We start from the raw sequence: 50387 nt of genomic DNA, 5'->3' as shown, positions 1-50387 counted from the left end.
ATAACTGCCTCACAATATGATGCTGCCTCAACGGGTGGCTCACAATGCCAGCAGCGGTTCGGCTTTAAAATACCCAAATTGCTCGCAGACATGCTGTACGCACGGTGCTGGCATGGTGCTCGCATCGGACACTCCCAAGCTTATTATCAGCTTCTCGCCAAACAAACGGGTGCCATTCAAAGACCTTGAAAATATTTTAAGCTATTTTTTTAACCGCGTATGGATTGCGGTGCGCGCGCCTACTTTTGTACTAAAACACAATACTCATGCGAAATTTAGACGGAACTCAATCATCAAAGACGAACTACGATCAACAAAAGAAAAGACTAAACACAAATGCTTACCTAGGCATTCGGGGCTTTCTTCTGCTGAAGAGCGAAATAATAGATCGGTATACCTATCAGCGTAATGATCAATCCGGGCCAGGTGTACTGAGGCTTATAGATAATCAGTAACGTACAGAATGATAAACCCATAGTAATATATATCAGCGGAAGAAAAGGATATCCAAATGCTTTGTATGGTCTTACTGCATCAGGCCTTTGCTTGCGCAGAATGAAAATGGCAACGATGGTAAGCATGTAGAAAAGCACAACAACAAAAGATACCATGTCAAGCAGGTCGCCGTACTTGCCACTTAAACACCAAAGGGACGCCAGGATACATTGTACCCAAAGTGCCTGTTGAGGTACAGCAAATTTATTCAGGTGGCCGGCTCTCTTAAAGAATAAACCATCTTTTGCCATGGTATAATACACTCGTGCGCCAGACAATATCAATCCATTGTTACATCCAAAGGTTGAGATCATAATCATGATGGCAATGATATAGGTACCAATGTTGCCAAAGATCGCATGCGAAGCAGAAACTGCTACCCTATCCTTTTCAGCACTTGCAATCTCCTGTAACGGCAACACTGAAGTGTACATGATATTGGCAGTTACATAGACAATCGTAACGATTAATGTTCCAAGGAAAAGACTAAGTCCGATGTTTTTTTGCGGATTTTTAATTTCGCCTGCAATAAAAGTTACGTTATTCCAAGCATCACTGCTGAATATAGAACCCACCATTGCCGCAGCTATGGCACCAAATGCGGCGATGGTTGTATAATCGCCAATTGAACCTTCTCTTGATAAACTTTGCAATTTCCATGCATCGGCCCAGTTAGCATTCCAAACATCGCTTCTCATCATAACCAGTCCAAAAATTATCAATCCAAAAAGACTCAGGAGTTTTGTAGCGGTAAGCGTTGTTTGAATTAGCTTACCTCCTTCAACACCACGTGTATTAATATAGGTGAGCAGGATAATGGTAGCAATACTAAGAAGCTGAGCCGGAGAAATTGTTATGAAGCCAAGATTCAGAAGAACAATATCTTCACTAACTCCAGGAACCAGGTAAGCAGTAAATTTTGAGAATGCTACTCCTACTGCTGCAATTGTTCCGGTTTGAATTACCGCAAAAAAACTCCACCCGTATAAGAAGCCAACAAGGGGATTATAAGCTTCTTTTAAATACACATATTGTCCTCCTGCCTTGGGAAACATTCCGCTGAGTTCGCCATAACTAACCGCAGCGGTAATTGTCATAAAACCTGTAATAAGCCATACTGCAATCAACCATCCGGCGCTTCCTACATTTCTTACGATATCAGCACTTACTATAAAAATACCGGAGCCTATCATGGAGCCCGCAACAATCATAGTTGCATCCCATAAACCTAATACAGGTTTAAACTTAGTTTCACTCATTACGTAAGGGGTATTAGTTCAGGTTAATTTTTTTTTGAAGATACAATAATTGACTGTTGCTTAAGGAATAGTTTATCTGATTATTCTTCAAACAGCTCTTCAATGGGTTGACCTGTAGAGCCATTAGGGAATTTAATATTGAGCAGTACTGAGACAGTAGGTGCTATATCAGTAATAGGATGATACTTTACTGAAAAACCTTTTTTTATTCCTGCACCATAGAACATAACAGGAACATTTGTATCGTATCGATAAGGAGATCCATGCGTAGTGCCCTGAATACGGGATGAGCTGTACCAACCTGGTTCAAGTACGATGATGAGATCGCCAGACCGTTTTGGATGATACCCGCGTACTACCATGCCCTTTATGCCACCCTCATCATAAGCACTTTGCCTTATTAAACTTTCAGAATAAACATTGGCAACGCCATCCTGAGCCATCAGAAAGTTCATAACCAGTTCGGTTGCCACCATTAACTCAATTCCTGAAGATTTAGGATCGCGTTGAAAAGCTTCCTGGTTGAAAAACACTTGCTCTCCATCTATAGCTTCTATTATATCTCTTCCCGGAAAATAGCGTTGTAAGTACTCATTAAGTGTTGCTTTTACATTGGCTTGATTAAAATATCCGGCAGGCACTCTATTATCCTTCAGGTATTGGGCAACATCAGCAACTGCGTGGTCTGCAGTTAAAAATAAGATATAGTTATCCTTTCCTACTTTTTGGTCCAACGTGTTTAAAAGATCTTCAATATTTTTGTCGAGCCTTAAGTATACATCCTGTACTTCAACAGAATTAGGGCCCATAGCATGGCCAATTATATCAGTGCTTGAGTATGAGAGCGTAAGGAAGTCTGTCCATTCATCTGCTCCAAGCTCTTCTCCGGCAATCGCTGCCTTCGCCATTTCAGTGAGGTAATCATCAGCAAAGGGAGTCATTGCCAATAGATCATAATCGCCATTCTTCTTTCTTAGTTCTTTAAGGTTGTAAGGATATGTAGGTCTTTCTTTTCCGCCTATTTTATTTTCGTAAGGTGTATCATCTGGTCCGCTTTCTACATATTGGTTGATTGGTAAAAGCGTATTTAACTCTTGCGACAAATACTTATCAGGCAGATTCAACTGATTAAACTTCTCAACCCAGGCAGGCAGGCTAGTCATGTAATAAGTACTACTTATAAACTTACCGGTTTTGCTATCATACCAATAAGCTCCATTAGCCATATGCCCTGCTGGCAGCACAGCACCACGATCTTTTAAAGAGATACCGATAACCTTTGCCTTCTTCTGTGTAAACAATTTTAATTCGTCTGTGATGGTAGAACTGAGAAGTCTTGCAGGTGACACCCCACCCCGGCCTTCAGGATTGCCTACAGCTTTTTGATTTGGGTCGTTCACGCAATTCACCTCTTTCTTCTGATTCTTATCGTACCAATCGTTACTGATTATACCATGTATGGCGGGGGTAGAGCCTGTGAAAACAGAAGCATGGCCTGGACCCGTTACTGTTGGTGCGTAGTTATAATGCGCGTTTTTTAGATAGAAACCGTCGCGCATCAATCGTTTAAACCCGTTGTTGCCAAATTTATTGGAGAACCTGTAGAGATATTCCTGTCTCATCTGATCCACCACAATTCCTATAACAAGCTTTGGTTTTTTTGATTCAGGAACCTGACTTTGCACCTGCAAAGCAGTTACAGCTAAAAGGAGAAATAATATTTTATTCATTGAAATATCTAAAAAACAATATTAGTAATTAAAGATGTGGCAATCATTAACTTAATGTAAAAACTCAATTGTTACTGGCATAAAACCTTCTCATAATCATCATCATCGTACACCTTACGCATGATCATTTTTCCATCCTTATCGTAATACATGATGATATAAACCGATGCTTCTTCGACATGCTTTTCGGTAAGATAGCAGGGTTCTTCCTGAGATCCGACATTTGAAATAAAATTAAACGAAGGCCTGATAATTTCACCTCGTTTACTACTTAGTATACCGGCACCATAATCCGGATACACAATTGCTACGCGCTCATCCGGTAATTCTGAAACGAATTTTATCTCCCTGAAATTATCACCAGTTGTCTTTCTTCTATACAGGTTGTAGAATTTCCATATATCGTTTTGCCTCACAAAGGCAAGGGTATCGCCCCAATATTTGACCTCATTAAAAGTAAAAGGACTTGCTGGTTTATTCTCCCAATCAATAAAGCCATAAGAACCTTTTTGAAAGGCAGTGAGAAAATGATCGTTATAAACTACCAGATTCTTATCATACTGAGGTTTTATAAACTTTTTCGTATTGAAGTTATAAATACCAAATCTTGAACTTTTAAGAAGTGTCGCATATTCGTTATTAGAAGCACTTCCTATTGCATCAAACTCTATCGGCAATACTAATTTACCTTCACCATTAATTAGCCCCTTCTTTTCCTTCTTCCAAACTATAAAATGATCCTTAGCGGCGGCTTGAATATTGTCACATTCAATAGAGAAAAGACGGTTCCCCCGCTGATTATAAAGTGTCTTCTTTTTATCTTGAGAAATTATAAGATACGAGCTTGAATCTTTACCGGGTATAAATGAGGTGGTGATCTTTTGTGTAAATGAATGACGAACATTGGCGTTGAAAACAACCGTTATTGTATCTTTTGAGGTTTCAACAACAAAAGGACCAACAAACCACAAACTATCGCATCTCTTGTAAGACTGGTTTAGCTTATAATTTACATACTGCCAATAATCATTTTTCTTTACTGCCACCCAAGGCTCATTTACCATTACACTTGTTGCAGAATCGATTAACTCGCCCCTCTGATTATATAAAAAAGAATTATTCTTTGAGCTTGCCAAGGTGCCGAAGAAGGCTTGCTTCAAATCGTGCTCCTGCTCACAGATCACGTCATTTAATTTTGTATCAACAATACCAGTCTGACCACCTTTTCTAACCCAGAACTTATCTGCATTCCATGCTCTAACTTCGTCATAGGGACCGATGTACTGCAACTTTTGCTGGTCTGCAAGAAGCGCTAATTTATCTGCATGGGCCAACACAGTTCCTTCTATTGTTTTTAACAGAATAACGCTTTTTAGAACATCAATACCCGCGTAAGCATATGCGGTTAAACTCTTTCCAGTTAATGTACTTAAAGCCCACTGGTCATTTTTCTTTAAAGCGATAAACCGACCTAAGACAATTTTGGCGTCATCAATACAATCGTCAAAAACAAACCCAGATTTATGGATCAGTTTTGTACAATTGTTTGTAGATACCATAAGATAGCCAAGTCCTATGTCTTCGATATTGGTAATGGCATCAACTGAATCTCCGTAGATGACCGAACCGTCTCTGGCAACTAGTTTGTTCTCGATTACCAAAACGTCCTCCATAAGGTTGCCACATTTATAATCATCCTGAACCTCTGCCCAGGAGGGAGAAATGATCATTTCTCCTTTATTATTCATAAAACCAAACAGTCCCTTATCAAGAACAGGAATAAGATAACTTTCATTAAGGATATTGATCTTAGTAAGTGAGTCGTTGAGGAAAGTATTTGCCAGGCCAACGTCATCAAATTCAGATAACAGGTAAAAAAGAATATTCTTTGCTTTTAATGCAAAGGAGCTGCGGGGGTACTGCTCCAGATAAGAAAGAAATGCTGATGCTTCTCCTGACGCCGTCCATATTTCAAATATGTGCTTCTCAACCTCCTTTTTATATTGACTGGCAGGGTAGTCCTTAAGAAACTGCTGATAGCTTTTAAGGGTTCTTTCTTTCGTTCTTGATTCGAAAAGAAGCCGTTCGTACCTTTTTTTTGCATCCGCAGCTTTTGTGGCTGTAGGATATTTTTCCAGAAAGGTTAAAAAGCTTTGATAGGTATTAACGTTCAAGGCATTTCGATATGCAGCCTCATCTCTGAGAATAACCGCTTCGTCGTGCTGGCTCGCTGAGTTGTAATAAGTAAGAAAATGAAGGAAGGCCCCTTCTGTATTAATTTGTTTTGCCCTTTCAAAAGCAGCACTGTCAATCCTGCTTCTGAAATGAGTAAGGGTTATGGAATCTATTTTATCCTTTTTTAAACGGTGTTGTTCCTTCTTAGATGACCCGGTGTATTGTATTAAGGCTTTGTTAACGTAATGGTAAGCAGAATCTAAGCTATAGCTGGGATTTGCAGGTTGAATGTAGAACAGGCAATAGGCAAAACTTAAAGCCGGATTAACACTATCTTTTGCTGTCCCTTGATTAAGAAGCTCTAAAGATTTGGCCCACTCTTCTTTTTTTATGTTTTTTTGTACCGATTTTAAAATAGCTTTAGTTTGCGCCAGGCCTATGCCTGCTATCAGGAACAAAAGTAAGCTTATAGCAAGTTTTCTGATCACGTAATAATCCTGGGATTAACCAAAACCACAAACATAAAGTAACCTGCTCTTATAAGAAACTTTTTACTTCTGTAACTTTTTGAGCAGCCAATCACTTCAATTATTGCATGAAAAAATAAATTTTGTAACTTTTCACGTTGTAAAACAGACTTCATGGCCAAGCTAAAAAATATTATCAAGCAATTATCAGAGAAAGATTTTACCGCTATTTATACTTCACTTATTGAAAGTAACGCTGAAAAGTCAGCCTACTTGCTGAAATCACTTCGGGAACGCTCGCTATCCGACAGCAAGATTATGACAGAGCTGGAAGTAAACGCCAACGCTTACTATACACTTCGCTCTCGTCTTAATCTTAAGATTGAGGAGTACCTGATGGAGCAGCTGGATAGCCCACGCACGGATGTGCTTCGTAAAGTAGCTAATATTAACGAAGTGATGTTCACCAAGAAAAAAGCAATATCAATTGCAACCCTTAAAAAGCTGGAAAAAGAGCTACTTGATTATGATTTAGCGAACGAGCTGACCGTAATATACAAGTCATTGAAAAGGCTGAATATAAATTCTCAGGATCATTTTCAATACTCTCAGCTTTATAACCGGCATGTTGCGTATATGCTTGCAGTTGACAAAGCCGAGGATCTGTTGGCCGACTACTTCAAGAAATTTGGTGATTATCTTTTGAACGGCGGCGAAATTGAGCGACTTGGATTAAACCTGGTTATGAAGGAAATGCATAACGTGGGCAAATTATATGAATCGCACCGTTTGTATGTATACCAAAGCTGCATGTACATCTTCCATCGGTTGTTTGTAGAGGTGGATGACAGCATGCAACAGGAAGGCGAGTCTATTGAAGATATCTTCGTAAAGGTTCAAAAGGTATTTGAGAGCTACCATTTAGATGCCATTTATTACCATTTAAATCTTGTTTTTGAATTCCTGAAGCTGGAGTACTACAACCACTACAAAGTGTACAGACAGGCAGAAAAATACTTTGAAGAAGTAAATGACGCTTGTGCTAACCTTATGGTTAACTACTCTACATATACATTCCCTGCTCAGTTCCTAATATCGAAGATTGAACGACACTTAAGAAACGGAACAGAGAGTGAGCTTTACCAGGAAAACGAAAACATATTTGAAGACTATGAAATAGACCAGCAGGATATTCCTAAACACATCATATATGTTGTTTACCGGGCTTTGTCATGCTACTATGTTGAAAAGTTTGATGAGGCGGCAAAAATGATTAACAACCTGCTAAATGAAGTGAGTCTAAAGAAGTATCCATTTGCCCAGCTTGAAATCAAATCGTTGCTGGCGCTTCAATACGTGCTCATGCGCGATTATGAACTGTTTAACCAGCTTTCTAATAGTATCCAGCGTCAGATACGGTTGTTTGGAAAGGACAGCTGTGAAAATATCATGCTATTCCTTAAAATACTAAAAATAGCAACAAGCGAAGCTAAAAAGGAAAAAGCTAAAAAGATAAGCGCCTTAATACCTAGATTAGGTTCCACGACGGTATCTTACTTCGCTCCTACCCGACTAATTAAGCTGGACGATAAATTCGTAAGGTTATTAACGGAAGTTTAACACAAGATGTTAAACTTCCAGTTTTATAATACTTTCGTGAGAAAGCGGTTTGTTAAGGTATAACTTAACGTTCTCGTATTTCTTCGATCTATTGAAGTCCTGCGGATTTATAGATGACGTAAGCATAACTATCTTGCACTTACGTTTAGCCACATTACTCAATTTTTCAAATTCATCCAGAAATTGAAAGCCATCCATAAGAGGCATATCAATATCCAGGAAAATAACATCGGGCAGAACTTTCTCTGCGACATCAAGCTTTTCCATGTTCTTTAAAAACTCGATGGCACTTTTAGCTCCTGTGTGTGTATAAATATTATCGGTGATGGAAGCCGCTTCGATCATTTTTTGATTGATAAGATTATCAATCTCATTATCATCTATAAGCATGACCGTACGGTATTTCTTTTCTGGCATAGAGCAGATTTTGAATAGTTTATAAAAATAAGTGTTTGAAGATTATTTCCAAAAAAGACTAAATGGCAAATTTTATTCCCTGTGCCAATGGCAAGGTATCACCATAATTAATGGTGTTTGTTTGCCTTCTCATGTAATTCTTCCATGCATCTGACCCTGACTCTCTGCCCCCACCTGTTTCCTTTTCTCCCCCAAAAGCGCCACCAATCTCTGCACCAGAAGTTCCTATATTAACATTTGCAATTCCACAATCCGACCCCTCGTGTGATAAATATTTTTCCATGTCGTGAATACTGGTAGTCATAATAGCGGATGAAAGTCCCTGCTTAACACCATTTTGGTATTCTATTGCCTCCTCTAGTTTTTTATATTTTATCAGGTACAAAATAGGAGCAAAGGTTTCTTGTTGCACGATAGCGTAATGATTTTCAGCCTCAACAATGCAAGGTTTTACATAGCAACCGGACTCATACCCCTTCCCTTCAAGCACTCCGCCCTCTACCAGAATTTTGCCTCCTTCCTTTCTAACCTGTTTAAGTGCACTCGTGTAAAGTTTTACAGCATTCTCGTCAATAAGAGGCCCCACATGATTGACAGGATCCAATGGATTACCTATTTTCAGTTGGGCGTATGCGTTCACCAGACGATTTTTAACTTCGTCATAAACCCTCTCCTGAACAATTAATCTTCTTGTTGTTGTACACCGTTGGCCTGCGGTGCCTACTGCCCCGAACAACGCTCCCCGTACTGCTATATCAAGATTTGCATTTTCTGTAATGATAATGGCATTATTTCCTCCTAACTCCAGGAGTGTTCTTCCTAACCTTTCACTTGCAGTTCTGGCTACGGCTTTACCCATTCTGATTGAGCCAGTCGCAGATATAAGCGGTATATTCTCATCTTCAGCAAGCATTTGACCAACGGTGTAATCACCATTTATTAAACATGAAACCCCTTCTGGCACTGCATTCTTTTCAAATACTTCCTGTACAATGTTTTGGCATGCAATACTACATAAAGGAGTTTTTTCTGAAGGTTTCCATATACATGTATCCCCGCAAACCCATGCTATCATAGCATTCCACGACCAGACGGCAACCGGAAAATTAAATGCTGTGATTATTCCCACAGGCCCAATTGGATGCCATTGCTCATACATTCTATGGTTGGGTCTTTCGCTATGCATGGTAAGCCCGTGAAGCTGACGCGACAGACCTACAGCAAAATCGCAGATGTCGATCATCTCCTGTACTTCTCCCAAACCTTCCTGGTATGACTTCCCCATTTCATAAGAAACAAGTTTGCCTAAAGATTCTTTATAATTTCTTAGCGCTTCGCCTATTTGTCTTACAATTTCACCACGTTTCGGAGCAGGCCATCTTCTCCATTCCTTAAAAGCCTGGGAAGCTTGCTGTACTACCTCATTATATGACCTTTCATCAGCAGAAAGAACGGCCCCAATGAGCTTTCCATCAACAGGAGAGAGAGAATCAATTTGCGCACCCGTAGTCTTTAACCACTTACTTCCAGTAGATACACCATTGTTCTTCTTTTTAACTCCTAGGACTTCAAGCGCTTCTTTAATGCCAAATTGCTTCATTAGTGTTTACTATTAATGATCGGATTACTTCCAGGATCAGGGAATAATCATTTTTACATGCAAAATAGGATTTTCAGAATATGAAACCTATTGAGAAAATTTTATCCTTTTTAGAATGCGCTTACATTCTGTTATTCGCTGAATTGCTTTATCTCGTAAATCATTGTTCCCCTTTTGCATTATCTCTAAAAGTATCGAAGCTTCCCGCAGATATACAGTTGCAAAATCAGGATCTGCGGTAACAAGGTCAGAATTATCAATAATATCGGCATATTTAATTGTCTGAGCGTCTGAGCTAACAAGAGATAGTCGCTGTGCCTCGAGAGCCTTTCTTACCTTTCTATTCAAAGAAGGAAAATTATTTTTTGTATAAATGTCAGTTAATTCCTCTACTAGTTTTATGGTGCTGTTGGCTGTTTTTGTATCCATTTGCATCTTGAGGAAAGTAAATAATTCATCTCTTGTTACAGCGGTATCTTCAAGAACATCATGCAATAAAGCGGCTGCCAATACGGCAATATCATTGTTATAGTGCTCGCATAAGTTCATTACGCGAATAGGATGGACTATATAGCGATCATTTGTATACTTTCTGGTTTGAGCACCATGAGCCGCATCTGCAAATCGTTCAATCTTTTTTAATAAATCTTCTTCATTCATCAGAGCAGTTGCGAAAAACCTGTTCCTAAGGCCAAAGGACAATAATCAAATGTTATTTTAACAATTAATGAAGAGAAGCAATCAGCCATGTAAAAAAATCCCCACAACACAGATAGAAAGTAACGAGCGCCGGAGTAACATCAGAAACAATAATATTTATTGATTGCCGCCTTGCGGGCTTAAAATTTGTCAGTATGTTACATCCACTTGAAAAGAAGAAGGTATGAAAGCAAGCAAAAATAAGATTTCAAAAATTAAGAAGGGCCGATCAAAAAGTAGTACATCAGCCCCTACAGGAAAAACGAGTATTAAGAAAAACGGAAATAGTACTGCATTGGTTGAAGATCAGGGAAATAAGTTAACACTTGAAGATGCAAGTATCCTACAATGGGAGCGTGATAGAAAAAAAAGCAAAGGAGCAGACGAAGAATTATAAATCTCACATCATAGATTAATTAAAGTATTTAAAATCCGCCCATGCGGATTTTTTTTAACCTCAGCAATTTTCTTACCTCTATATTTTATTTTTAGTCAAGCGCGCTTTTTTACTTTCTTACATTAGTATTTTGCATTTAAATGCGATTATTCTTCAACCCCCTATTTAAGATTTCTCCCCAGGAATCAATCGCACAAGTTTCTGAAGGATCCTGGAGAAATGAACTAGAGGTAGCCTCCGGAAAGTATCATCATGCTGCAGCATGGTTTGCTATTTTGTTAGATCCTCTCTTCGCGGTCACGGATTACATTAATATTCACGAGAACTGGTTTCACATCTTTATTCTTAGAGTAAGCGTTTCGCTGATTACTTTGGCTAATCTTTGGGTATGCAGAAAGCTTAGCCTTCCTTCAAGTTATATCGCTGGAGTTCCCCTGCTTTTAATCTCGCTCCAGAATGCATACACTTATAATTTTCTGGACAACGATAATACTCATCTGGTTGGACATAACTTTAACTACATGGCCTTAATAATAGGTGCGGCGATGTTTGTTCTATGGCATTGGTTATACTCTGCCATTGTAATCGTTATATCAGTTTTTACAACAGCCTATTTCATATACAACAATCCCTATCTTTCTCTAAATGAATTCTTTCCCAACGGAGGTTTACTCCTTTGTGTTGTAACAATATTTATGCTTGTACTTATACAAACACGTTATAATCTTACTGTTAAAGAAATAAAAACAAGAATTGCATTACAAATAAGCAATGAAGAAGTGCAACTTCAGAATGAAGAACTTCAGGCACAGGAAGAAATAATAAGAGGCATTAATGAGAACCTCGAAAATTTAATTCATGTACGTACACTGGAATTAAAAAAGAAGAATCAAGCACTTGAGGAATATGCCTTTATAAATGCACATAAATTAAGAGCACCGGTGGCAAGCATATTGGGATTAATCAATTTAATAAAGAAAGGAAATCTTGATGAAGATACCAGAAACATGGTTAGTCATCTGCAACTTAGTGCAGACAAGCTGGACGCCGTTGTTAACTCAATTACGAAGGCAATAGAAAAGGGTGACGACTACAAAGACACATCAGACCAAAATCAATCGCTTCTTTAGTATTTCAGAAACCTCTGGGGGCCCCGTAAAATACCTACCTATAAAATCATCCATCTCTCCTAAGCTTTTCGCTGATAACAATGAAGAAATTTCACCCATTGCTTCCATTGACAAAGCAAAAGGCATTGCGGTAAACACCATGTACTTTCCATCGCATTGAGCCACCAACTGATACTCAGGGCTTTTTGAAATAGGAGTCTTCTTTATTAAACAATGGCTAACCCATCTGTTAGTTCTTAGAGATTTATGCTTTAGCAATTCTTCACTTCGATATTCGAGGTTGGTATTTTCTGCAAAATAATTTTGAATTCGTTCCCTTGACTCATTACTTAACGCGTTGTTCATTACAACAACACATTCCATACACATCGCATATTCAAAGATTACCTCCTTTACTTTAACTTCATGATGTTGCTTTACGGCCTTCTCAATCACGTAAGGAGTACCCTCATTTAATAGGTACTTTTCGCATACAAGGCAATTTGAAAACAGTTTACCAGTTTCAGAATTCCGAAAAGTTTTTGGTATCCTAATAAAGTTATTTGTTGTTTCGAATTCTGGTACTTCCATAATCAACCAATGAGTCTAACAATATTCCGCAATTCAATTACATCTTCTCAGGAACGTGAATTCCAAGAAGACCCATGCTCCTGTTAATAACATCAGCTACTGATTTAGACAATGCTATTCTTAACCTAAGCTTGTTTTGATCAGCTTCATTAAATATAGGGATGGTTTGGTAAAACTGGTTGTATTCTTTTGCAAGTTCATACGCAAAATTTGCTATTACTGCTGGCGAATAATCTCTAGCTGCCTCCCTAAGTTTATTTTCAAACATACTTAAGGATTTTATCACCTCCCGCTCCGCCGGCTCCAGTGACGCTATCTCGTTAAAATTGGATTTACTCTGAAAAACTCCGATACTCTCTGCCTTTCTTATAATAGCCCTTATACGTGCGTGTGTATATTGAATAAATGGTCCGGTAAAACCTTGTAGTTGAATTGATTCATTTGGATCAAATAACATTCTCTTCTTAGGGTCTACTTTAAGCAAAAAGAATTTTAGTGCTCCCAGACCAATCATTTTAAAAAGATCTCTTGCTTCTTCTCCATTCATATCTTCAATCTTTCCCAGCGCTCTTGTCTGTTTTTCTGCTTCTTCGATCATTTCTGCGATCAGGTCATCAGCATCAACCACAGTACCCTCACGCGATTTCATTTTACCTGTAGGGAGATCGACCATACCATACGACAAATGATAACAGCGCCTCGCCCACTCGTATCCGAGTTTATTTAAAATAAGAAACAGAACCTTGAAGTGATATTCCTGTTCATTACCAACTGTATATATTTGACCAACGATCTTAGGAAAATCGCTGAAGCGCAGAATAGCAGTTCCTATGTCCTGCGTCATGTAAACTGATGTTCCATCCGACCTCAGCAAAACTTTTTGATCAAGTCCATCAACTGTTAAATCAACCCAAACAGACCCATCATCCTTTTTAAAGAATACGCCTTTTTCAAGACCTTTTAGAACCTCTGCTTTTCCTAACAAGTAAGTATCTGATTCGTAGTAAAGCTTGTCAAATTCGACACCCATTAACTTATAGGTCTCATCAAATCCCTTGTATACCCAGCCATTCATCATCTTCCATAGTTCAACTATATCAGAATCCTTCTGTTCCCACTTACGAAGCATATCTGCCGCGAGCTTCATCATGGGAGCCTCCTTCTCAGCCTGGTCTTGTGTCATTCCCTTTTCTACAAGTGCCTTTACCTGGGCTTTATATGCCTTATCAAATTCCACATAATATTTTCCAACAAGGTGATCGCCTTTTATTCCACTGCTCTCAGGTGTTTCGCCTTCACCATACAGGGTCCATGCAGCCATCGACTTACAAATGTGTATACCCCTATCGTTAATTATCTGCACTTTGTGCACCTTGTAACCATTGGCCTTATAGATCTCTGCAACACTATATCCCAGGAAGTTATTTCTAAGGTGACCAAGATGAAGTGGCTTATTTGTATTGGGAGAAGAATATTCAATCATTATCTCCTCACCTCTTTCTGGCAATTGGCCGTAAGAAGAGTTTTCTACAATGGATTGAAGCGTTTCAATCCACACTTTATCATTCAGCACAAGATTCAGAAAACCTTTAACAACATTGAACCGCTCAACTATTCCCGCATGCTGCACTAGGTATTCTCCCATGATTTTTCCTGTTTCTTCAGGACTCTTTCTGCTAAGCTTTGTTAGAGGAAAACAAACAAGAGTATGAGATCCTTCAAATTCCTGATTGGTAGGTTGTAATTGAAAGTTATCAACCTGTTGATTAAATAAATCCTGTATTGCCTTTTGAATGGAAGAACGAAGAACTGAATCAATATTCATGGATACTGTAATTTCTGGTGTGCAAATGTGCAGATTATTAGACTTTTAAAAAAATAAGATAAACTGGAATACATGGTTATAAAAAAACAAAACCCATAGTTTCCTATGGGCCTGTTGTATCATTTTCAGAGTTTTTCAATTACCACTCTAACACGTATGCAAAGATCAATGGAGCAACAATTGTTGCATCACTTTCTACGATAAATTTAGGTGTATCTATACTCAGTTTTCCCCAAGTGATTTTTTCATTTGGTACGGCTCCTGAATAAGACCCATAACTCGTTGTAGAATCACTGATCTGGCAGAAATAACTCCAGAAAGGAACGTTGTCACGCTCAAGGTCCTGGTGAAGCATAGGCACTACGCAAATCGGGAAATCTCCAGCTATACCTCCTCCAATCTGGAAGAAGCCAATGCCCTCGGTTCCTGAATTCTGTGTATACCAGTCTGCAAGCCATATCATGTATTCTATACCAGACTTCATTGTTGATGCCTTTAACTCACCTGTAACACAGTATGAAGCAAAGATATTACCCATGGTAGAATCTTCCCATCCTGGAACAACCATTGGTAAGCCCTTCTCGGCAGCAGCGATCATCCACGAGTTCTTAGGATCGATTTCATAGTATTGTTTCAGGTCACCGCTATTTAATAAGCGGAACATGAATTCATGAGGAAATAAGCGCTCACCCTTGTCTTCTGCATCTTTCCATACTTTATAAAGATGTTTCTGCAATCTTCTAAAAGCTTCCTCTTCAGGAATACAAGTATCTGTTACGCGGTTAAGATGATTCTCTAAAAGATCCCACTCCTGCTGAGGTGTTAAGTCCCTGTAATTAGGGATACGCTTGTAGTGAGAATGTGCTACAAGGTTCATGATATCTTCTTCAAGATTTGCACCTGTACATGAAATGATATGCACTTTGTCCTGACGGATCATCTCTGCAAAGCTGATTCCAAGCTCACCGGTACTCATTGCGCCGGCAAGTGTTACCATCATTTTTTTTCCTTCCGCTAAATGCTTTTTATAACCTTTAGCTGCATCTACCAATGCCGCTGCATTAAAGTGTAGGTAGTGTTTTTCAATGAAAGAAGAGATTGGTCTGTTCTGGCTCATGTTTTGTAAATCAAATTCGGGCGAAAATACACAAAAATTGCTGATTGAAAGGTCAAGGCTAATTCTAAGTTGGCTTTTCGCTCCTGTTATCGTATTTTAGGTTTTGTTTAATTGATGATTTTTTCTCACAAGACACATTTTATATTCTTTTCGTTCATTCTGCTGGGCGCATTCCATGCCTGTTCCCAGGAAAAACAAGATGAAGGTTTTCAATTAGTAAAGGAGGATGGAAACATCTCTGTTTACGAACGATGGATTACATTCCCTAAATCAAATCCTCCGGTTCGCGCGCGCGAAGTAAAAGGAGAATTTACGGTTAGAGCAACAATAAAAGAAGCACTGGCCCTGGTACAGAATGAATCCAAAATATATGAATGGCAAAAACACGTATCAAAATTCAAAGTTTATCTTCAAAAAGATACTTCTGTATGGTATGAATACTCTTATCATGATTTACCATGGCCGGTAAGTGATCAGGACCATTATCTGGAATACAGAATTCAGGAAGGTTCAACTTCCAACCGGCTCTTTGTAGTCTTTGAAACAGCAACTAATGATACACATGCTCCGGTAGATGATGATGCAACCAGAATGGTTTTGGCAGGAAGCTGGCTTTTTGAAGAAGTTGAAGACAATAAGATTAAAATTGCTTATAGAATATTGTCAATGCCTGGGAATATACCCCGGATCTTTACAGACCCGGTTATCCGAAGCAATCTTCTCAGTACAATTAAAAGCTATATTAAAATTTTGGAGGAGCCTCAAAAGAAAGCTTCTCTAAAATAATTTTCTTACTCCGCCAATACAGGGCGACTAACTAATGATTTAGCAGTTGCTTCTACAATTTCAAAAGCACTTTCGGCCATCCTGTTCTCCGTATCAAGGGTAGGGTTTACCTCCACTATTTCCCAGACACATACCTTAGGACTTTTTGCCAATTCTGCGTTCAATGTTTTTGCCTCATCAACAGTTAACCCATTTGGCACTGGAGTTCCTGTACCTGTAGATATTCTTGAATCCATGCTGTCAACATCAAAAGAAACATAGATCATATCACAATGATCTACCATCTCAAGTGCCTTTTCAGCAATCTTTGCGGCACCTAGTTTTTTCACATCCTCAATTTCCAGGAAATTGATATTGTACTTATTAATCAGGTAATTCTCCGGTTTCTCTAAATCACGAACACCAATAAATACGATATCTTCAGGATAAATCTTTGCACCTGGTATCCCTACGTTCTTTATTTGCTCCCAATAATCAAGCGTTTCTCCTCTGGGGTCATTCACTTTACATTCCAAGTTATCTATTCCGCATGCCATAGCGAGCGCCATGCCATGCATATTACCAGAAGGCGTTGTAAAAGGAGTATGAAAATCAGCATGCGCATCTATCCAAATAACACCTAGTCTTATTTTTGGATATGCCTTTTTAATACCAGCAATAGTACCATAGGCAGTGCTATGGTCACCTGCCATGATGAAAGGTACAAAATCATCAAAAAGGGTCTCGTAGACTTCAAGGCAAACACGTTCTTCCATTATCAAAACGCCATCAATAAATTTGGCGTAAGCATGCTTTGCACCATCAAAAAGAAGTTCGTTTACGTTCTCAACTTCAATAGAGTCATACTGTTTGAAAAAGTCAGAGTTCAGATCGAGACTTGCAATTTTCATTGCCTCTACACCAAGACTGGCCCCCCGCGTTCCTGCACCTATCTCAGACTTCACCTCTATTATCTTTATTTCTTTCATAATACTTTTATTTTGCTTACCTGTTACTAGAAACCACGACTAAATCGTTTGTGGGTTACCAAAACACGGTTTTATTGAATATTTTTTTGATTTGTTAACCGTATAGAAATTCCTTCCCCTGCTACCCCTTTAGAAGTCGGGCACTGAATATGTCCAATTGGGTAATGGGACAAAAGTCATACAGAAGAAACGGTTACTCATGCATTCTGTTGTGTATTGCAAAGATGGCAAATTTATACCAATATTGCACTCCTTTCGGTAGCGTCATTAGGTAAGTTAATTGATTTTAATGGCATTAAAATTTACAGTTAACCCAAACTAAAATACGGCCCGGTGAGTTTAACAGGTTAGTTTTGAATTAATAATTTTAAACAAACACACAATTATCGCCCGCCTGCCGGCTAAGGCAGGTTTTTCAAGATAAATGAAGAGTTACCGTGAGCTGATTGAGCAAACCTTCGAATTTCCGCAAAAAGAATTTAAAGTCAGGGATCATGAGTTGCTGTTTAACGACGTCCCTGTTATGGATATCATAAAGGAGTATGGCACTCCTTTAAAACTAACCTACTTACCGAGAATTAGTGAAAACATCCGGTATGTACAGGCAACTTTTAACAATGCCATGGAACGATTTAAGTACAACGGCAAATACACGTATTGCTACTGTACTAAGTCTTCTCATTTCTCTTTTGTTTTAGAAGAAGTCCTTAAGAATAAAGATGTTCATATTGAAACCTCGTCTTCCTTTGATATTCCTATCGTGAGATCCCTCTATGAAAGAGGAAAAGTAACAAAGGATACGTACATCATATGCAACGGCTTTAAAATGCCGCTCTATACGCAGTACATTACAGAACTGCTAAATGACGGTTTTAAAAACTGTGTCCCTATTCTCGACAAGATGGGAGAAATTGAACATTACGAAAAGAATGTTCAAAATCCTTATCAGGTAGGAATTCGTGTAGCCGCTGATGAAGAACCCAAGTTTGAATTCTATACTTCGCGTTTAGGCATCCGCTATAGCGACATTACAAATTTTTATAAAGAGAAAATTGAAAAGAGCGACAAAGCCTCTTTAAAGATGCTTCACTTTTTCATTAATACCGGTATTAAAGATACTGCTTATTACTGGAGTGAATTAAGCCGCTTTATTTTCAAGTACTGCGAATTGAAAAAGATTTGCCCTACGCTTGATTCTATTGATATCGGTGGTGGGTTCCCTATTAAGACCTCGCTCACCTTTCATTACGATTACAAGTACATGATTGAGCAGATTGTCGAAAACATTAAGTGGATTTGCGATAAGAACAACGTGCCTGTACCAAATATCTTCACTGAATTCGGAAGTTACACCGTAGGGGAAAGTGGTGCAGTACTGTATCAGGTTATCGACCAGAAGCTTCAGAACGATAAAGAATTGTGGTATATGATTGATGGATCATTCATCACTCATTTGCCTGATGCATGGGGATTAAATCAAAAGTATGTACTTCTCGCATGCAATAAGTGGGACGATCCATATCATAAAATAAACATGGGTGGCCTTACCTGTGATAGTATGGACTATTACAACTCCGAGGCCCATACTGGGGAAGTATTCCTTCCCATGATTAATGATGAAGAGCCACTGTATATTGGTTTCTTTCATACAGGCGCTTATCAGGAATCTTTAGGAGGCTACGGAGGCATTCAACATTGCCTTATTCCTGCTCCTAAACATGTTCTCATTGATAGAAATGAAGACGGTGAAATAACAACGCAGTTATTTGCAGGAGAACAGACGAGCGAAAGTATGTTAAAAGTGTTGGGCTATGAGCCTGCTACCAAGAAAAAACCAGTAGCATCTAATCCTGTTGAATAAAACAGGATTAGCTTTTTTCCTTTCTTTTTATTTGCCATCATTCCATTGCAATCCAGTTGGAACGATCTGTTGTTCCTTTAGCTCTTCTTCATTTATTTTTCTGAACCCTTCACAACATCCTTTACAAGTTTTGTAACGATGTTCCACCGCTAAAAATATAATTGAGCAGAAATACCATTAGTTAGAATAGAAAACGATTGTACAGAATCTTTATTTTTTTAGATTTGTTATAAACCACTAATGTATTAAGTCCGTGAGTAACGCCATTGTTATCATTCCTACGTATAAGGAACGGGAGAATATTCGTCCTATTATAGAGTCGGTGTTCGCGTTGCCAAAAGAGTTTCACATCCTCATCGTTGATGATAATTCTCCTGATGGTACTGCCGAAATTGTTGAACAGCTACAGCAATACTATAATACACCAGAGGTTACTAAACTACACTTGTTAAAAAGGCCAGGTAAACTAGGGCTGGGCACTGCATACATCACAGGCTTTCGCTTCGCTATTGAACATGGTTATGACTATGTTCTGGAAATGGATGCAGACTTTTCTCATGACCCTAAAGACCTTGTCAATCTTTATATTAAATGTGCTGATCAGGGCGCAGACCTCTCTATTGGTTCAAGATATGCAACTGGTGTTAACGTTGTGAACTGGCCTATTGGCAGAGTACTGCTTTCTTACTTCGCGAGTAGTTATGTCAGGATCATTACCAGTATGCCTATTCACGATACTACTGCGGGCTTTGTATGCTATAGACGTAAGGTACTTGAAACCATTCCTTTAGACCATGTTAAATTCGTCGGCTACGCTTTCCAGATCGAAATGAAATTCCTCGCATGGAAGTACGGCTTTGAACTGAAAGAAGTGCCGATCATATTTACAGATCGCACCAAAGGAGAATCGAAGATGTCTGCGGGTATTTTTAAGGAAGCATTCTTTGGCGTCTTACAAATGACTATTCAAAGTTGGTTTAAAAAATATATTGCTACCTCTTAACTTTTACTAATCAAATCGAATTGCTTTAATTGGATTTATCCGTGAGATAACCATGGTAGGCAAAAGCAATACAAGGCTTACAATAAGAAGCATCAAAACATTTAACAGCAGAACAATTTCCCAGTGCCAGCTTATTGGCACAAAGCTCATATAGTAATCTTTTGGATTAAGCTTGAATATTTTAAACTGGTATTGTAAAAAACACAATCCTAATCCTATAGCATTGCCCAGCAGAAGTCCCTTAATTACCAGATTTATCCCGTTGTATACAAATACAGATCGTATAAAACGATCTCTTGCTCCTAACGCCTTCAACAGACCAATCATCTGCGTTCGCTCCATCACCAATATCAGGATAATAGAGATCATATTAACACAAACTACAGTAAGGATAATACCAAGTAAAATATTTACCTGTCTACTCAGCAGATGAAGCCACTCAAATACCTGGAGATACCTGTCACTTACGCGTTCAATATTCAAATCAAAGTCCATCATCTCTCCTATTGCTACCCCCGCGTCATCTACCTTTTCAGGATCTTTAACAAATACCTCCAAACCACCTGCGAGGCTATCGGACCAGTCATTTAAGCGCTGTAACATTCTTAAGTCCGCAAGGATCACCTTACTGTCGTAGTATTCTGATAGGTTGGTTTCATAGACACCTACAACTTTCAATTTTCTGAAACGCGGTGGATTCTGAAAGAAATGTATGAGTATGTTATCTCCTACCTTTACTTCGCATTTATCTGCGATGGTTCTGCTAAGCACCACCTGACTTGCATAACCCGAATCAGGAAAAGTAATAAACTCACCCTCTACCATATTCTCCTTAAAGGCATTGTAGTCAAAGCTCTTGCCTACACCTTTAATCACAACACCTACTACATCATTTTCTGTTTTTATCAACCCTGTTTTGTGTGCATACTCCTGTATATGGTCTATAAAAGGATACTGAACCTGATTTTTGTAAAGGTCTATCTGATAGTTCATGGGCTGCTCTTCCTGGGAGTTGCTCATCGTAAATTTTGTGATCACCAGGTGACCACTAAAACCATATATCTTATTTTTTACAGTCTCCTGAAAACCTTTCATGATAAGGAATGCAACTATGGAAGCGGCAAGGCCGATAGCAATACTAATAATAGCGATGGTGTGAATGGTGGATGAGAATCCCTCCTTTTGTCCGCTTGCTAACTTTTTTGATATGAAGTACGAAAGGTTCAATTTATTATTATCTTTTGCCCTTAATGGCAATTGCAAAATATAAATAAACATCCATATTCAACGCATTCCCTATGATGGCCAAGTATAAAATAATAATTGTAGCACTGGTTATTCTCCCCTTGCTCTCTTTATGCAGTAAGAAGGCTACTTCATCAGTACCCGAGCCAGCAACTGAAACTCCAAATGCTGAAAAATTTATTCAACCTAAACTGGTATTAGGAGCAGAACAAATAGATCTACTGATTACCAAAGTTGCCTCTAAGTCTGTTGCCCTGGTTGTAAACAACACTTCGCTCATCGGGAAAACCCATCTTGCCGATACCTTAAAATCACGAGGAGTTAACATTAGAAAAATATTTGCACCAGAGCATGGATTCAGGGGCACAGCAGATGCTGGGGAACATGTAAAAGATGGTGTCGATATTAAAACAGGTCTCTCACTTGTATCACTTTATGGCAGTAACAGGAAACCTACTCCCGAGCAGCTCGCTGATGTTGATGTCATAATCTTTGATATACAGGACGTAGGGGTGAGGTTCTATACATACATTAGCACGTTGCATCTTGTTATGGAAGCTTGTTCTGCGCTAAACAAAAAAGTGATTGTGCTCGATCGACCTAACCCGAATGGAAGCTATGTAGACGGCCCCGTTCTCGAGCCTTCATTTAAATCGTTTCTTGGCATGCACACCATACCATTGGTTCACGGTCTTACTATTGGTGAACTGGCGCAGATGATCAATGGCGAGGGCTGGTTGCCGGAAGGCAGGAAGTGTGAACTGGAAGTTATTACTATGAAAAACTGGAAGCATACTGACTTCTACTCGTTGCCGGAAAAGCCCTCTCCTAACCTGCCTAATGATCAGGCAATAAGGCTGTACCCTTCGCTGGGATTATTTGAAGGCACTAACCTTAGCGTTGGGCGTGGCACACAAATGCCTTTTCAGGTTGTGGGGCACCCTGATTTAAAGGGAATAATGCCATTTGAGTTTACACCGGTAAGTATTGTAGGAATGGCGAAAAATCCTCCCTATGAAAACAAAGCTTGTTATGGACTTGATCTCCGAACCATTCAAATGCCTCCATCCCTTACGCTTAAATACCTGCTTGAGATGTATAATGCTTTCCCTGATAAAAATAAATTCTTTAACGACAGGAATTTTGATACGCATCTGGGAACATCAAAGCTCAGAGAACAAATTAAGGCTGGGCTAACAGAAGAAGCCATAAGACAAACCTGGCAAAAAGACCTGGACACTTATAAACAAATGAGAGCAAAATATTTGTTGTATCCTTGATACTCGATTCTGGATGCTAGGTGCTGGTACTGGTCTCTAGCTTTCAGAATCCGCTAAACGAGAATCCAGATCAAGCATCCAGAATGTAGCGCATGACCAAAGCAGAAAAAGTAAAAGATATTCTTAAGATACTAGAAAAGCACTTTCCTGATCCTGACATTCCGCTGGATCATAAAGATGCTTACACTTTATTAATTGCTGTTTTATTATCAGCGCAGTGCACGGATGAAAGAGTAAACAAAACAACACCTACACTCTTTCGCATGGCTGATAATCCATTTGATATGGCAAAAATTCCTGTTGACGAAATCAGGGAGATCATAAAACCATGTGGTCTGTCTCCCGCAAAGTCGAAGGCCATAAGTCAACTCTCACAGATATTAATAGAAAAACATAACGGAGAAGTACCAAGCACGTTTGAAGAACTGGAAGAGTTACCTGGGGTTGGCCATAAAACAGCTTCTGTAGTAATGACTCAAATTTTTGGTATGCCCGCTTTTCCTGTTGATACTCACATCCATCGCTTAGCTTATCGATGGGGATTATCCAGTGGCAAAAGTGTTGAGCAAACTGAAAAAGACCTTAAACGTCTGATACCTCAGGAGAAGTGGGATAAAGCTCATCTTCAAATCATTTACTTTGGAAGAAAGTATTGCCCGGCCAGAGGTCACATCTGGACGACATGCCCCATCTGCTCGAAATACATGAGAAAAGAACTCAGGGACTAAACAAACTCATCCTTTTATTTTAATATGTTAGCTTTGCCGAGCTAATGAGTCAAATGAATCCTTTACGAATTATTTTTATGGGTACTCCCGAATTTGCAGTACCCAGTCTTGAGATATTAGTGCAAAATAAGTTTAATGTAGTAGCAGTAATTACGGCACCGGATAAACCACAGGGTCGCGGTCAAAAGCTGGTAGGCTCTCCTGTTAAAGAATGTGCCTTAAAATATAACATACCCGTACTACAACCTGCTAACTTAAAATCACCTCAGTTTCTCGACGAGCTAAAAAGCTTCGATGCAAACCTGCAAATTGTTGTTGCTTTCAGAATGCTGCCTGAAGTTGTATGGTCTATGCCTGCATTGGGAACATTTAACCTGCACGCTTCTCTTCTACCTCAATACAGAGGTGCTGCGCCCATAAACTGGGCTATCATTAATGGCGAAAAAGAAACCGGAGTCACTACTTTTTTTCTCAAACATGAGATTGACACAGGCAGTATCATTTTTCAGGAAAAGGAAACCATCCGCGATAGTGACAATGTAGGCGAGCTGTATGAACGCCTTATGAAGAAGGGATCAGAACTTGTATTACGCACTGTTAAAGCTATTGAAAAAGGCAGTTATCCCTCAATGCCTCAACCAGAAAATATTGAAATAAAACACGCACCAAAGATTTTCAAAGAAACTTGTGAAATAAAATGGGATAATACCACCTATTACATCAGAAACTTTGTAAGAGGATTAAGCCCCTACCCTGCTGCGTGGGTGCACCTCAATAGTAAACATTTCAAAATTTACAAGCTGTCCATTGCAGATAAAAAAGATCCGTCACCTACGCCGGGCACAATAGATACTGACAATAAAAATTATCTTTACATAAAGACTAACGACGGATGGGTTTCTGTTGAAGAACTTCAACCTGAAGGAAAGAAACGTATGTCCATCCAAGAGTTTTTCAGAGGCAATAAAATTTAAGAAGTTAAAAAAACACGGTCAACTCAAGAGCAGCAACTTCGAACTACTAACTATGATCATATCAGCTATAGCAGCACTTTCAGAGAATCGGGTAATCGGTAAGAACAATGACCTTCCATGGAAACTTCCTGACGACATGAAGTTTTTTATGGAAACCACGAAAGGGCATTATGTTATTATGGGAAGGAAGAATTATGATTCCTTAAAGGGAAAGTTTAAACCGCTTCCCAACAGAACCAATATTGTTATTACCCGTCAGAAAAATTTTGTTGCCCCCGGTTGCATTGTACTTAATAATCTTGAAGAAGGAATTCAGATCGCTAAAAATAATGGCGAACCGGAATGTTTCATTATAGGAGGCGCTGATATCTATAAACTCGCTATGCCTTTCACCAACCGTTTATACCTTACTGAAATTAAAGCTACCATAGATGGTGACACTTACTTTCCTCAAGTAAAAAAAGAAGAATGGAAAGAGACATCAAGACAACATCACGCCAGTGATGAGAGACATGCCTTTGCGTTTGACTTTGTAATCTATGATAAAATATAACATATGCCGGGCATAGCAAATAAAGTAATATGGATAACGGGAGCATCATCTGGCATTGGTGAAGCCCTGGCCTACGAACTCGCAAAGGGCAAAGCCAAACTAATTTTATCGGCTAGACGCAAAGAAGAATTGGAGAGAGTAAAAGGAAATTGTGCTGCCTCCGCCCAACCTGATATAAGAATTCTTCCCTTGGATCTCGAAAATCAATCTACACTTAAGCTTTCAACAGATGCTGCCATTCAAATCTTTGGTCATGTTGATATCTTAATCAACAATGGAGGTATCAGTCAGCGGAGCCTGGTGGCCGAAACATCCATCGAGGTTGACAGAAGAATTATGGAGGTCAACTATTTCGGCGCTATTACTTTAACTAAATATTTACTCGCGCATTTTATCAAGAGAAAACAAGGACATTTTGTTACTGTTAGCAGTGTTACCGGTAAATTTGGTACACCATACCGCTCCGGTTATGCAGCATCCAAACATGCCTTGCATGGTTTCTTTGATGCTGTTCGTGCAGAACACTACAAAGACAACATTAAGGTAACGATGATCTGTCCCGGATTTATTCATACCCCCATTACACTTTCTGCATTAACAGCAGATGGATCTCCGCTCCAAAAGATGGACGATGCACAGTACAAAGGAAAACCCGCCGAATGGTGCGCCAGAAAAATAGTTGCAGCTGTAGAGAAAGATAAAGAAGAAGTTTACATAGGAGGCAGAGAAGTATTTGGAGTTTACATCAAAAGGTTCTTTCCCAAACTCTTCTCCCGGGTGATAAGAAATGTGGCTGTAAGATAACCTCACAGCCACAGCTATGATTAATATATCGCGGCACTACTGTTGTGCACCAAAAACACGTTTCAGCAGCTCGGTAGTTCTTGCAACAGGGTTCTCGCGAATATTCTTTTCTTCTTTTGATATCATCAAAAACAATCCCTCTATCGCTTTATCAGTAGCATAATCATCCAGATCCGGATTTACTTTTTGAACCAATGGTATCTGGTTATAGCGCGTAACAATATCGCCATAGTACTTTGTAGCGTTTACTTTGTTTAACGAATTTTGAATAACAGGCTTAAATTTTTCCTTCAGCTGTGATGAAGTTGTACGTTTCAGGTATTGTGTTGCAGCATCATCCTGCCCTTTAAGAATAGCCCACGCATCTTCTATGGTCATTGATTTAATGGCTGTAATAAAGATAGGCTTTGCTTCCTTTGCAGCATCTTCAGCTCCACGATTCAATGTCATAATAAATTTGTCTACTTCATTTCCAAAACCAATCTGTCTTAACCTGTCTTCTACTTTCTGAACATCAGGAGGAAAAGGAATTTTTATTTCAGGATTTTTAAAATACCCATCCATTTGTGAAACAAGATCAGACCCTGTAGAGATACCTTTGATCAAAGCCTCTTTTAAACCTTCAGCTACTTCAGCTGTTGTTAATGCCTTTGTTGAAGTGCCCTTTCCCAAAGACTTATTTACTTCACCAATAGTCTGATTTATTTGCGCGGATGTACAAGCTCCCAGAATGAGGGAAGCACACAAAACAATTCTCTTCATATTTTTAAAATTCAATCGCAAGATACACAAAGTAAACAGGCCGAAGTAAAGCATTTCAACAACTTAGAGTTTCACTAGTTGAACGGCAATAGAACTATTCAAACCGGTAGTATACACCAAAGTTTAAGCCTAAACCGTATGGCTTCACGTAAAAAGGAGTACCTACTTGTTTACCCATATTTAAGGAGTAATTAACCGTAGGTTGAATTATTAAATGAAACTGTCTACTTATTTGACGAGAAACTCTGTAATACACATTGCCAAAAAGATATACCTGGCCATTGGACTTTGAAAGGTTACGATGGAGCTCAGCTGCCAAACCAACCATTTGCATCCATGACCTTGCTTTAATTGTATAATTCAAGCCGGCTAGCATCCCTAAATTTTTAAGCTCATATTCATAAGTATCATGCGTGTTACCCATAGAAATATCATACTCTAAGGAGCCCGGGTTAATGGGGGTCACCTCTACCTCTGCTGTACTTCTAAATCGATATTGCAACGTTTGCTTGCGTTGAAAATAAACCAGCCCCAGGTCAAGAGCCACCTTATCTGACAACTTCTTCTCTACTCCAAACTCTGCTCTAATACCAAGTCTTTTCGGTGAAAATGCTGACAATTTATCTATGCTCTCAACAAGTATTCCATCATCTTTTACAGGCTTTATCTGTTGGTACCCGAGCGTAGGCATCACCAGCACATACAAAGAGAAGTGTTGGTTTCTTTCTTCCTTATCATCTTGAATTATAATTTTTCTGGCAACCAAAGTATCTGCCTTGTTTGTTGAGAGGTGAGCTACTTCACGGGAAACTGAATCATTCTTCTGTACCGAATCCTGAATTACGCCATCTTTAAACTTATTATCCTGTTCTGAAGTAAAATGTATGTTGTTGAGAATATGGGCACCAAGGCGTTCTTCAAAATCACTTTTGTTAATAACGGTATCCTTTAAATACATGTTATGATTAATATTGGCCTTCTCTTTAGATTGCATTTGGAGCTTATGTTCAAAGCGTTCTTTGTGAGCTGTTGTGCCTGAGGTAGAAAGTTTTTCACCAGAAGACAATGCTGTATTATCGGCAGTAACGACACCATTAGCTCGATATTCCTTTTTTACAATGGAAACATCTTCACTTATTGTAAAAACATTAGTGGAATCAGAGATTTTTTCAGACTTCCCGTTACTATACTTTCTCTTAACGGCTGACTCCTTTGTTAGATCAATAGCCTTCCTACTTCTGTCAATTACACCAGGCTTTCTGCTATCATTATAGGCACTCGAATTATCATTTCTATTGTTACTATTAACTGCTTTACTATTTTTCCGCTCAACACGCTCTGCATTGTCATATATTCCTTTTTTAATGTTCTCATTAGCGGAAGTATCAGCACCTTTTAAAGTATAAAGCCTAAGCGATAATGTATCAATATGTAGCGCCTCCTTTTGCTTTTCCATTTTTTCAAATGATTGGAATAAACCTGGATGAATTAGTAGTAGCATTGTCGCCACTGCCAATACGTGCTGTACAACGTCAAGCCTATCTACAAAGCGTTGGCGATAAATTTCAGTGCGAATATTATTCCAAACAATATTATCAGGCTTTTCCTCATATGCTTTTAGTTTATCAGCAATGTTTATATCTCCAGAAGGTTTACCCGCCTGGATTCTCTTCCAAAGTCCTTCGTCTGGCGACTCCTTAAAATTCCCCAGTCTTTTTTTCAGTTCATCTTCTGGTAAATCGTCATGCATACTTTTCATATCGTAAAACACCTGCTTTACTTAATTTATCCTTCAAAATATTCTTCGCATAAACCAGTTGTGAACGTGACGTAGACTCCGAAATATTCAACATCTCTGCAATTTCAGCATGACTATAACCTTCAACAATGTAAAGGTTGAAAACCACGCGACAACCATCAGGTAAAGCATTAATTAAACCCAACAAAAACTCATCAGATACATTTGAAAGTATTAACTCGTAGTCGCCACTTTCAGCTTGTATTTCTTCCAGGCTATCAAAACGAAGTCGTTTAGCATGATGATAATAGTTAACAGCCGTATTCACTGTAATTTTGATTAGCCAGTTCTCCAGCTTCTCAACGTTATCCAGTTGATTAATCTTAGTAAAAATTTTTATAAATACTTCCTGTAACACATCCTGCGCCTCCTCACGGCCAGATGTATACCTTCGGCAGATACCCATTAAACGGTATTTGTAGAGATCATACAGGATACGTTGTGCTTCCGCATCCCCCTTCCCACATTGGTATACTAATTCTCGATCAGTCATAAAACAGTAAAATCATCCGCATAATGCATGCGGATGATAAGATACTATGATGTTGGTTACCGGGTTTCGATCGTTACTTCAGCTTCTTCACAGATACTATCATTTAAACAAACCCGGTATTTAAATCGATCTGTAAAACCTGTTACAGTATTTGCTGGAAAAGTATAGTAATACCCCCTTGTGGAATCCGATACAAGCTTTCCTTGCGGAAGGTCAACCACAGTTATTTTCAGTCTTGCATTATAACAATATTCATCATTGCGTAACACATCCATGTGGAAAGGCTTAGACAGGTTAACCGTATCCATATCGAAAGTATACAAGTCGTCAACAACTGTAAGGCTATCGCTACAGTTATTTGTCTTACTGATGTATACAAAGGCGTGGCGTATCAACTCACTACCCCCTGCCTGCGCAAGCGCAATACGATAAACAAATGAGTCGTTTCCATTAAATCCCGCACCTGGTGTATAACGAATATTACCGTTTGATAACACCTGCACTGTTCCATGAGATGGCATCGGTATTGTATCACTCCCAATAGCAGGAATGGAGACTTGGAGATCAGCCTTATTGCCATTGCAAAGTGTATCATTTCTGAGAACGTTAATCTCAACAGGGCCAAGAACATTATAGATGTAATCGTTATTGGCAAACATCCCGCAAGGAATATCTGTTGAATCTCCTATTATAATTGGAATTGAGTCTTGCAATATCACTGCATTGTTTTTTCCAAAAATGGAAATACCAAATCGATCTCTTGCATTTCGCACTCCTTTATTAGGGGTGTACTCCAACAGGTATTCTCCTAATGATTTTAATGTTCCAAGCTTTGGTTGATAAGCAATTGATAGTTTAACATTGGATGAAGATGTTATCAGAGCTTTAAGATCGATAATTCCAGAACCTGAAGGTGAGATATAAATAGGTTCAGCATTTAACTGTACCGCTGATTCTTCATCTATTTCATCAGGTTCCAGCACATCACAACCAATAAAGGTGGTAATACAAATAATCAAAACAAGTTGAACGAGGGTAGCCGGTAGGCTTTTTTCTTTTTTTAAATGCATAAACTTTTCAGTTAATGTTGGTCTTAATGGTAAGACCGCCATGATTATCCAAACGCTGGAAAGATTATTTAATTTTTTAATCAATCAGAAGAACAATTGCATAGGTTTTAAAATTTACTGTATTTGAGCACACAGAATTAACATTAATGAGAACAATAACAGCAGAACTTCTTACCATAGGCGATGAGATTTTATATGGACAGATTGTAGATACCAACTCACAATGGATGAGCGTAGCACTGTCAAACGTAGGTATAAAGGTGATCAGGAAAACAACAGTAGGGGATCTGGAAGAAGAAATTCTTAACGCTTTCGCGGAAGCAGAAACACGAGCTGACATTATATTAATTACTGGTGGCCTCGGCCCTACCAGCGATGACATCACCAAACCTTGTCTCGCAAAATACTTCAATTGTGAGGTACGCATTCATGAGGAGGCACTAGCCGAAGTAACAGAATTCTTCAAGAGCAGAGGCCGTGAGCTTACTGAAATAAACCGTCAGCAGGCCGCGTTACCCATATGCTGCGAAAAGGTTACCAATAAAATGGGCACCGCTCCAGGTATGTGGTTCGAAAGAAAGGGCAAAGTATTCGTATCCATGCCTGGTGTGCCACACGAAATGAAATTGATGATGACCGATATAGTGGTGCCTAAACTACAGAAGACATTCCAGACACCTACTATCCAGCATACAGTCATAAGAACCGTAGGTATCGGAGAGTCTTTCCTGGCTGATAAGATCCAACCTTGGGAGCAATCATTACCTCCGCATTTTAAGCTAGCGTATCTGCCAAGTCTCGGTGAAGTAAGGCTAAGACTTACGGCCATGGGGGAAAATAAAGATCAGCTGGCAGCAGAATCAAACAGATTGGTTGAGCAATTAAGGCCACTGGCAGGCGAGTACATATTCGGAATAGGCGAAGACCCCCTTGAGGTAGTTCTAGGTAACGCCCTATGCCAGAAGAAGCTTACGTTGGCGGTAGCAGAAAGCTGTACCGGAGGATACCTCTCTCACCTCATTACAAGCGCTCCTGGCAGTTCTGAATACTTTCTTGGCGGTTTGGTACCCTACGCCTACGACATTAAAATGGCGCAGCTTGGCGTTAACCCGGAAACCCTGAACCAATTCGGTGCGGTAAGCGAAGAAACCGTTATAGAAATGGCGAACCTGATAAGAACAAAATTCAATACCGATATTGGAGTAGCTACAAGCGGAATAGCAGGGCCCGGCGGAGGTACGCCTGAAAAGCCCGTAGGCACTGTATGGATCGCTTACGCCGATAAGGGCAAAACGCAAACCCGCAAACTCCAGCTCTCTAAAGACCGAATGATTAATATCCGGATGACTGCAATTGCAACCTTAAATCTTATTAGACAAAACCTGCCTCAATAGAAGGCTTTGATCTAAATCTTCATGTCGTAAACTGAAAACCTCCCGATTTTTAATGTTCCTACATAGGAGGTTAAAATGTTTGAATTGGCAGGGGTATTTCGGATGGTACCGGTAGATTAGTCATAGTTGAGCCGTATATAAGCCGTATATGAGCCGTATAAACCCTGTTTTTAGCGAAATTTGAGGCCTGATACGGCTCATATACGGCTCAAGTACGGCTTAACCCGGTCTCAAATACGGCTAAAGTAAGTTGCGGCTCAATTGTGGAAATCCTATTCGCACCGCAATTTACTTTCTGGTGTTGGCTGTACAGACCAGTAGCTAAGAAACCCTACAGTTTATTGCCAGGGATACTATTAGATTTGTTCTTCCAGGGTATGTTTTTGGGGATGAAGAAGTGCTCATCCCGGATACTACTTTGGTAAAATCCGGTTGCATAAACTTGGGGTCACATTAAAGAAATTTTACCGCGTAAGATCTGATATTTCTTAGCAGAAAAATGGAACCAAACACATGGTTCAGATAGTTATACATACAGAAATCAAAGAAGTGGATTCCCATCTTCTTTAACAACTGGTAATTTCCCTATCGTCCTGTTAGCACATCTCGAGACAGAATTACCACATTATCAACCTTAAGTCTTATTTGAGAATGAATATTTATGTCGGAAATCTCGATCGCCAGGCGACCGAGAAAGAATTGAGAAGCCTCTTCAATCAATTCGGTGAAGTAAAATCTGTAAGAATTGTAAAAGATCATGAATCAGGTGAACCAAGAGGTTTTGCCTTCGTAGAAATGACTGATGATCAATTAGCAACAAAGGCCATTCAGGAATTGGATGCAAAACCTTTTGCTAATAAACGACTAAAAGTAAATGAAGCCAAGCCTAAAAAATCAACTGTAGTTTACAATAGCTTCGCAAGTTATTATGGCTACCGCGATAGGTTTAAACACTAAGCTCTGAATAAAACACCGGCTACTTCAGTCGGTGTTTTTTTTATTATCCCTCTCTCTCCTGTTGATTTGAAGAAATACAAGTACGTTCACTAATTTTACAAATCAATAATGGGTAAGGCTTCTTCAAATAGTTCGATTAGAGAATCGATTATAATTCCGCATGATTTTCGTCTTGAAGATGACCTTGCTTCTGCATATGACCTTATGCAGCATTCGGGCGAAACCGTATTTCTCACAGGCCGCGCCGGCACAGGGAAATCAACACTCTTAAACTACTTCAGAAAAACAACCACCAAGAAACACGTGGTGCTTGCTCCCACAGGCCTTGCAGCTTTGCAGGTTGGAGGCAGTACTATTCATTCTTTTTTTGGATTCCCGTTAAGGCCAATGGTGAAAAATGATCCTGACATCAGGATCTGGAGTCGGAGTCACCCGAGATACAGGATTTTGAAAAAGATGGAAACACTCATCATCGACGAAGTATCTATGGTACGCGCTGATCTGATGGATGCCATTGACCAGGCACTGCGATTAAACACAGGAAATGACATTCCTTTCGGAGGGAAACAACTTATACTGGTTGGAGATATATTTCAGCTTGCACCGGTTGTAAACGCTAAGGACTACGCCGTACTGGAAGAGGATATCTACGAAACGCCGTATTTCTTTAGTGCGGATGTTTTCAGAAACTCAAAACCAAGGATCATTGAGCTGAAAAAGATTTATCGCCAGCAGGATGAAAATTTCATCTACCTGTTAAACAGGATAAGAATGGGAATAGCTACTCAAGATGATCTGAATGATATCAATCAACGCTATAACCCCGATAGTAAATTCAGTAAAGATTTTGCAATTACGCTTAGCTCAGTTAACGCCATTGCCGATACTGAGAACCTTCGCGAATTAATGAACTTAAAAACTCCCCTATATACCTATAAAGCTGAGATAGAAGGCACCTTTCATGAAAGATTATATCCCGCCCCAGCGGTTTTAAAATTAAAAAGAGGTGCACAGGTTATGATGGTGAAAAACGATTTGCAAGGCAGATGGGTAAATGGAAGCATAGGAAAAATTGAAGACCTGGCAGGAGAAAGAATTATGGTGCGCTTTGCAGATGGCAACATTTATCCTGTAGAACCAGCCCTCTGGGAAAATAAAACATATACGTGGGATAAGATTGAGAATACAATCAACTTTGTAGTGCATGGCACGTTCACACAATTTCCCATTAAGCTTGCGTGGGCTATAACCATTCACAAAAGTCAGGGTTTAACCTTTGACAACATTATCATTGACATGGGCAAAGGCGCATTTGCACATGGCCAGCTCTATGTGGCTTTAAGCCGATGCAAAACACTTGAGGGAATAACGCTTAAGACAAAGATTACTCCGCGCGATATTATTGTAGACGAAGCAGTGGAATACTTTGCGGGGCGTTCCGGAATTCGTTAGTACTTATATAGCCTTTATCAATTTAAAAGGCAACATGAAGATGGCGGTTATCAGCTTGAATACCAGTTCTATAGAAAGACCAACAATTTTAAATGGCAGAAGGACAAGCCATATTAAAGGAAACAGGAATAATGCCGCTAAAGCAACAGGCCAACAGATAACAAACAAAAGACACCAAAGAATTAAGGCTATAAAAGTTCTCATCTTCGCAAATTGTATTTCATAGAGCCTTTCAAACCACTTGCCATTTTTTAGAACTGTGTTTAACAGCTTTTTTTAAGTCTTTCGCCCTAGCTAGTAATCCAAAACTGCACAGGTGGCTGTTCAGTAATGTACAATCATCACCAAAATTTTCTTTAGCTGTTATTAATCGTGCTGATAACTGTTTTTTGGCTTGAGAAATTTTAAAAAAATAAGTGAAGATGAATGTCAAGGATATTGCAATAAGGGCAGAATTTAATTGTCTGTCGGCTACGTATAAGGAAATTAAAATTTCTGGGAAGGATATTAATGTCGCTTGATGTATAAATAATACTGCATACGATTTCGTTACTACTAGAAAGAAATAATGGAATTCTTAATTTGCGCCCCAAAATAGTGGTCGGGAGATCATAGAAAAACTATTTAACTTTGCTATAACAGTAAAACACCAACCATGGCGCAAGTAGAATTGGTAATGCCTAAAATGGGCGAAAGTATCATGGAAGCTACAATCCTTCACTGGCTTAAAAAACCTGGTGACAAGATTGATCAGGATGAATCTGTATTAGAAGTAGCTACTGATAAGGTTGACACTGAAGTACCATCAACCCACGCTGGTGTATTGAAGGAAATTCTTGCTAAAGAAGGTGAAGTTGTAAAGGTAGGTAAACCTATTGCTATTATTTCGACAGAAGCTACGGCGGAAGCAGGCACTTCGCCAACACCATCATCTGCATCTCCTGAAAAAATTGATGGGCAGGAAAAAAGCAGTGTTGAGGACCTGATGGCAACCCCAACTAACGGCGCTAACGGCACACACCATGGCGCTGCGGACTTTAAGAACACTACACGCTTTTACTCACCTCTGGTGAAAAATATTGCGAAAGAAGAGAACATTCTGGTAGCAGAGCTTGAAACAATACCCGGGTCGGGTAGCGAAGGCAGGGTGACAAAAAAAGACATTCTGGCGTATGTTCAGAATCGTAAGCTTGGCACCAGCATTAAGGAACAGGCAGCCCAAAGTGCGACGGTTACTTCTTCTTCACCTAAAGTGCCGGTATCCATCAGCGGTGGTGATGAGATTATTCAGATGGACCGTATGCGCAAAATGATTGCTGAGCGCATGGTAGACTCAAAAAGAATTTCACCACACGTTACTTCTTTTGTTGAAGCCGATGTTACCAATATTGTTTTTTGGAGAAACAAGGTAAAGAATGAGTTCCAAAAACGTGAAGGTGATACTTTAACCCTCACACCAATCTTTATTGAAGCCGTAGCCATGGCTATTAAAGATTACCCGATGATTAACGTGCAGGTTGATGGCGATAAGATTATTAAAAAGCGTGATATTAATATTGGCATGGCGGTAGCATTACCATCAGGAAATCTGATTGTTCCGGTTATCAAAAATGCCGATCAGTATAATATTACAGGGCTTACCAAAATTGTAAATGACCTGGCAAAACGTGCCCGTGATAACAAACTCAAACCCGATGAACTTGCCGGCGGAACCTTCACGGTTTCTAATGTTGGCTCCTTTGGCAATGTGATGGGTACGCCTATCATCATGCAACCGCAGGTAGCTATTATTGCGCTTGGTGCCGTACAAAAGAAACCGGCAGTTATAGAAACACCTTACGGTGATGCCATAGCCATCCGTCATAAAATGTTCCTCTCGCATTCATACGACCACCGTGTTGTAGATGGTGCTTTAGGAGGCAGCGTGGTAAGAAGGATAGCAGACTACTTGGAGAAGTTTGATATTAACAGAACTTTTTAATATCAATATTCATTTTGCTCCCTTTTAGACAGATAATAATTACTGATTATACTCCTGAATTATTATCCATGGATTAATGAATTGATGTTTCATTCAACTTCATGGATAGTAATTCATTCGTCGTGAAAGCTGGGCAAGACCATTCTTGCGCGCTCTCTCTTTATGAATTATCAAGCAAAATGCATTTTACCTTACATCAGTTTAATTAAACCCCAGCTGCATTTTTAAAACCATCCGGCTTTTCATAATTTTAAATCATGCCGAAGGTTATCTCATTTATCAGCCGCAAAGGCGGTACTGGTAAAACTACGAATGCTATAAACCTAGCCACAACCCTGCATCAGCTAGGCAAAAAAGTTGTTTTAGTGGAAACAGACACTAATTACACGCTTAATACCCTCCGCAAAATGGAGCAGTTCAAATCCAAAGAAGAGCAAGAGGGATTTAACATCGTAGGATCGCAGGACCATGAAGTAGCGGAAGAACTTACTTTGATGAAGCAGAAGAGAGGTACGGACGTGGTGGTTGTAGATAGCGCAGGTAAGACCACAGACGAAGGAATTAAAAAGCTTTGCCTTGTAAGTGATGTTGTCATTGTTCCTACAAGTTTAACACAAAATGATTTGCTGGTAACATACCAAACTGTTACCGACCTTGCGCCTGCCCGTGAAATAAATACCAAACTGAAGATCCTGATTCTTCCGAACCGTATTCACAGCGGAACGAATCTTTACACCGTGCGCGAGAACCTTAAAAACCTTGATGCTATTATTCTTCCGGTTATCGTTCCACAGAAAAACCTTTTTGTAAACTTCAGCACCATGAGTGCCGAAAAAGAGTACCACCCTGTTGCCCAGGAGATTTTAAAACATATTGCATGAGCAAAAAGAAGAATACATTAAAAGATCTTAATGATTTTTTAAAGCAACAAGCTGCCACTTTAGTAGCTCCTGAAAAACTTAGTGTAAAAACAGAAGAACCTGTGGCCGTAAAAGAGCCACTTACTATTGTAGATACACAAGATACCATTACCATTAACTCTTTAACAGATACGATAAAAGCTTTTGCAGAACAAAACAGTATAAGTCTACAGGAAACACTTTACAGGGTTATACTTACCTCATTAGGAACGCAAAACAATCTTACCCCTGAAGATCGCATGCTTATTAACACCGCTCTTTACCTGAAGCACGGAAGCAACTGGAAAGAGGCTATCCGCGGCTATTGGAAGGATAAGAAGTGATTACCTAAAGTACTTTTGATTTGTACCTAAACAGAACCATCCTTAAACCAGGTGTTATTCAAAGAATGACAACCCTAATCTTCCAAGGCTGCCGGAGTAGTAATAAGTATTCGTAAAGCAGCATAGGCTTTTCCATCGTTTATTTTCGAAGCGTTATTAATTGTTGTGAAGAAGTGTAATATTGCTCTTCTAAACAATGTAATATGAGATTCGGAACGAAAGCCGTACATGCAGGTGTAGAACCTGACCCATCTACAGGCGCCATAATGACGCCAATATTTCAAACCTCAACTTACGTACAGGAAGCTCCTGCTAAACATAAAGGTTATGCTTATGCCCGCGGGGCGAACCCCACGAGAAATAGCTTGCAAAAAAGCATTGCTGCGCTGGAAAATGGTAAGTATGCCCTCTGCTTTTCATCCGGTATGGGTGCCACAGATGCGGTTATTAAATTGCTTAACCCAGGTGATGAAGTAATTACAAGTAATGACTTGTACGGCGGTTCATACCGAATGTTTAAAAGAGTATTTGAGAAATATGGTATTAAGTTTCATTTTATAGATCTTACTAAGGCAGCTAACATTGAGCCTTTAATAAATGATAAGACGCGGTTATTCTGGCTGGAGACACCAACAAATCCACTCATGAATATCGTTGACATTCAGGCATGTGTTGCGCTGGCTAAAAAGAGAAATATAATTGTGGCGGTAGATAACACTTTTGCTTCTCCGTATCTGCAAAACCCACTCGATCTTGGTGCTGATATAGTAATGCATTCTGTGACCAAATATCTCGGAGGTCACTCTGATGTGATTATGGGTGCTTTGGTGATGAATGATGACAAATTGTATCAGGACCTTGCCTTTATCCATAATTCATGTGGTGCTGTTCCTGGCCCTCAGGATTCTTTCCTGGTAATGCGAGGAATTAAAACCCTTCATCTCCGCATGGAGCGCCATTGCCTCAATGGAAGGAAAATAGCAGAATATCTGAAAGGACATCCTAAAGTAGGAAAAGTTTACTGGCCGGGCTTCCCTGACCATCCCAATCACGAAATTGCGAAAAAGCAGATGCGCGACTTCGGAGGAATGTTATCCTTTACATTAAAAGACGACAGCATGGAGAAAGCATCAAACCTTATGGTTAGTGTTGAACTGTTTTCGCTCGCGGAATCATTGGGTGGTGTTGAGTCGCTGATCAATCATCCTGCTTCAATGACACATGCAAGCATTCCTAAAGAAGAACGTTTAAAAGGGGGGCTTGTAGACTCTCTTATCCGGTTAAGTATAGGAGTAGAAGACGCTGAAGATTTAATTGCAGATCTTGACCAGGCTCTTAGTAAAGTCTAGTATATATGTTTAGGGTTAAAGCTTTTCTTATTGTTTTGCCTTTAACCCTAAACATAACACCTAGCAACATCTTAAATTTTTATAGCGGGAGTCTCCTGCGAAGGAATTCTTACAATAAACTCACTCCCTTTTCCTTGTTCTGAGTTAAGCTCTATTTTACCCTTTAATCGATCAACAAGGGTCTTTACAATAGCAAGCCCCAGTCCGTTGGATGATTCACCACGTGTAGGCCGTGCGCTCAACTTCTTAAACTTTTGATAGAGCTGTTGTTTATCTCTCTCTGTAAATCCCTGCCCCTGATCTTTTATGGAAATCCAGAATTCGTTGCCCTTCTTTCCGGCAGCAAGAACAATTGTAGAATCTGTTCCTGAAAACTTAATGGCGTTTGAAAGAAGGTTATCGACAATGCGATCTAAGTAATCTATATCTGACGTTACTTCTTCACTCGTTACTTCTTTGATATATAGATGAATATTTTTTGCATCGGCAGCAGGTGTAAAATTTTGAGTCTTCTCTAAAAGAAAAGTACTAATATCGAAAGTAATATAATTAGGCTCTATGTTCTCTTCAATCATGTGTACGTCGAGCAAGTCCGTAATCAAGGAAAGGCCCTGCCTTGTTGCATCCCTTGTCATTTTCATGTAGATCTTTTGATCTTCGGAGAGAGCTGTTTCTGATTCCATTAAATCAACAATGCCGTTAATTCTGTGTAAAGGAGACTTTAAATCATGGGCAACAATGCTCATCAATGTATCCTTCTCATTATTCAAATCCGAAAGCTGCTGATTCCTTAAGGAAAGACTACTATTTTGTTTAATAATTTCCTTGCGTTGTGCTTCTATCTCTGCGTTTTGCTGTATTAGTTTCCTGTTTACTTCCGTTCTTCTTTTACTGTTTCTCCATATCAAAAATCCTACGATGCTTATAGAAACAATAACAATGTAAAGAACATTGTTTTGCATCTTCTGCTTTTGAATAATTGCTTCGTGTACGGCATCTTCTGACTTCAGCAATTTATTCTCCTGCTCCTTTTTCTGAATCTCTATTTCAAATTGAAGTCGCTCAACCTGCCTTGCCAGATCCAAATCTTTAACTGAATCTTTCAACAATAGATATTGATTCAAGTTAGTCAGGCGATCGCGCTCATTGCCTACATGCTCGGAAATTTTCCAGAGGTAGTAGTAAGCATTCATCTGAGCGTTTAATTCCTTAATCTTAATCGACACATCTAATGATAGCGAGAAATATTTCTTTGCTTCAGCGAGGTTGTTTTTCTTAAAGTATATCTGGCCTATAATGCGATATGCTTGCGGCATCATCCTAAGGTTATTATGCCGAAGGATTACGTCCAAGCCTTCCTTACTGATTGCTTCCGCCTGGTTAAGCAAACCTATATTAAGGTAGCTCTCTGCCAGGTATGTTTTTATTTCAGCAATGTTTATTTCATCCTTAATAACGTGACCTGTTGAATCGGCACGCTGGAAGTAAAAAACGGACTTATTAAACTGATTTAACTCCAAGTAGAATCTTCCTAAGTAAACATAGGCAGACATAATATCTCTTGTGTTACCTAAGGCAAGTCTGATCTTGTACGCTTTCAAATAATTATCTTCTGCCTTAGTGTAGTCGCGTTGTGTTTTATACAAGTTCGCCAAACTCTGTAATGCATAAGCTAATCCTGAAGAATCGTTTAGCATCTGAAAGATACCTTTGGCTGTTATGAAATGTTCATATGATCTTCCTAATAAACCCTGCTCATAAAACAACCTTCCGATGTTATTATTTGAGTGAGCTATCTGTACGGAGTCATTCTGCGCATTTGCAATTTGTAATGCTTTCGAATAGTTCTCATAGGCAAGAAGGCGTTCTCCCTTGTAGTTGTTGCCAAGCCCAATAAGATTAAGTGGCCTTGCCAAACCGTTTTTCAAATTCAATTGCTTCCCAAAGTCGTATGCCTGTACACCGTAGAAAATAGTGCTATCAGGATTTGCAAAACGATGCTCCCATGCCAGGTCGTTTAATAAATCAAAACGGGTGGGGCCCTCAGCAGTTGAAAGCTTTCGTTTTATGCTCTTTATGAGCTCGCTATTCTGCCCAAAGGAAACATGGCTTAGCAACAGAACACACAGGAAAAGTAGATAAATAAGTCTCTTCACAAAAGACAGTCCTTCCTTAGGTATATTATATCAAAGATACTCAATTTCAAAAGATACTACCGTTGCCTCATAACGAATTTACCGACCGTATGGTTGCTTAGGCGCGATCCTCTTCTTCAAAATTCAGATCACGACCATAGGTCTCGTCTACTGCGGTAAGCGCTATAAATGCTATTATAACGGTTAAAAGCCCCACTATTAAAGCTCCATAAAGAATTCCGGTATTCTTTGCTTGCGTCAAATCCATTGAAGTTGCATTGGAAGAGCTTATAGTATCTCTTAAAAACTTGAAAAGTAGAGTAATTGGCACCACTGTTCCCCTTATAAAATTAGGAACAGATGTAGCTACGGTAGATCGAAGATTTGTACCAAATTGTTCTGCTGCAATGGTTACAAACAAGGCCCAGTAACCAATGCCAATACCTAAAATAAAACAAGCAGTATAAAAGAATTCTGCAGTACGAACTGGCAAGAACAGAAACAATACAATAAAAAGAAGTGTAAGTAAAATATAAATAGCTACAACCTTTTTTCTTGATTTAAGCATTTGACTAAGTACTCCACTTGACATATCTCCCACAGCAAGCCCCAGATAGCTGAACATCACAGCATCACCAGCAACAACATTTCCTGTTATTGACAATGCTTTAGCAAACTCAGGAGAGAATGTTACCAGAATGCCTATAGCATACCATATTGGTAAGCCAATGAAAATAGATCCAATAAATTTTTTAAACCTTCTGCCATTCTGAAACAGTTTAAAGAAATTTCCACGTGAGATTTCCTTTTCTTTTGTTCTTAAGAAAATTCCTGATTCAAATACGCTAATTCTTGTAATAAGGAGTAAAAGACCAAGACCGCCACCTATAAAATAAGACACCTGCCAATCGAATACTTTTGATATAAAATTAGCAAGCACAGCACCCATTAGCCCTACGGTGGCGATTATTGTTGTTCCATAACCCCTTATATGAGGAGGTAACGTCTCTGACACAAGCGTAACCCCGGCACCCAGCTCGCCAGCCAAACCAATACCTGCTATAAAGCGAAGAACAACATATTGGTCTACCGAGGTTACAAATCCATTTGCAATATTTGCTAGTGAATAGAGAAGTATCGATCCAAAAAGAACAGACAGGCGGCCTCTTTTGTCTCCCATTATTCCCCATATTAAACCTCCCACCAAAAGACCCGTCATCTGCCATTGCAGAAGAAACTCTCCCTTATTGAAAAGTTCATCTTCGGGTACTCCTAATGAAATAAGGCTTGGCCTTCGAACAATACTGAATAATAATAAGTCGTAGATATCAACAAAATAACCTAAGGCAGCAACGATAACAGGTAAGCTAAGGAGTTGCTTGTAATCCTTTTGTTCCATAAAGAAATTTTTACCAAAATAAAGTAAATAATGAAATGTTACCAGCCCTGCTACCCTTTAACCCAGCCACGTAATATATCAAGGAAATCTATTAAAATAAAAAGGAGGGCAACCCGCCCTCCATTTTTTAAATGTCAAATCCATTGTTAGTAGTCGCCTTACTTGTCCTTTCCAATAAAGTACCAAAGAATAGGACCTAGTATAGGAAGAAAAACTACGGCTATAATCCATAGCACTTTTCGTTCTGTATCTTTATTACTTTTTACGATATCTATTATTACAAGGATATCGATAACAAGAATAGCGAGTGAAATAAGTCTTCCCATAGTAATTGTTAATTAGTAGCCAGTATTTTAAATAACTCGTCGAGGTTGGGCGTAATGATTATTTCAGTCCGCCTGTTCTTTTGTTTGCTTTGAGGCGAATCATTATTAGCTATAGGAGAATATTCGCCTCTTCCTGAAGCTGTGATTTGGTTAGGCATTACACCACCTCTGGTGAGAATTCTCGTGATTGATGTAGCTCTCATCACACTTAGATCCCAATTATCACTCATGTACGCTGTCTTTTTGGAAATAGGAACATTATCTGTATGTCCTTCAACCATAATATTGATGTCCTTTTGATCTTTGATTGCTTTTGCAAGTTGCTGAAGTGCACTCACTCCCTTGCTGTCAACTTCTATACTTCCTGACTGAAAAAGTAACTGTTCTGCCAACGAGACATACACTTTCCCGTTTTTAACTTTAATGGAGATGTCATTCTCTTTAAAGTTAAGAAGAGCGTTGCTGATTTTATTCTTCAAATCCTGAACAGCCTTATCTTTATTGGCAAGTATTTGTTCTAGCTCCTGTACTTTCTTCTCACGCTCTGCCAGGCTGTTACTTAGAGAGTCGTTTGTTCTCCTGGTAGCTTCAAGATTTTGCTGGATGGCAAGTAGCTGCGCTTGTTGCTGGGACAGATCGCGGTTGAGCTTACCACTACTGGTCATTAAGTTTTTGTAATAAGTATTAAGCTGCTGATGCTCTTTTTCCAACGAACTTAATTTTTGACTGTTATTACGTAAGTCAATCCCCAGATTGGTTGTATCTTCCTTTAACTTCTGAAGCATCTCTTCCAGGTCTTTGACGAATGCATTGGCTCTATCAAGGTTTGCATTTTTGTCAGCCAGGTCTGCTTCCATAAGTACCTTTTGTGCCAATAACTCGTCATACTTCTTTTTAGAAACAATACAGGAAGTTAGAATGGAAGACATTAAGACAATTGTAAACAGATACTTCATAGATCGTAATTAGGATGGAAAATTAGCTAATATAATATACAAGTAAAACAACGTTTTTACGCTCTTACTCATGCTAATGAATTTATAACTTAATTTGTTCTCTTTCTTATATTTACCCAAAAACAAAACTATGACAGGAATGCTTCAACCAGGGTCACTTAGTGGCAAAACTATCATTATAACAGGAGGAGGTACCGGGCTAGGTCGTTCTATGGGCAAGTACTTTCTTGAACTAGGCGCCAACCTAGTAATTACAAGCCGGAAAAAAGAAGTTCTGGAGAAAGCTGCGAAAGAACTGTCTGATGAAACAAAGGGAAAAGTACTACCTGTTGCCTGCGATGTAAGGAAGTATGAAGAAATTGAAAACGTGATTAAATCTGCGGAAGCAGAATTTGGTCAGGTACATGGAGTAGTAAATAATGCGGCTGGTAATTTTATTAGTCCAACCGAACGGCTTTCGCACAGAGCTTTCGATATTGTTGTTGATATTGTATTGAAAGGGACATACTACACTACACTAGCTGCAGGTAAAAATTGGATTGCTAAAAATCAACCAGGCACTTTCCTTAATATTGTAACAACATATGCGTGGACGGGCTCAGGCTTCGTTGTTCCTTCTGCATGCGGAAAAGCTGGTGTACTTGCTTTAACAAGAAGTTTAGCCGTAGAGTGGGCAAAATACAACATAAGAAGTAATGCAATTGCTCCTGGTCCATTTCCAACGGAAGGCGCATGGAGCAGACTACTACCAGGTGAACTCGTTAAAAAATTCGATCCTGCACAACGTGTTCCGTTGAAGCGTGTTGGCGAACATCAGGAGTTGGCGAACCTTGCAGCATATTTAATCTCTGACTTTTCTGCTTACGTGAATGGTGAAGTTATAACTATTGACGGTGGTGAATGGTTAAGAAATGGTGGCGAGTTTAGCCATTTGGAAATGATTCCTGATGAAATGTGGGACATGCTTGAAAAAACGCGCGGGAAGTAAACAAGGATGATGTCGAATCTCGATCAGTATTTCTTTGAAAAACTTAGGAAGAGACAGGAAGAAGGTACACTAAGAAAACTATCTGTAGAGAAAACGCTTATAGACTTTTGTTCTAACGATTATTTGGGCCTCTCACGCTCACAAGAGCTTTGGGATTTTATTGAACAAAAGTTTAGGGCACTTGCGCTAAGATATAATGGATCAACTGGCTCTCGTCTACTTTCAGGAAACTCTTTATATGCTGAGCAAGTTGAAGAGCGATTAGCATCCATCTTTCAGAGCTCTAAGGTTCTTTTATTTAATTCCGGGTATACTGCGAATTTAGGTGTGATCTCCTCTATTGCTCAAAAAGGTGATACTATTCTATATGATGAACTTGCTCATGCATGCATAAAAGATGGAGCAAGATTAAGTCTGGCGAATCGTTATTCTTTTAAGCACAATGATCTCAACGATCTTGAGAACAAGATAAAAAAATCAACAGGTAGGGTATTGGTTGTCGTTGAATCCATTTATTCAATGGATGGTGATGCTTGTCCCCTTGCAGGCTTAGTTGCGTTAAAAAGCAAATACGACATAACAATAATACTGGATGAGGCCCACAGTACGGGTGTTTATGGTGAGGGGGGAAACGGTTACGCTTGTTCATTAAATCTTCATCATAATATCGATATTAGAATCTATACCTTTGGCAAAGCTATCGGTGTACATGGAGCTTGCGTTGCCGGCTCAGATCACTTAATTAATTATCTTATTAATTTTGCCAGGCCATTTATCTATACCACAGCGATGACTCCGCATAGTCTTTGTTCAATTGACGCAGCGTTTGAATTTATTGACAGAACACCTTCACTAAAAGAGCAACTACGTAAAAGAATTGATTTCTTTCTTGCTAAGACGAAATCAATTACAAACAGGACTGATAGTAATTCCAGCATTCAAACAGTAGTAGTTGAATGTAGTGAAAGAGCAAGGTCATTAGCGCTTCATCTCCAAAATAATGGATTTGATATTCGACCTATACTTTCACCTACAGTACCAAAGGGCAAAGAGCGAATAAGAATTTGTCTTCATGCTTTTAATACAGACGAGGAAGTTTCTAAACTTGCTGATTTGTTAATTTTTTACAACAATTAAGATGAACTATTTTGTTACGGGAATAGATACCGATAGTGGCAAAACACTTGCTTCAGCTATATTATGTGAAGCACTAAAGGCAGATTACTGGAAACCTATTCAATCAGGCTATCCACGAGATTCGGAAACTATCGAATCATTAATAACTAATCGCGTCACGGTAGTACATCCGGAAACTTATTTATTAAAAACTCCCGCATCTCCTCATGCCTCAGCTAAAATAGATGAAGTCGAGATAAATTTAGAGCGCTTTATAATTCCTAAAACAGAGAACAGGATTGTAATTGAGGGAGCAGGAGGATGCCTTGTTCCTTTGAATGATAACACGCTTATAGTCGATTTAATGGCTAAACTTAATTCTGAAATCATTCTTGTTGCAGACCTTTACCTGGGGAGCATCAATCATACTTTATTAACGATTGAAGCCTTAATGAAGAGGAAGTTAAGAATTAAGGGTATTATTTTTAACGGTGAAGAAAACATAGAAAGCCAAAATTTTATTACTCATTATTCAAAGCTGCCAACGTTATTGCACATTAGAAAAGAAAAGACTATCACCCCTGAGATTGTAAAGCATTACGCAGAAAGAATAGCTCCATTATTTTATGAATCTACTAACGCAAGATAAGAACAACATCTGGCATCCCTTTACTTCCTTAAAAGGAGCTGATGATCCAATACTCATTGAATCTGGGGAAGGAGTTTACCTAAAAACACACGATGGAAAAAAGATCATCGATGCGGTTTCATCCTGGTGGGTAAATATTCATGGGCACTCACATCCTGCAATTGCAAAAGCAATTGCTGAGCAAGCACTAAAACTGGAACATGTAATTTTTGCTGGATTCACCCACGAGCCTGCAATAAAACTCTCTGAAAATGTACTCACTATTTTGCCCGATAATCAAAGCAAGATATTCTTTTCAGACAACGGGAGCACCGCTGTTGAAGTAGGAATTAAAATGGCGTTGCAATACTGGCACAATCAAGGTATTGAAAGAAAAAAGATAATCGCTATAGATGGTGCCTATCATGGTGACACCTTTGGGGCAATGTCTGTTGGTGAACGAAGCATCTTTACTGCACCTTTTCAAGACCATCTTTTTCAGACGATTTTTATTGATTTTCCAAATGCAGAAAATGAAGAAATAGTTTATCAGAGATTTCAGCAGTTAGTAGTTGAGGATAACGTAGCAGCGTTTATTTACGAACCGTTGGTACAAGGCGCAGCAGGTATGCGAATGTATAGCAGTACACTATTGGATAAGATGATCGGCTTTGCGCAAGAGCACGACGTTATTTGTATCGCTGACGAAGTATTTACAGGATTTGGAAGAACAGGCGAACTATTTGCGTCATACCATATGACATACAAGCCAGATATTATGGCCATTTCAAAAGGGCTATCAGGAGGAACTTTACCTATCGGTATTACATCCTGTTCAAAGAAAATAGTTGGAGCATTTGATTCATCGGAAGTTGGAAAGACGTTCTTTCATGGTCATTCCTTTACGGCAAATCCGCTTGCCTGTGCTGCCTCAAATGCAAGTTTTGAATTGTTAATGAAAGCAGAATGCAGGCAAAACATCTTAAAAATTTCGTCTCTCCATAGAAGTTTTAAGGAAAGAATTGAGCAGTCTGATAAGTTAGCAGATGTTCGAAGTCTGGGTACCGTTCTAGCCGTTGAATTGAGAACAGATACGGGAACTTCTTATACGAGTCCGGTTAGGAAAAAGATATATCCTTATTTCCTGGAACGTGGTATTTTATTAAGGCCCTTAGGGAATATCATTTACATACTTCCTCCATACGTAATTAAGGAAGATGAATTAAAATTCATTTACGATGAAATAGAAAAGTTTATTAATAATGAATTATAGCTATAAACTCTCTATAACAACTGCGTTGTTCTGTATATAGTATATCCTTATCTGACCGGATTCCTTTGGCCTGAGTGTTAATAATGATGACTCAACTGGTGGGGATGTCAGCAGGTTGCCTTCCATGTCATAAATATATGTAAGTTCCTGTGTCAAGTCTGTGACCGATATATACGATTTACCAGAACCAAAGTCATAAAAGTTTACGATAGCAGGATTTGATCCCGTAAAATCATTTGATATGATTTGCTTTCCTGTTTGATCTAATATTTTAAACTGTCGTGCGTCTTGCTGTACCACCAAATAGGACTTTGCATTCTTCTCGTTAAGCAAGTAGAACTTACTTGTAACAGATGATTTTAATAACGTTTCTCTTGCTACTATTTTTCCTTCGATGTTAAACTTGACTTTAAAACCATCTTCATCTACTACTACAAAATATGTATCTGCTGTAGCTCTTCCCGTTTCTAAAAAGAAGTCTCCGCGCAACCTTGCTTTAACATCAAGAGGAAAACCTTTAATACTTTCACCCCTCCTATTCATTAAATGCACTACCCCGTTGTTCGAGACTCCAATTATATAGTCTCTTCCCTTTATTCGATAGTGCTGAGGAGACATCAATAATTTACTTGCTAAATCTTTAGGATTCCAACCATCAAGATCATTACCTTCTTTATCGTACATCCAAATTTTACCCGACGACTCAGTAACGATGAAGCGGTATCTCTTACTGTGATCGTAATCTATTACACTTACGTGTTCAATATCAGAAACTGAAAGTCGCAATGGATAAGGACTTACATAGTTACCAAGTCTGTCTATAACATGAAGGGCATCTTTTGTTGCAAAGAAGTACTGCAGCTTACCATTGGCAAGAAAATCAATTTGATAAATTTCACCTACTATAGGATCTCCAATTGATTTTTTCCAAAGCACCTCACCTTCATTAGATAGAAGCGCGAGATCATTCAAAGAATCCTGTACGAGCAGTTCATCGCTTTTACTGATATGGCTTTTAACAGCGTGAATCCGAGTGATGTTCGAATTTAATCGGGTGACATATCTTTCACGTGGCGGACTTTGGCCTGCAGCTTCAACGGTTTTATAATTCCATGAGATGTTGGTATAATAGCTGTGATTGAGATTGCTAAACTGTATCGCTCCCATCTGTAAAGAGCTGACTAATTTTTGATTATCTCTAATGAATTTATTCCATTTGGGATGGAGGGAGGATGATATAACACTCCAAACTTTAGGGGTATTTACATAGAAGCTAATGTTGGCCTCCAGAAGTGTGGTACCAAGGAACTTGTTCACGGATACCGACTTGCCCCATGTATCATCTTCATCAATGTCGGTAAGTACTTTCTTCAACTCGTCTAAATCATCACCAATGATAATCGTGTTACCTATGTTGGTGTAGTACATGTCATCAAAGCCATTTACTAAAGGCCACAGGATTTTCTCCGGGAATCTGAAAACAGGAACATCCTTGATTTGATAGTTACCAAACTTCTCATAAAAAATAGTGTCGACACTAAGCTTAGCTGATAAGTCTGAAAAAACTTTTATCCAGGAGGAATACTTAGCCGTTTCAATAAAAAGTATTTTACTATAGCCTTTTCTTTTAAATGATTCTACATAACAAATGGCAATTTCATCTTCGATGTTGTTGTATAGTGCATTAAGATCTACGTTAAGAGAAGATCCGATTTTTTTCAGGGTATCGTTTAGATGAGCAGCCTTGCTTTTACGGTAATTGATTAAATCCTTATTAAAATCATTTCCATTACTTATACCTAAGTTATTAAGGGCGATTGTACGATTGGGAATAAAATTCTCTAATTTAAATGAAACAGGACTTTGACTTCGAAATAATGAAAGGGTACCCGCAACCAGCGCCGAAGTATCGGCGCTAAAGCCATTCAATGATAGATTATTGTCCTCGGCTTTTATATCAAGAACAGACACCTTTCCAAACGAGTTGAGCAAAGTAGAATACTCTCTCGAAAATACTGACACGATTTCTTCTAAGGCATTTAGTCGCAGGTATAAATTACCCGCGTCGCCCCTAATCTTTGTTAGTTGCCGGAGTGATGAAAGCGTCTTCTTAAAGTTGTCCTTAGATGCATCATACGTTCTTATAACATCTTCTATAAGAAAAGGGGTGAAGCTAGCCACCAAGATATTATCAATTACACACCAGGACAGGATTTGCCCTGCAAGATGTACTTCATTAATAGTGATTGAACTGAATTCTCTTGTAGAAAATTTAGAGGACTTATTTTTAATATCACTAAAAAGACTGACAGCTTTTTGGAGCTGAGGATAGAAGACAATAAAATCAAAGTCATCCTTTTTAGTAGCGTGAACTGACAAAAGATAATTAGCTCCGGGGGAAAGCAAAGTAAATACGTCGTCTCTTAAAGAATCAATTGCTTTGTTGTATAGCGAAGCCTTATTGAAGACGGTCCAAACGGCAGTTTCTTTCGTCTTCTCGATACAGCTTTTGCAGTTATCACTTTCATACACTGCCAATGCATCAGAAGGAACAAGATCCCATGCCCCAATAGCCCTATTCTTTAAATTATGTGTATAAAGAAAATAGCCACCTAACATTAGGAGCACTATACCAATAGTGATGAGTAACGGGAGCTTCTTCAAAGAATATTTTTGCGTGTGAAGATACAGGTGACGATATCAATTGACAACTGAACGACAGAGATATCGGAATATTACTAAAAACAAAAGAGCTATGCGAGGATATGTTCCATACTGAAGTTAATCCTGTTTTCTGACCCAGCTACCAGATTGGACCAGCTACAAAACAAAAAAGCCTTGCAGAGGATATCTGCAAGGCTTATGTAATAAAGATAGGCGACGACTTACCTCCTCCGATAGGGATCGGGATTATCCTGGTACCATCAGCGCTGGTGGATTAATTACTTTATTCGATATGGGAAGCGATAATCTAATGTTAAACTGTAGAACCTACTGATTCCTATTCCTTCATTCAGTTAATTCTGTTTTGTGACAAGCCAGAGCTGCTACCAAAACAAAAAAAGCCTTGCAGAGGATATCTGCAAGGCTTATGTAATAAAGATAGGCGACGACTTACTCTCCTCCCGATAGGGATCGGGATTATCCTGGTCCTATCAGTGCTGGTGGATTAATTGCTTTATTCGATATGGGAAGCGATAATCTAATGTTAAACTGTAGAACTTACTGATTCCTATTCCTTCATTCAGTTAATCCTGTTTTGTGACCAGCCGGACCAGCTACAAAACAAAAAGCCTTGCAGAGGATATCTGCAAGGCTTATGTAATAAAGATAGGCGACGACTTACTCTCCCAGGTGTTATCCT

At 39.1% G+C, this 50387-nt stretch carries 43 protein-coding genes; 23 read left to right on the top strand and 20 right to left on the bottom strand.

The genetic code is table 11. The features are described from left to right. The coding region (locus tag KK060_RS17090; RefSeq protein WP_254154986.1) for a hypothetical protein at window positions 1-189 on the top strand (189 nt) is incomplete at its 5' end. 155 nt (window positions 190-344) lie between these two features. Here the strand turns inward: KK060_RS17090 and KK060_RS17085 are convergent. From KK060_RS17085 to KK060_RS25235, 3 genes are all read right to left on the bottom strand, one after another. Beyond that, window positions 345-1754 carry an APC family permease gene (locus tag KK060_RS17085; RefSeq protein ID WP_254154985.1) on the bottom strand — a complete coding sequence of 470 codons (1410 nt, stop codon included), beginning with the start codon at window positions 1752-1754 and terminating at the stop codon, window positions 345-347. An 80-nt stretch (window positions 1755-1834) separates the two neighbouring features. Continuing rightward, on the bottom strand, window positions 1835-3484 hold the full coding sequence (gene pafA, locus KK060_RS17080) for an alkaline phosphatase PafA (protein WP_254154984.1): 1650 nt from the start codon (window positions 3482-3484) through the stop codon (window positions 1835-1837). Window positions 3485-3555: 71 nt separating this feature from the next. Beyond that, complete coding sequence (locus KK060_RS25235) at window positions 3556-6147, bottom strand: tetratricopeptide repeat protein (protein ID WP_254154983.1); 2592 nt, start codon at window positions 6145-6147, stop codon at window positions 3556-3558. A gap of 153 nt (window positions 6148-6300) precedes the next feature. On the opposite strand from KK060_RS25235, the gene KK060_RS17070 reads away from it, so the two are divergent. Then, window positions 6301-7746: a hypothetical protein gene (locus KK060_RS17070; protein WP_254154982.1), complete on the top strand. Its 1446-nt coding sequence runs from the start codon at window positions 6301-6303 to the stop codon at window positions 7744-7746. A 9-nt stretch (window positions 7747-7755) separates the two neighbouring features. On the opposite strand, the gene KK060_RS17065 is transcribed toward KK060_RS17070, so the two are convergent. The 3 genes from KK060_RS17065 to KK060_RS17055 all read right to left on the bottom strand — a co-directional run bounded on the left by KK060_RS17065 (window position 7756) and on the right by KK060_RS17055 (window position 10423). Next, window positions 7756-8163, bottom strand: a complete 408-nt coding sequence (locus KK060_RS17065) for a response regulator (RefSeq protein WP_254154981.1) — start codon at window positions 8161-8163, stop codon at window positions 7756-7758. 58 nt (window positions 8164-8221) lie between these two features. Further along, the gene (amaB, locus tag KK060_RS17060; protein WP_254154980.1) at window positions 8222-9763 is read right to left on the bottom strand and encodes an L-piperidine-6-carboxylate dehydrogenase; all 1542 of its coding nucleotides are present in this window, start codon (window positions 9761-9763) and stop codon (window positions 8222-8224) included. An 87-nt stretch (window positions 9764-9850) separates the two neighbouring features. Further along, on the bottom strand, window positions 9851-10423 hold the full coding sequence (locus tag KK060_RS17055) for an HD domain-containing protein (protein WP_254154979.1): 573 nt from the start codon (window positions 10421-10423) through the stop codon (window positions 9851-9853). Between the two features lie 223 nt (window positions 10424-10646). Between KK060_RS17055 and KK060_RS17050 the strand changes: the two genes are divergently transcribed. After that, window positions 10647-10859 carry a hypothetical protein gene (locus tag KK060_RS17050; RefSeq protein WP_254154978.1) on the top strand — a complete coding sequence of 71 codons (213 nt, stop codon included), beginning with the start codon at window positions 10647-10649 and terminating at the stop codon, window positions 10857-10859. A 140-nt stretch (window positions 10860-10999) separates the two neighbouring features. After that, on the top strand, window positions 11000-11989 hold the full coding sequence (locus KK060_RS17045) for an ATP-binding protein (RefSeq protein WP_254154977.1): 990 nt from the start codon (window positions 11000-11002) through the stop codon (window positions 11987-11989). Here KK060_RS17045 and KK060_RS17040 read toward each other — a convergent pair. The 3 genes from KK060_RS17040 to KK060_RS17030 form a co-directional block, all read right to left on the bottom strand. Continuing rightward, a complete protein-coding gene (locus KK060_RS17040) occupies window positions 11963-12559 on the bottom strand; it encodes a hypothetical protein (RefSeq protein ID WP_254154976.1) in 597 nt (198 codons plus the stop codon). The genes KK060_RS17045 and KK060_RS17040 overlap by 27 nt on opposite strands. Window positions 12560-12596: 37 nt before the next feature. Further along, the gene (argS, locus tag KK060_RS17035) at window positions 12597-14384 is read right to left on the bottom strand and encodes an arginine--tRNA ligase (RefSeq protein WP_254154975.1); all 1788 of its coding nucleotides are present in this window, start codon (window positions 14382-14384) and stop codon (window positions 12597-12599) included. Window positions 14385-14523: 139 nt separating this feature from the next. After that, window positions 14524-15501 (bottom strand): deoxyhypusine synthase family protein, encoded by a 978-nt coding sequence (locus tag KK060_RS17030; protein ID WP_254154974.1) that lies wholly within the window; start codon window positions 15499-15501, stop codon window positions 14524-14526. A gap of 114 nt (window positions 15502-15615) precedes the next feature. Here KK060_RS17030 and KK060_RS17025 point away from each other — a divergent pair, with 114 nt between their 5' ends. Further along, window positions 15616-16287, top strand: a complete 672-nt coding sequence (locus KK060_RS17025) for an SRPBCC family protein (RefSeq protein WP_254154973.1) — start codon at window positions 15616-15618, stop codon at window positions 16285-16287. A gap of 5 nt (window positions 16288-16292) precedes the next feature. Here the strand turns inward: KK060_RS17025 and KK060_RS17020 are convergent, their stop codons facing one another. Beyond that, window positions 16293-17255: an arginase gene (locus tag KK060_RS17020; RefSeq protein WP_254154972.1), complete on the bottom strand. Its 963-nt coding sequence runs from the start codon at window positions 17253-17255 to the stop codon at window positions 16293-16295. A 424-nt stretch (window positions 17256-17679) separates the two neighbouring features. Between KK060_RS17020 and KK060_RS17015 the strand changes: the two genes are divergently transcribed. Both KK060_RS17015 and KK060_RS17010 read left to right on the top strand, forming a co-directional pair. Further along, a complete protein-coding gene (locus KK060_RS17015; protein ID WP_254154971.1) occupies window positions 17680-19116 on the top strand; it encodes a type III PLP-dependent enzyme domain-containing protein in 1437 nt (478 codons plus the stop codon). A 253-nt stretch (window positions 19117-19369) separates the two neighbouring features. Then, a complete protein-coding gene (locus KK060_RS17010; protein WP_254154970.1) occupies window positions 19370-20119 on the top strand; it encodes a polyprenol monophosphomannose synthase in 750 nt (249 codons plus the stop codon). Between the two features lie 6 nt (window positions 20120-20125). On the opposite strand, the gene KK060_RS17005 is transcribed toward KK060_RS17010, so the two are convergent. Further along, on the bottom strand, window positions 20126-21397 hold the full coding sequence (locus KK060_RS17005) for an ABC transporter permease (RefSeq protein ID WP_254154969.1): 1272 nt from the start codon (window positions 21395-21397) through the stop codon (window positions 20126-20128). A gap of 20 nt (window positions 21398-21417) precedes the next feature. On the opposite strand from KK060_RS17005, the gene KK060_RS17000 reads away from it, so the two are divergent. The 5 genes from KK060_RS17000 (at window position 21418) to KK060_RS16980 (ending at window position 25703) form a co-directional block, all read left to right on the top strand. Next, window positions 21418-22644, top strand: coding sequence for an exo-beta-N-acetylmuramidase NamZ family protein (locus KK060_RS17000; protein WP_254154968.1), 1227 nt, complete (start codon window positions 21418-21420; stop codon window positions 22642-22644). Between the two features lie 92 nt (window positions 22645-22736). Beyond that, window positions 22737-23372 (top strand): endonuclease III, encoded by a 636-nt coding sequence (nth, locus tag KK060_RS16995; RefSeq protein ID WP_254154967.1) that lies wholly within the window; start codon window positions 22737-22739, stop codon window positions 23370-23372. A 53-nt stretch (window positions 23373-23425) separates the two neighbouring features. Beyond that, window positions 23426-24346, top strand: a complete 921-nt coding sequence (gene fmt / locus KK060_RS16990; RefSeq protein ID WP_254154987.1) for a methionyl-tRNA formyltransferase — start codon at window positions 23426-23428, stop codon at window positions 24344-24346. Window positions 24347-24398: 52 nt separating this feature from the next. Beyond that, the gene (locus KK060_RS16985) at window positions 24399-24899 is read left to right on the top strand and encodes a dihydrofolate reductase (protein ID WP_254154966.1); all 501 of its coding nucleotides are present in this window, start codon (window positions 24399-24401) and stop codon (window positions 24897-24899) included. A gap of 3 nt (window positions 24900-24902) precedes the next feature. Continuing rightward, window positions 24903-25703 (top strand): SDR family oxidoreductase, encoded by an 801-nt coding sequence (locus tag KK060_RS16980; RefSeq protein ID WP_254154965.1) that lies wholly within the window; start codon window positions 24903-24905, stop codon window positions 25701-25703. 36 nt (window positions 25704-25739) lie between these two features. Here KK060_RS16980 and KK060_RS16975 read toward each other — a convergent pair whose 3' ends face one another. From KK060_RS16975 to KK060_RS16960, 4 genes are all read right to left on the bottom strand, one after another. After that, the gene (locus KK060_RS16975; RefSeq protein ID WP_254154964.1) at window positions 25740-26465 is read right to left on the bottom strand and encodes a DUF4197 domain-containing protein; all 726 of its coding nucleotides are present in this window, start codon (window positions 26463-26465) and stop codon (window positions 25740-25742) included. Between the two features lie 94 nt (window positions 26466-26559). Continuing rightward, complete coding sequence (locus KK060_RS16970; RefSeq protein WP_254154963.1) at window positions 26560-28224, bottom strand: hypothetical protein; 1665 nt, start codon at window positions 28222-28224, stop codon at window positions 26560-26562. Continuing rightward, the gene (locus tag KK060_RS16965) at window positions 28208-28756 is read right to left on the bottom strand and encodes an RNA polymerase sigma factor (RefSeq protein ID WP_254154962.1); all 549 of its coding nucleotides are present in this window, start codon (window positions 28754-28756) and stop codon (window positions 28208-28210) included. The genes KK060_RS16970 and KK060_RS16965 overlap by 17 nt, the downstream gene beginning before the upstream one ends. Window positions 28757-28812: 56 nt before the next feature. Further along, window positions 28813-29826, bottom strand: a complete 1014-nt coding sequence (locus KK060_RS16960; protein ID WP_254154961.1) for an Ig-like domain-containing protein — start codon at window positions 29824-29826, stop codon at window positions 28813-28815. A gap of 146 nt (window positions 29827-29972) precedes the next feature. On the opposite strand from KK060_RS16960, the gene KK060_RS16955 reads away from it, so the two are divergent. The 7 genes from KK060_RS16955 to KK060_RS16925 all read left to right on the top strand — a co-directional run bounded on the left by KK060_RS16955 (window position 29973) and on the right by KK060_RS16925 (window position 38202). Then, complete coding sequence (locus KK060_RS16955) at window positions 29973-31220, top strand: competence/damage-inducible protein A (RefSeq protein ID WP_254154960.1); 1248 nt, start codon at window positions 29973-29975, stop codon at window positions 31218-31220. Window positions 31221-31871: 651 nt separating this feature from the next. Further along, the gene (gene rbp, locus KK060_RS16950) at window positions 31872-32177 is read left to right on the top strand and encodes an RNA-binding regulator (protein WP_254154959.1); all 306 of its coding nucleotides are present in this window, start codon (window positions 31872-31874) and stop codon (window positions 32175-32177) included. 108 nt (window positions 32178-32285) lie between these two features. Continuing rightward, on the top strand, window positions 32286-33629 hold the full coding sequence (locus KK060_RS16945) for an ATP-dependent DNA helicase (protein ID WP_254154958.1): 1344 nt from the start codon (window positions 32286-32288) through the stop codon (window positions 33627-33629). A 655-nt stretch (window positions 33630-34284) separates the two neighbouring features. Then, window positions 34285-35610 (top strand): dihydrolipoamide acetyltransferase family protein, encoded by a 1326-nt coding sequence (locus KK060_RS16940; RefSeq protein ID WP_254154957.1) that lies wholly within the window; start codon window positions 34285-34287, stop codon window positions 35608-35610. Window positions 35611-35867: 257 nt separating this feature from the next. Continuing rightward, window positions 35868-36491, top strand: coding sequence for an AAA family ATPase (locus KK060_RS16935; protein WP_254154956.1), 624 nt, complete (start codon window positions 35868-35870; stop codon window positions 36489-36491). After that, complete coding sequence (locus KK060_RS16930; RefSeq protein WP_254154955.1) at window positions 36488-36853, top strand: hypothetical protein; 366 nt, start codon at window positions 36488-36490, stop codon at window positions 36851-36853. Before KK060_RS16935 ends, KK060_RS16930 begins: the two co-directional genes overlap by 4 nt. 203 nt (window positions 36854-37056) lie before the next feature. After that, entirely contained in the window at window positions 37057-38202 is a 1146-nt protein-coding gene (locus KK060_RS16925; protein WP_254154954.1) for a cystathionine gamma-synthase, read from the top strand. Window positions 38203-38273: 71 nt separating this feature from the next. Here the strand turns inward: KK060_RS16925 and KK060_RS16920 are convergent, their stop codons facing one another. The 4 genes from KK060_RS16920 to KK060_RS16905 form a co-directional block, all read right to left on the bottom strand. Next, window positions 38274-40358 (bottom strand): tetratricopeptide repeat-containing sensor histidine kinase, encoded by a 2085-nt coding sequence (locus KK060_RS16920; protein WP_254154953.1) that lies wholly within the window; start codon window positions 40356-40358, stop codon window positions 38274-38276. Window positions 40359-40455: 97 nt separating this feature from the next. Continuing rightward, on the bottom strand, window positions 40456-41736 hold the full coding sequence (locus tag KK060_RS16915; protein WP_254154952.1) for an MFS transporter: 1281 nt from the start codon (window positions 41734-41736) through the stop codon (window positions 40456-40458). 158 nt (window positions 41737-41894) lie between these two features. Beyond that, window positions 41895-42062, bottom strand: coding sequence for a PLD nuclease N-terminal domain-containing protein (locus KK060_RS16910; protein WP_254154951.1), 168 nt, complete (start codon window positions 42060-42062; stop codon window positions 41895-41897). Between the two features lie 8 nt (window positions 42063-42070). Continuing rightward, window positions 42071-43018, bottom strand: coding sequence for an OmpA family protein (locus KK060_RS16905; protein WP_254154950.1), 948 nt, complete (start codon window positions 43016-43018; stop codon window positions 42071-42073). A gap of 130 nt (window positions 43019-43148) precedes the next feature. Here KK060_RS16905 and KK060_RS16900 point away from each other — a divergent pair, with 130 nt between their 5' ends. The 4 genes from KK060_RS16900 to bioA are packed head-to-tail and all read left to right on the top strand — an operon-like array spanning window position 43149 to window position 47023. Next, on the top strand, window positions 43149-44006 hold the full coding sequence (locus tag KK060_RS16900) for an SDR family oxidoreductase (RefSeq protein WP_254154949.1): 858 nt from the start codon (window positions 43149-43151) through the stop codon (window positions 44004-44006). A gap of 6 nt (window positions 44007-44012) precedes the next feature. Then, window positions 44013-45143 carry an aminotransferase class I/II-fold pyridoxal phosphate-dependent enzyme gene (locus tag KK060_RS16895; RefSeq protein WP_254154948.1) on the top strand — a complete coding sequence of 377 codons (1131 nt, stop codon included), beginning with the start codon at window positions 44013-44015 and terminating at the stop codon, window positions 45141-45143. Between the two features lies 1 nt (window position 45144). Then, window positions 45145-45771, top strand: a complete 627-nt coding sequence (bioD, locus tag KK060_RS16890) for a dethiobiotin synthase (RefSeq protein WP_254154947.1) — start codon at window positions 45145-45147, stop codon at window positions 45769-45771. Further along, window positions 45749-47023 (top strand): adenosylmethionine--8-amino-7-oxononanoate transaminase, encoded by a 1275-nt coding sequence (gene bioA, locus KK060_RS16885; RefSeq protein WP_254154946.1) that lies wholly within the window; start codon window positions 45749-45751, stop codon window positions 47021-47023. Before bioD ends, bioA begins: the two co-directional genes overlap by 23 nt. Here bioA and KK060_RS16880 read toward each other — a convergent pair whose 3' ends face one another. Beyond that, on the bottom strand, window positions 47024-49687 hold the full coding sequence (locus tag KK060_RS16880; RefSeq protein WP_254154945.1) for a hypothetical protein: 2664 nt from the start codon (window positions 49685-49687) through the stop codon (window positions 47024-47026). Window positions 49688-50387: the final 700 nt, after the last annotated feature.

The sequence above is a fragment of the Chryseosolibacter indicum genome (genome assembly GCF_018598585.1).
Classification (GTDB): Bacteria; Bacteroidota; Bacteroidia; order Cytophagales; family Cyclobacteriaceae; genus Chryseosolibacter; species Chryseosolibacter indicus.
Note: the sequence above shows the minus strand (reverse complement) of the source record. Positions and strands in the feature narration are given on the sequence as shown.

Coding starts and splice junctions, on each gene's coding strand:
- KK060_RS17085 (WP_254154985.1), bottom strand. CDS start 1,754: ATGAGTGAAACTAAGTTTAAACCTGTATTAGGTTTATGGGATGCAACT.
- pafA (WP_254154984.1), bottom strand. CDS start 3,484: ATGAATAAAATATTATTTCTCCTTTTAGCTGTAACTGCTTTGCAGGTG.
- KK060_RS17070 (WP_254154982.1), top strand. CDS start 6,301: ATGGCCAAGCTAAAAAATATTATCAAGCAATTATCAGAGAAAGATTTT.
- KK060_RS17065 (WP_254154981.1), bottom strand. CDS start 8,163: ATGCCAGAAAAGAAATACCGTACGGTCATGCTTATAGATGATAATGAG.
- amaB (WP_254154980.1), bottom strand. CDS start 9,763: ATGAAGCAATTTGGCATTAAAGAAGCGCTTGAAGTCCTAGGAGTTAAA.
- KK060_RS17055 (WP_254154979.1), bottom strand. CDS start 10,423: ATGAATGAAGAAGATTTATTAAAAAAGATTGAACGATTTGCAGATGCG.
- KK060_RS17050 (WP_254154978.1), top strand. CDS start 10,647: ATGAAAGCAAGCAAAAATAAGATTTCAAAAATTAAGAAGGGCCGATCA.
- KK060_RS17045 (WP_254154977.1), top strand. CDS start 11,000: ATGCGATTATTCTTCAACCCCCTATTTAAGATTTCTCCCCAGGAATCA.
- KK060_RS17040 (WP_254154976.1), bottom strand. CDS start 12,559: ATGGAAGTACCAGAATTCGAAACAACAAATAACTTTATTAGGATACCA.
- argS (WP_254154975.1), bottom strand. CDS start 14,384: ATGAATATTGATTCAGTTCTTCGTTCTTCCATTCAAAAGGCAATACAG.
- KK060_RS17030 (WP_254154974.1), bottom strand. CDS start 15,501: ATGAGCCAGAACAGACCAATCTCTTCTTTCATTGAAAAACACTACCTA.
- KK060_RS17025 (WP_254154973.1), top strand. CDS start 15,616: ATGATTTTTTCTCACAAGACACATTTTATATTCTTTTCGTTCATTCTG.
- KK060_RS17020 (WP_254154972.1), bottom strand. CDS start 17,255: ATGAAAGAAATAAAGATAATAGAGGTGAAGTCTGAGATAGGTGCAGGA.
- KK060_RS17015 (WP_254154971.1), top strand. CDS start 17,680: ATGAAGAGTTACCGTGAGCTGATTGAGCAAACCTTCGAATTTCCGCAA.
- KK060_RS17005 (WP_254154969.1), bottom strand. CDS start 21,397: ATGTTTATTTATATTTTGCAATTGCCATTAAGGGCAAAAGATAATAAT.
- KK060_RS17000 (WP_254154968.1), top strand. CDS start 21,418: ATGATGGCCAAGTATAAAATAATAATTGTAGCACTGGTTATTCTCCCC.
- nth (WP_254154967.1), top strand. CDS start 22,737: ATGACCAAAGCAGAAAAAGTAAAAGATATTCTTAAGATACTAGAAAAG.
- fmt (WP_254154987.1), top strand. CDS start 23,426: ATGAATCCTTTACGAATTATTTTTATGGGTACTCCCGAATTTGCAGTA.
- KK060_RS16985 (WP_254154966.1), top strand. CDS start 24,399: ATGATCATATCAGCTATAGCAGCACTTTCAGAGAATCGGGTAATCGGT.
- KK060_RS16980 (WP_254154965.1), top strand. CDS start 24,903: ATGCCGGGCATAGCAAATAAAGTAATATGGATAACGGGAGCATCATCT.
- KK060_RS16975 (WP_254154964.1), bottom strand. CDS start 26,465: ATGAAGAGAATTGTTTTGTGTGCTTCCCTCATTCTGGGAGCTTGTACA.
- KK060_RS16970 (WP_254154963.1), bottom strand. CDS start 28,224: ATGAAAAGTATGCATGACGATTTACCAGAAGATGAACTGAAAAAAAGA.
- KK060_RS16965 (WP_254154962.1), bottom strand. CDS start 28,756: ATGACTGATCGAGAATTAGTATACCAATGTGGGAAGGGGGATGCGGAA.
- KK060_RS16960 (WP_254154961.1), bottom strand. CDS start 29,826: ATGCATTTAAAAAAAGAAAAAAGCCTACCGGCTACCCTCGTTCAACTT.
- KK060_RS16955 (WP_254154960.1), top strand. CDS start 29,973: ATGAGAACAATAACAGCAGAACTTCTTACCATAGGCGATGAGATTTTA.
- rbp (WP_254154959.1), top strand. CDS start 31,872: ATGAATATTTATGTCGGAAATCTCGATCGCCAGGCGACCGAGAAAGAA.
- KK060_RS16945 (WP_254154958.1), top strand. CDS start 32,286: ATGGGTAAGGCTTCTTCAAATAGTTCGATTAGAGAATCGATTATAATT.
- KK060_RS16940 (WP_254154957.1), top strand. CDS start 34,285: ATGGCGCAAGTAGAATTGGTAATGCCTAAAATGGGCGAAAGTATCATG.
- KK060_RS16935 (WP_254154956.1), top strand. CDS start 35,868: ATGCCGAAGGTTATCTCATTTATCAGCCGCAAAGGCGGTACTGGTAAA.
- KK060_RS16930 (WP_254154955.1), top strand. CDS start 36,488: ATGAGCAAAAAGAAGAATACATTAAAAGATCTTAATGATTTTTTAAAG.
- KK060_RS16925 (WP_254154954.1), top strand. CDS start 37,057: ATGAGATTCGGAACGAAAGCCGTACATGCAGGTGTAGAACCTGACCCA.
- KK060_RS16915 (WP_254154952.1), bottom strand. CDS start 41,736: ATGGAACAAAAGGATTACAAGCAACTCCTTAGCTTACCTGTTATCGTT.
- KK060_RS16910 (WP_254154951.1), bottom strand. CDS start 42,062: ATGGGAAGACTTATTTCACTCGCTATTCTTGTTATCGATATCCTTGTA.
- KK060_RS16905 (WP_254154950.1), bottom strand. CDS start 43,018: ATGAAGTATCTGTTTACAATTGTCTTAATGTCTTCCATTCTAACTTCC.
- KK060_RS16900 (WP_254154949.1), top strand. CDS start 43,149: ATGACAGGAATGCTTCAACCAGGGTCACTTAGTGGCAAAACTATCATT.
- KK060_RS16895 (WP_254154948.1), top strand. CDS start 44,013: ATGATGTCGAATCTCGATCAGTATTTCTTTGAAAAACTTAGGAAGAGA.
- bioD (WP_254154947.1), top strand. CDS start 45,145: ATGAACTATTTTGTTACGGGAATAGATACCGATAGTGGCAAAACACTT.
- bioA (WP_254154946.1), top strand. CDS start 45,749: ATGAATCTACTAACGCAAGATAAGAACAACATCTGGCATCCCTTTACT.